The 57,345-nt window shown below is 68.8% G+C and carries 60 protein-coding genes; 35 read left to right on the forward strand and 25 right to left on the reverse strand.

The window, feature by feature from the left end:
• On the reverse strand, positions 1-333 hold a 333-nt coding region (locus tag VHC63_01855; protein HVV35317.1), incomplete at its 3' end, for an acyltransferase.
• A 58-nt stretch (positions 334-391) separates the two neighbouring features.
• A complete protein-coding gene (locus tag VHC63_01860) occupies positions 392-1,117 on the reverse strand; it encodes a hypothetical protein (protein HVV35318.1) in 726 nt (241 codons plus the stop codon).
• 31 nt (positions 1,118-1,148) lie between these two features.
• Here VHC63_01860 and VHC63_01865 point away from each other — a divergent pair, with 31 nt between their 5' ends.
• The 11 genes from VHC63_01865 (at position 1,149) to VHC63_01915 (ending at position 11,995) form a co-directional block, all read left to right on the forward strand.
• Positions 1,149-1,451 carry a putative quinol monooxygenase gene (locus tag VHC63_01865; protein ID HVV35319.1) on the forward strand — a complete coding sequence of 101 codons (303 nt, stop codon included), beginning with the start codon at positions 1,149-1,151 and terminating at the stop codon, positions 1,449-1,451.
• A gap of 99 nt (positions 1,452-1,550) precedes the next feature.
• A complete protein-coding gene (locus VHC63_01870; GenBank protein HVV35320.1) occupies positions 1,551-2,306 on the forward strand; it encodes a DUF4118 domain-containing protein in 756 nt (251 codons plus the stop codon).
• Positions 2,299-2,427 (forward strand): potassium transporter Trk, encoded by a 129-nt coding sequence (locus VHC63_01875; protein ID HVV35321.1) that lies wholly within the window; start codon positions 2,299-2,301, stop codon positions 2,425-2,427. Before VHC63_01870 ends, VHC63_01875 begins: the two co-directional genes overlap by 8 nt.
• Complete coding sequence (gene kdpF, locus VHC63_01880; protein HVV35322.1) at positions 2,424-2,531, forward strand: K(+)-transporting ATPase subunit F; 108 nt, start codon at positions 2,424-2,426, stop codon at positions 2,529-2,531. The genes VHC63_01875 and kdpF overlap by 4 nt, the downstream gene beginning before the upstream one ends.
• Position 2,532: 1 nt before the next feature.
• The gene (gene kdpA / locus VHC63_01885; GenBank protein ID HVV35323.1) at positions 2,533-4,251 is read left to right on the forward strand and encodes a potassium-transporting ATPase subunit KdpA; all 1,719 of its coding nucleotides are present in this window, start codon (positions 2,533-2,535) and stop codon (positions 4,249-4,251) included.
• Positions 4,252-4,260: 9 nt separating this feature from the next.
• Positions 4,261-6,336 carry a potassium-transporting ATPase subunit KdpB gene (kdpB, locus tag VHC63_01890; GenBank protein ID HVV35324.1) on the forward strand — a complete coding sequence of 692 codons (2,076 nt, stop codon included), beginning with the start codon at positions 4,261-4,263 and terminating at the stop codon, positions 6,334-6,336.
• Positions 6,337-7,098, forward strand: coding sequence for a potassium-transporting ATPase subunit C (locus tag VHC63_01895; GenBank protein ID HVV35325.1), 762 nt, complete (start codon positions 6,337-6,339; stop codon positions 7,096-7,098). It abuts the gene before it with no gap.
• Positions 7,099-7,107: 9 nt separating this feature from the next.
• Positions 7,108-9,621, forward strand: a complete 2,514-nt coding sequence (locus VHC63_01900; GenBank protein HVV35326.1) for an ATP-binding protein — start codon at positions 7,108-7,110, stop codon at positions 9,619-9,621.
• Positions 9,618-10,328, forward strand: coding sequence for a response regulator (locus tag VHC63_01905; GenBank protein HVV35327.1), 711 nt, complete (start codon positions 9,618-9,620; stop codon positions 10,326-10,328). The genes VHC63_01900 and VHC63_01905 overlap by 4 nt, the downstream gene beginning before the upstream one ends.
• The gene (locus tag VHC63_01910; GenBank protein HVV35328.1) at positions 10,321-10,785 is read left to right on the forward strand and encodes a hypothetical protein; all 465 of its coding nucleotides are present in this window, start codon (positions 10,321-10,323) and stop codon (positions 10,783-10,785) included. Before VHC63_01905 ends, VHC63_01910 begins: the two co-directional genes overlap by 8 nt.
• Before the next feature lie 16 nt (positions 10,786-10,801).
• A complete protein-coding gene (locus VHC63_01915) occupies positions 10,802-11,995 on the forward strand; it encodes a magnesium transporter (protein HVV35329.1) in 1,194 nt (397 codons plus the stop codon).
• Between the two features lie 5 nt (positions 11,996-12,000).
• Here VHC63_01915 and VHC63_01920 read toward each other — a convergent pair whose 3' ends face one another.
• From VHC63_01920 to VHC63_01930, 3 genes are read right to left on the reverse strand one after another with little or no spacing between them, the layout of a single operon-like run.
• Positions 12,001-13,848, reverse strand: a complete 1,848-nt coding sequence (locus VHC63_01920; protein HVV35330.1) for an APC family permease — start codon at positions 13,846-13,848, stop codon at positions 12,001-12,003.
• Positions 13,849-13,892: 44 nt separating this feature from the next.
• A complete protein-coding gene (locus VHC63_01925) occupies positions 13,893-14,267 on the reverse strand; it encodes a hypothetical protein (GenBank protein ID HVV35331.1) in 375 nt (124 codons plus the stop codon).
• On the reverse strand, positions 14,254-14,655 hold the full coding sequence (locus tag VHC63_01930; GenBank protein ID HVV35332.1) for a hypothetical protein: 402 nt from the start codon (positions 14,653-14,655) through the stop codon (positions 14,254-14,256). Before VHC63_01930 ends, VHC63_01925 begins: the two co-directional genes overlap by 14 nt.
• A 65-nt stretch (positions 14,656-14,720) precedes the next feature.
• Here VHC63_01930 and VHC63_01935 point away from each other — a divergent pair, with 65 nt between their 5' ends.
• Positions 14,721-15,146: a universal stress protein gene (locus VHC63_01935; GenBank protein HVV35333.1), complete on the forward strand. Its 426-nt coding sequence runs from the start codon at positions 14,721-14,723 to the stop codon at positions 15,144-15,146.
• A gap of 2 nt (positions 15,147-15,148) precedes the next feature.
• On the opposite strand, the gene VHC63_01940 is transcribed toward VHC63_01935, so the two are convergent.
• The 6 genes from VHC63_01940 to VHC63_01965 form a co-directional block, all read right to left on the reverse strand.
• Entirely contained in the window at positions 15,149-15,325 is a 177-nt protein-coding gene (locus tag VHC63_01940; GenBank protein ID HVV35334.1) for a hypothetical protein, read from the reverse strand.
• 328 nt (positions 15,326-15,653) lie between these two features.
• Positions 15,654-16,403: a potassium-transporting ATPase subunit C gene (locus VHC63_01945; GenBank protein ID HVV35335.1), complete on the reverse strand. Its 750-nt coding sequence runs from the start codon at positions 16,401-16,403 to the stop codon at positions 15,654-15,656.
• Entirely contained in the window at positions 16,403-18,505 is a 2,103-nt protein-coding gene (gene kdpB / locus VHC63_01950; protein HVV35336.1) for a potassium-transporting ATPase subunit KdpB, read from the reverse strand. Before kdpB (VHC63_01950) ends, VHC63_01945 begins: the two co-directional genes overlap by 1 nt.
• A gap of 10 nt (positions 18,506-18,515) precedes the next feature.
• On the reverse strand, positions 18,516-20,237 hold the full coding sequence (gene kdpA / locus VHC63_01955) for a potassium-transporting ATPase subunit KdpA (GenBank protein HVV35337.1): 1,722 nt from the start codon (positions 20,235-20,237) through the stop codon (positions 18,516-18,518).
• Position 20,238: 1 nt separating this feature from the next.
• The gene (locus tag VHC63_01960) at positions 20,239-20,361 is read right to left on the reverse strand and encodes a potassium-transporting ATPase subunit F (protein ID HVV35338.1); all 123 of its coding nucleotides are present in this window, start codon (positions 20,359-20,361) and stop codon (positions 20,239-20,241) included.
• Positions 20,358-20,516: a hypothetical protein gene (locus VHC63_01965; protein ID HVV35339.1), complete on the reverse strand. Its 159-nt coding sequence runs from the start codon at positions 20,514-20,516 to the stop codon at positions 20,358-20,360. The genes VHC63_01960 and VHC63_01965 overlap by 4 nt, the downstream gene beginning before the upstream one ends.
• A 125-nt stretch (positions 20,517-20,641) precedes the next feature.
• Between VHC63_01965 and VHC63_01970 the strand changes: the two genes are divergently transcribed.
• From VHC63_01970 to VHC63_02000, 7 genes are read left to right on the forward strand one after another with little or no spacing between them, the layout of a single operon-like run.
• Positions 20,642-23,155, forward strand: a complete 2,514-nt coding sequence (locus tag VHC63_01970) for a DUF4118 domain-containing protein (protein HVV35340.1) — start codon at positions 20,642-20,644, stop codon at positions 23,153-23,155.
• Entirely contained in the window at positions 23,152-23,832 is a 681-nt protein-coding gene (locus VHC63_01975) for a response regulator (GenBank protein HVV35341.1), read from the forward strand. The genes VHC63_01970 and VHC63_01975 overlap by 4 nt, the downstream gene beginning before the upstream one ends.
• 10 nt (positions 23,833-23,842) lie before the next feature.
• Positions 23,843-24,499 (forward strand): tryptophan 2,3-dioxygenase family protein, encoded by a 657-nt coding sequence (locus VHC63_01980; GenBank protein ID HVV35342.1) that lies wholly within the window; start codon positions 23,843-23,845, stop codon positions 24,497-24,499.
• Positions 24,496-25,617 carry a hypothetical protein gene (locus VHC63_01985; GenBank protein ID HVV35343.1) on the forward strand — a complete coding sequence of 374 codons (1,122 nt, stop codon included), beginning with the start codon at positions 24,496-24,498 and terminating at the stop codon, positions 25,615-25,617. The genes VHC63_01980 and VHC63_01985 overlap by 4 nt, the downstream gene beginning before the upstream one ends.
• A 59-nt stretch (positions 25,618-25,676) precedes the next feature.
• A complete protein-coding gene (locus VHC63_01990; protein ID HVV35344.1) occupies positions 25,677-26,513 on the forward strand; it encodes a hypothetical protein in 837 nt (278 codons plus the stop codon).
• A complete protein-coding gene (locus VHC63_01995) occupies positions 26,510-27,694 on the forward strand; it encodes a hypothetical protein (protein HVV35345.1) in 1,185 nt (394 codons plus the stop codon). Before VHC63_01990 ends, VHC63_01995 begins: the two co-directional genes overlap by 4 nt.
• A gap of 33 nt (positions 27,695-27,727) precedes the next feature.
• Entirely contained in the window at positions 27,728-28,324 is a 597-nt protein-coding gene (locus VHC63_02000) for a nitroreductase family protein (GenBank protein HVV35346.1), read from the forward strand.
• Here the strand turns inward: VHC63_02000 and VHC63_02005 are convergent.
• Positions 28,281-28,757: a MarR family transcriptional regulator gene (locus VHC63_02005; GenBank protein HVV35347.1), complete on the reverse strand. Its 477-nt coding sequence runs from the start codon at positions 28,755-28,757 to the stop codon at positions 28,281-28,283. The genes VHC63_02000 and VHC63_02005 overlap by 44 nt on opposite strands.
• Positions 28,758-28,848: 91 nt before the next feature.
• Here VHC63_02005 and VHC63_02010 point away from each other — a divergent pair, with 91 nt between their 5' ends.
• From VHC63_02010 to VHC63_02020, 3 genes are read left to right on the forward strand one after another with little or no spacing between them, the layout of a single operon-like run.
• Positions 28,849-29,430, forward strand: a complete 582-nt coding sequence (locus VHC63_02010) for a YceI family protein (GenBank protein HVV35348.1) — start codon at positions 28,849-28,851, stop codon at positions 29,428-29,430.
• A gap of 3 nt (positions 29,431-29,433) precedes the next feature.
• Entirely contained in the window at positions 29,434-30,387 is a 954-nt protein-coding gene (locus VHC63_02015; GenBank protein HVV35349.1) for a pirin family protein, read from the forward strand.
• A gap of 17 nt (positions 30,388-30,404) precedes the next feature.
• Complete coding sequence (locus VHC63_02020; GenBank protein ID HVV35350.1) at positions 30,405-31,028, forward strand: superoxide dismutase; 624 nt, start codon at positions 30,405-30,407, stop codon at positions 31,026-31,028.
• Here the strand turns inward: VHC63_02020 and VHC63_02025 are convergent.
• The 9 genes from VHC63_02025 to VHC63_02065 all read right to left on the reverse strand — a co-directional run bounded on the left by VHC63_02025 (position 31,025) and on the right by VHC63_02065 (position 40,317).
• A complete protein-coding gene (locus tag VHC63_02025; protein ID HVV35351.1) occupies positions 31,025-33,685 on the reverse strand; it encodes a tetratricopeptide repeat protein in 2,661 nt (886 codons plus the stop codon). The two genes, VHC63_02020 and VHC63_02025, sit on opposite strands and share 4 nt — an antisense overlap.
• Before the next feature lie 15 nt (positions 33,686-33,700).
• Positions 33,701-34,492 (reverse strand): choice-of-anchor P family protein, encoded by a 792-nt coding sequence (locus VHC63_02030; GenBank protein ID HVV35352.1) that lies wholly within the window; start codon positions 34,490-34,492, stop codon positions 33,701-33,703.
• A 91-nt stretch (positions 34,493-34,583) separates the two neighbouring features.
• The gene (locus VHC63_02035; protein HVV35353.1) at positions 34,584-36,395 is read right to left on the reverse strand and encodes an ABC transporter ATP-binding protein; all 1,812 of its coding nucleotides are present in this window, start codon (positions 36,393-36,395) and stop codon (positions 34,584-34,586) included.
• Positions 36,395-38,206 (reverse strand): ATP-binding cassette domain-containing protein, encoded by a 1,812-nt coding sequence (locus VHC63_02040; protein HVV35354.1) that lies wholly within the window; start codon positions 38,204-38,206, stop codon positions 36,395-36,397. Before VHC63_02040 ends, VHC63_02035 begins: the two co-directional genes overlap by 1 nt.
• 42 nt (positions 38,207-38,248) lie before the next feature.
• The gene (locus VHC63_02045) at positions 38,249-38,944 is read right to left on the reverse strand and encodes a hypothetical protein (GenBank protein ID HVV35355.1); all 696 of its coding nucleotides are present in this window, start codon (positions 38,942-38,944) and stop codon (positions 38,249-38,251) included.
• The gene (locus VHC63_02050; GenBank protein HVV35356.1) at positions 38,941-39,288 is read right to left on the reverse strand and encodes a hypothetical protein; all 348 of its coding nucleotides are present in this window, start codon (positions 39,286-39,288) and stop codon (positions 38,941-38,943) included. The genes VHC63_02045 and VHC63_02050 overlap by 4 nt, the downstream gene beginning before the upstream one ends.
• A complete protein-coding gene (locus VHC63_02055) occupies positions 39,285-39,527 on the reverse strand; it encodes a hypothetical protein (protein HVV35357.1) in 243 nt (80 codons plus the stop codon). The genes VHC63_02050 and VHC63_02055 overlap by 4 nt, the downstream gene beginning before the upstream one ends.
• Complete coding sequence (locus VHC63_02060; protein HVV35358.1) at positions 39,524-39,787, reverse strand: hypothetical protein; 264 nt, start codon at positions 39,785-39,787, stop codon at positions 39,524-39,526. The genes VHC63_02055 and VHC63_02060 overlap by 4 nt, the downstream gene beginning before the upstream one ends.
• A gap of 71 nt (positions 39,788-39,858) precedes the next feature.
• Entirely contained in the window at positions 39,859-40,317 is a 459-nt protein-coding gene (locus VHC63_02065) for a 2'-5' RNA ligase family protein (GenBank protein ID HVV35359.1), read from the reverse strand.
• Positions 40,318-40,339: 22 nt separating this feature from the next.
• On the opposite strand from VHC63_02065, the gene VHC63_02070 reads away from it, so the two are divergent.
• The 5 genes from VHC63_02070 (at position 40,340) to VHC63_02090 (ending at position 44,666) form a co-directional block, all read left to right on the forward strand.
• The gene (locus VHC63_02070; protein ID HVV35360.1) at positions 40,340-40,723 is read left to right on the forward strand and encodes a hypothetical protein; all 384 of its coding nucleotides are present in this window, start codon (positions 40,340-40,342) and stop codon (positions 40,721-40,723) included.
• 61 nt (positions 40,724-40,784) lie between these two features.
• Positions 40,785-42,617, forward strand: a complete 1,833-nt coding sequence (dnaK, locus tag VHC63_02075; GenBank protein HVV35361.1) for a molecular chaperone DnaK — start codon at positions 40,785-40,787, stop codon at positions 42,615-42,617.
• On the forward strand, positions 42,610-43,137 hold the full coding sequence (locus tag VHC63_02080) for a nucleotide exchange factor GrpE (protein ID HVV35362.1): 528 nt from the start codon (positions 42,610-42,612) through the stop codon (positions 43,135-43,137). The genes dnaK and VHC63_02080 overlap by 8 nt, the downstream gene beginning before the upstream one ends.
• A gap of 8 nt (positions 43,138-43,145) precedes the next feature.
• A complete protein-coding gene (gene dnaJ / locus VHC63_02085; GenBank protein ID HVV35363.1) occupies positions 43,146-44,291 on the forward strand; it encodes a molecular chaperone DnaJ in 1,146 nt (381 codons plus the stop codon).
• Positions 44,292-44,312: 21 nt separating this feature from the next.
• The gene (locus VHC63_02090) at positions 44,313-44,666 is read left to right on the forward strand and encodes a MerR family transcriptional regulator (GenBank protein HVV35364.1); all 354 of its coding nucleotides are present in this window, start codon (positions 44,313-44,315) and stop codon (positions 44,664-44,666) included.
• A 70-nt stretch (positions 44,667-44,736) separates the two neighbouring features.
• Here the strand turns inward: VHC63_02090 and VHC63_02095 are convergent, their stop codons facing one another.
• Positions 44,737-45,510, reverse strand: a complete 774-nt coding sequence (locus VHC63_02095; GenBank protein HVV35365.1) for a hypothetical protein — start codon at positions 45,508-45,510, stop codon at positions 44,737-44,739.
• A 310-nt stretch (positions 45,511-45,820) separates the two neighbouring features.
• Between VHC63_02095 and VHC63_02100 the strand changes: the two genes are divergently transcribed.
• Positions 45,821-46,960, forward strand: coding sequence for a serine/threonine-protein kinase (locus tag VHC63_02100; protein ID HVV35366.1), 1,140 nt, complete (start codon positions 45,821-45,823; stop codon positions 46,958-46,960).
• Here the strand turns inward: VHC63_02100 and VHC63_02105 are convergent.
• Both VHC63_02105 and VHC63_02110 read right to left on the reverse strand, forming a co-directional pair.
• Positions 46,957-47,808 (reverse strand): hypothetical protein, encoded by an 852-nt coding sequence (locus tag VHC63_02105; GenBank protein ID HVV35367.1) that lies wholly within the window; start codon positions 47,806-47,808, stop codon positions 46,957-46,959. The genes VHC63_02100 and VHC63_02105 overlap by 4 nt on opposite strands.
• 131 nt (positions 47,809-47,939) lie before the next feature.
• A complete protein-coding gene (locus VHC63_02110) occupies positions 47,940-48,242 on the reverse strand; it encodes a J domain-containing protein (protein HVV35368.1) in 303 nt (100 codons plus the stop codon).
• 127 nt (positions 48,243-48,369) lie between these two features.
• Between VHC63_02110 and VHC63_02115 the strand changes: the two genes are divergently transcribed.
• Genes VHC63_02115 through VHC63_02145 form a run of 7 tightly spaced genes read left to right on the forward strand, consistent with a single transcriptional unit; the run spans position 48,370 to position 56,586 of the window.
• The gene (locus VHC63_02115) at positions 48,370-49,032 is read left to right on the forward strand and encodes a response regulator transcription factor (GenBank protein ID HVV35369.1); all 663 of its coding nucleotides are present in this window, start codon (positions 48,370-48,372) and stop codon (positions 49,030-49,032) included.
• Positions 49,033-49,083: 51 nt separating this feature from the next.
• Positions 49,084-49,572 (forward strand): flagellar export chaperone FlgN, encoded by a 489-nt coding sequence (flgN, locus tag VHC63_02120; protein HVV35370.1) that lies wholly within the window; start codon positions 49,084-49,086, stop codon positions 49,570-49,572.
• A 3-nt stretch (positions 49,573-49,575) separates the two neighbouring features.
• Entirely contained in the window at positions 49,576-50,925 is a 1,350-nt protein-coding gene (flgK, locus tag VHC63_02125; GenBank protein ID HVV35371.1) for a flagellar hook-associated protein FlgK, read from the forward strand.
• 2 nt (positions 50,926-50,927) lie between these two features.
• Positions 50,928-51,821: a flagellar hook-associated protein FlgL gene (gene flgL, locus VHC63_02130; protein ID HVV35372.1), complete on the forward strand. Its 894-nt coding sequence runs from the start codon at positions 50,928-50,930 to the stop codon at positions 51,819-51,821.
• A 22-nt stretch (positions 51,822-51,843) separates the two neighbouring features.
• Positions 51,844-52,266 carry a flagellar assembly protein FliW gene (locus tag VHC63_02135; protein HVV35373.1) on the forward strand — a complete coding sequence of 141 codons (423 nt, stop codon included), beginning with the start codon at positions 51,844-51,846 and terminating at the stop codon, positions 52,264-52,266.
• A gap of 9 nt (positions 52,267-52,275) precedes the next feature.
• Positions 52,276-52,509, forward strand: coding sequence for a carbon storage regulator CsrA (csrA, locus tag VHC63_02140; GenBank protein ID HVV35374.1), 234 nt, complete (start codon positions 52,276-52,278; stop codon positions 52,507-52,509).
• Between the two features lie 39 nt (positions 52,510-52,548).
• On the forward strand, positions 52,549-56,586 hold the full coding sequence (locus VHC63_02145; protein HVV35375.1) for a glycosyltransferase: 4,038 nt from the start codon (positions 52,549-52,551) through the stop codon (positions 56,584-56,586).
• Here the strand turns inward: VHC63_02145 and VHC63_02150 are convergent.
• Positions 56,583-57,152 (reverse strand): hypothetical protein, encoded by a 570-nt coding sequence (locus VHC63_02150; protein HVV35376.1) that lies wholly within the window; start codon positions 57,150-57,152, stop codon positions 56,583-56,585. The genes VHC63_02145 and VHC63_02150 overlap by 4 nt on opposite strands.
• Between the last annotated feature and the right edge of the window lie 193 nt (positions 57,153-57,345).

A 57,345-nucleotide genomic window follows, 5' to 3' on the forward strand; every position in this document is an offset into this window, starting at 1 on the left:
CGGGTCGTCGAAGCGATGGTTGTGATCGGTGACGTAGACGTTCGGAGCCATCGTGATGTCGTCGCCGACGTCGATGCCGACGCGTGACACGAAGAACGACCCGCGCCCGATCGAGCAGCGATCGCCGAAGCGCAGCGCCCAGTCCTTGCCGTCCAGCTTCGGTCCGAGGTCCTCGCCGTAGAGGCCCGCCGACATGGTCACGTGCGGCCCGATGAGCGTGTCGGTGCCGATACGGATGAAGCGCTCGCCGAAGATGGCGCCGGGCGGGAACACGAGCGCGCTGCCGTCGCCGAAAGCGGCGAATTTCTTGGCGGTGCGGTCGTTCGGGCCCACCGTGCCGGCGCGTTCAGCCCAGCGCGCCAGGCGATACAGCGCGTCGGCGAGGCCGGGCTTACGCAGTGGCGTCGTTGGCGGCGTTGGCCAGCGCCACGAATTCGTCGAGCTCGTCGCTCGTCAGCACGCTCAGCGCCTTGGCGAACGCGGCGTTGGTCTCGTCTTCGGCCGCGTTCCAGTCGGCCGCGATCTCGGCCGAGCTTTCGGTCGGGTCGCCCCAGCCGAACATGGGGACCATGTGCGGCTGGCGGTGGCGCAGTGCGTCCTCGGGGGCGATGCCCTGTCCCAGGATCGCTTGGGCGTGGATGGCGAAGCGCAGCTCGCGCAGCGAGTTCATGTGGAACACGGCCGCCGCCTTGGCGGTGTCGGGCGGTGTCATACGGCGCCATCCCTCGAAGATCGGGGCGTTGAACCCATCGGCGTTGGCCGACACCTTGTGGGCCAGCTCGGCGAGGCGGGCGCAGTCGACGTCGTCGGGCAGGTGCTCTTCGCCCCAGCGCGCCGCGGTCTGCATGAACTCGAGGGCGGCCTGGGCGCGGGGCATCACGTCGGCGCCACCCTCCCAGTTCGTCTTGACGTTGTCGGGGTGGAAGAACACGAACGCTTCGGTGACGACTTCGGAGTCGACGTCACCCAGCACGCCGCCGCGCCCTGCCGCGTAGAACGACGCGCCAGGGAACCCGATCGAGGCGCCGTACATGTAGGTGGCGGCGTCGAGCATGAACCGGCTGGTGAGGTCGCGCACGGCGTCGGCGGAGGCGACGGCCGCTTCTTCGGGAGTCATAAAACCGACCATAGCGATTAGCTTGCGACGCATGATCGTTGTCTCCGGTGTCCTCAAGATGAATCCCGACAAGCACGACGAGTTCGCCGAGGCGGCGCTCAAGATGGCGGCGGCGTCCAACGCCGAGGAGGGCGTGGTGGCCTACGGGTTCTACGCCGATCCGGGCGAGCGCGGCACGTTCCGGGTCTTCGAGGAGTACGTCGACGCCGACGCCCTCACGAGCCACTTCACCTCGCCCCACATGGCCGAGTTCATGGGTGCGCTCGGTGGCTGCGGTATCACCGAGTCGTCGATTCACAAGTACGACGTGATCGAGAAGTCCAACCTGATGTAACGCCGCGCCCGTTAGGGCCGCGTTAGTTCGCGGCCCGCGGGCGTTTGGATCGCGTTAGGCCGCTGGTCCGGTCCCCCACGGTGGGCGTACATCGGAGATGTGCGTACTTCGGACTCGATCCTCGGCGTGGCCGCCGGCGCGCTGGCGACCTTCGTCCTGAGCGTCGCGCTCGTCGGCCTGCGGGGCGAGCTGGCGCCCGAGATCATCGTGTTGCTGCTGGCGCTCATGGTCGTCGTCGTCGGCCGCATGACCGACCGGGTCGCCTCCACGCTGTCGGCGTTCGTGGCCGCCACGTCGTTCGACTTCTTCTTCACCAAGCCGTACCTCACGCTGCGCATCGCCAACGCCAAAGACATCGAGGCGACGATCGTGCTGCTGGCCGTCGCCGCGGTCGCCGGCGGAACGACGGCGCGCACCCGGCGCGAGAAGCGCATCGCGCTGAGCCACGACATGGACGTCGACGCCATCCGGCGTGTGCTCGACGTCGCCGGTGAGCGTTCCGTCGAAGACGTCGAGCTGGCCGTGCGCGCCGAGTTGCTCAAGCTCCTCGACCTGTCGGACTGCTCGTTCACCACGGCGCCCGTCGCCGTTCCCGAACTCGGTGCCACCGGGGGGCTGCCGCACACCTCACGGCTGGTCCACCGCCGCGAGGGTTTCCAGCTGCCCCAATCCGGCGTCGCCATCCCCGTCACCGCCGCGGGCGAGCGCGTGGGCGCGCTCGTCTGCACCCCGATCCCGGACGTCGGCGTCGATCTCCCGCGCCGACGCACCGCCGTGGCGCTGGCTCACATCCTCGGCCTGGCCATCGTGGCCGGCGCCGGTTCCTCCCCATCAAGAAAGGCATCCAATGGCTGACGTCGTGTTCATCCTGGTCACGGCCGTCTTCTTCGGACTTTGCGTTGCGTATGTCCGAGGGCTCGACCGGCTCGTACGCACGAGCGAAGAGGGCGAAGCAGCGATGGAGGCGACCCAGTGATCGCCGTCCAGTCGCTCACCGTCGACAACATCATCGGCCTCGTCATCGCGCTGGTGCTGGTCGTGTACCTAATCGTCGCGCTGATCATCCCGGAGAAGTTCTGACATGTCCGGGGCAAGTTGGCTGCAATTCATCGTCTTCATCGCGGTGCTCGTCGCCACCGCGGTGCCGCTCGGCCTCTACATGGCCAAGGTCTACGGCGACGACGAGAAGGCGCCGCTCGACCGCGTCTTCCATCCGATCGAGAAGGTCATCTACCGCGTGTGCCGCGTCGACGAGACGCGTGAGCAGCGCTGGACCGTCTACACCTACTCCTTCCTGGCCTTCAGCGTGTTCTCGTGGGCGATCGTCTACGCCCTGGAGCGACTCCAGGGGCACCTGCCGCTGAACCCCGTCGGCATTCCGGGCGTGGTGCCGCACCTGGCGTTCAACACCGCCGTCAGCTTCATGACCAACACGAACTGGCAGAGCTACGCCGGTGAGGCGACGATGAGCCACCTCACCCAGATGGTCGGCCTGTCGGTGCAGAACTTCGTGTCGGCGGCCGCGGGCATGGCCACGCTCGCCGCGCTCATCCGCGGCCTGTCACGCCGGCGGGCGAGCACGATCGGCAACTTCTGGGTCGACCTCGTGCGCTCGACGGTGCGGATCCTCATTCCGCTGTCGTTCGTAGTGGCCGTCTTCTTCGTGAGCCAGGGCGTCATCCAGAACTTCCACGGCTTCACCACTGCCCACACCGTCCAGGGCGCGCACCAGCAGTTGATCCCCGGCGGCCCCGCCGCGAGCCAGGTGGCGATCAAGCAGCTCGGCACCAACGGCGGCGGCTTCTTCAACATGAACTCGGCGCACCCGTTCGAGAACTCGACGCCGCTCAACAACTTCGTCGAGATGTGGGCCATCCTCGTGATCCCCTTCGCCTACGCCTTCACCTTCGGCAAGATGGTGAAGGACAAGCGCCAGGGCATCGCGGTGTTCGCCATCATGTTCGTCGTCTGGTTCGTGATGGCTGTCGGTGCCCAGGTGTTCGAGGGCAACGGCAACCCGAACATCGACAAGGCGGGCGCGACACAAGCGGTCACCGCGCTGCAAGCCGGCGGCAACATGGAGGGCAAAGAAATCCGCTTCGGCCCGGCAGCCTCAGGGCTGTGGGCGGCGTCGACCACCGGGACGTCCAACGGGTCGGTCAACTCGATGCACGACTCGTTCACGCCCCTGGGCGGCGCCGTGCCGTTGAGCCACATGATGCTGGGCGAGATCAGCCCCGGCGGCGTCGGCGTCGGCCTGTCGGGCCTGCTGATCATGGCGATCCTGTCGGTGTTCATCGCCGGGCTCATGGTCGGGCGAACACCGGAATACCTCGGCAAGAAGATCCAGGCCGCGGAGATGAAGATCGTGGCGCTGTACATCCTCGCCATGCCCGCCGCCGTGCTTATCGGCGCCGGCGCGTCGATGTACATCAAGGACGTCCTGCACACCACGATCTGGAACTCGGGCGCCCACGGCCTGAGCGAGATTCTCTACGCCTTCACCTCGGCGGGCAACAACAACGGCTCGGCCTTCGCCGGCATCACCGCGGCGACACCGTGGATGGACACCGCCCTCGGCCTCGCCATGCTCGTCGGCCGCTTCCTCCTCGCCCTACCCGTGCTCGCGCTGGCAGGAGCGCTCGCCCGCAAGCGGGTGATGCCTGCGACCGAAGGCACCTTCCCGACGCACACCCCGTTGTTCGTCGGCCTTGTCATCGGTGTGGTCGTCATCGTCGGCGGCCTCACCTTCTTCCCGGCTCTGGCGCTCGGCCCCATCGTCGAGCACCTGCATCTTTAGGAGATCGCGTTGGCAACCCTTACCCCTGTTGCTCCCGAGCAACCCGAAGCGCGCAAGCGTGAGGCGCGACCGCTCTTCGAGCCGGCCATCGTGCGTCAGGCAACCGTCGACAGCTTCAAGAAGCTCGACCCGCGCGTGCAGGCCCGCAACCCCGTCATGTTCGTGGTGCTCGTCGGCAGCGTGCTCACGACGCTCGTCTTCTTCCGTGACTATCAGACCGCCGGTGGCAAGCAGAATCTCTTCACCGGGCTCGTCACCTTGTGGCTGTGGTTCACGGTCCTCTTCGCCAACTTCGCCGAAGCCATGGCCGAAGGCCGCGGCAAGGCGCAGGCGGCGACGCTGCGCAAGACGCGCTCCGAAACCATGGCGAATGTGCGCCGCGACGGCCAGATCGTCGAGGTGCCGTCGTCGCAGCTGACCGTCGACGACATCTGCGTCGTGAGCGCGGGCGAGATCATCCCGTCCGACGGCGAGATCATCGAAGGCATCGCGTCGGTCGACGAGTCGGCTATCACCGGCGAGTCGGCGCCCGTCATTCGCGAAGCCGGCGGCGACCGCTCTGCGGTCACCGGCGGTACCCGCGTGCTGTCGGACCAGATCGTCGTGCGCATCACCGCCCGCGCCGGTGAGACGTTCCTCGATCGCATGATCTCGCTGGTCGAAGGCGCCAACCGCCAGAAGACACCGAACGAGATCGCGCTCAACACCCTGCTGGCGGTGCTCACCGTCATCTTCTTGTTGGCCACCGTCACCCTGCAACCGTTCGCCCACTACTCGGGCGCGGATCAGAAGGTGGTGGTGCTGGTCGCGCTGTTGGTGTGCCTCATCCCCACCACCATCGGGGCGCTCCTCAGCGCGATCGGCATCGCCGGCATGGACCGGCTGGTGCAGCACAACGTGCTTGCTATGTCGGGCCGCGCCGTGGAAGCCGCCGGTGACTGCTCGACGCTCCTGCTCGACAAGACCGGCACCATCACGCTCGGCAACCGCCAGGCGTCGGACTTCCTGCCGCTTACCGGCGTGACCGAGGAACGGCTGGCCTCGGCGGCGCAACTGGCGAGCCTGGCCGACGAAACCCCCGAAGGGCGCTCGATCGTCGTCCTCGCCAAGGACAAGTTCAACCTGCGTGAGCGGGCCGTCCACGATGCCGAGCTGATCCCCTTCACTGCACAAACCCGCATGTCAGGCCTCGACCTGCCTGACGGCACCTCGGTGCGCAAGGGCGCGGCTGAGTCGGTCAAGCGCTACATCGTCGAGCAGAAGGGCAAGATCCCGGAGGGTCTCGACTCGATCGTCGAAGGCGTCGCCACCGCCGGCGGCACGCCGCTCGTCGTCACCGAGGGCAAGGAAATCCTCGGCGTCATCCACCTCAAGGACATCGTCAAAGAGGGCATCAGCCAGCGCTTTGACCAGCTGCGCTCCATGGGCATCCGCACGGTGATGATCACCGGCGACAACCCGCTCACGGCGCGGGCCATCGCGTCCGAAGCCGGCGTCGACGACTTCCTCGCCGAAGCCACCCCCGAAGACAAGATGGACCTGATCAAGCGCGAGCAGGCCGGCGGCCGCCTCGTCGCCATGACCGGTGACGGCACCAACGACGCGCCCGCGCTCGCGCAGGCCGACGTTGGCGTGGCGATGAACACCGGCACGCAGGCCGCCAAAGAGGCCGGCAACATGGTCGACCTCGACTCGAACCCGACGAAGCTGATCGAGGTCGTCGAGATCGGCAAGCAGCTGCTCATCACCCGCGGCGCGCTTACGACGTTCTCGATTGCGAACGACGTCGCCAAGTACTTCGCCATCATCCCGGCGATGTTCTCCGGCGTCATCCCCGTGCTCAACCGGTTGAACGTCATGCACCTGCAGACGCCGCGCTCGGCGATCCTGTCGGCGGTCATCTTCAACGCCATCATCATCATCTTGTTGATCCCGCTGTCGCTGCGGGGCGTGAAGTTCCGCGCCGAGAGCGCCGTGGCCATGCTGCGACGCAACCTCATGATCTACGGCCTCGGCGGGATCGTCGCCCCGTTCATCGGCATCAAGCTCGTCGACATGCTCATCACCGCCCTAGGAGTGAAGTAGATGCGTCGCCAACTCTTGCCCGCGCTGGGAATGCTGATCGTGTTCACGATCATCACCGGCGGGCTCTATCCCCTGCTCGTCACCGGCGTCGCCCAGGCGGCGTTCAAGGACAAGGCCAACGGCTCGCTCGTGAAGGTCAACGGCCACGTCGTCGGTTCGAAATGGATCGGCCAGCCCTTCAGCGCACCGAAGTACTTCCACCCGCGGCCGGCGGCCGACGGCTACGTGCCCGGCGCCCAAGGCGGCGGCACAGCTTCGTACGGTTCGAACTTCGGGCCACTCGAGCCGCGCCTGGTCGGGTTCGTGCCGGGCGTGAACACGGTGACGCTGACGGGCAAGCCTTCGAAGACGAATCCGTTCGCGACCGCCGACGATCCCTTCTGCGTTCCGACCGACACCGACGGCAACGCGATCTTCGCACCCTCCGGTGGCGAGAAGTACGCCAAGAACAAGGACGGGAGCTACGTCTGCAGCACGGACACGATTCCCGAACGGGTTACCGCGTACCGCGCCGAGAACAACCTCGATGCCAGCGTCGACGTGCCGGTCGACGCCGTCACTGCGAGCGGTTCGGGCCTCGACCCGGAGATCTCGGTGGCCAACGCACGCTTGCAGGCGCCGCGGGTTGCAACCGAGCGCGGTATGGCCGTCGCGGATGTGCTCAAGCTCGTCAAGAAGTACACCCAGGGCCGCGGCCTTGGTTTCCTCGGTGAGCGCGGCGTCAACGTCCTGCAGCTAAACATCGCCCTCGACAAGGCGTAGCCAACGGACATGCCCCGCGGCGAACTGCGCATCTACATCGGCGCCGCCCCGGGAGTCGGCAAGACCTTCGCCATGCTCCACGAAGGCCGACGCCGGCGAGATCGAGGCACCGACGTGGTCGTCGGCTTCGTGGAGACGCACGGGCGTCCCGCGACCGCGGCCGCCGTCGGTGACCTCGAAGTCGTCCCGCGGCGGGTCGTGCCCTACCGAGGCGTCGAGTTCGAGGAGATGGACACCGACGCCGTGCTCGCCCGGGCGCCGCAGGTCGCGCTCGTCGACGAGCTGGCGCACACCGACGTGCCCGGCAGTCGCCACGAGAAGCGGTGGCAGGACATCGAGGAACTACTGGCGGCTGGCATCACCGTCATCTCGACGGTCAACATCCAGCACCTCGAATCGCTCAACGACGTCATCGAGCGCATCACCGGCGTGGTCCAGCGCGAGCGGGTCCCGGATGCGGTGGTGCGGGCGGCCGATCAAATCGAACTCGTCGACATGACGCCCGAGGCGCTGCGGCGCCGCATGGCCCACGGCAACATCTACAAGGCCGAGAAGGTCGACGCTGCGCTGGGCCATTACTTCCGCGTCGGCAACCTGGCGGCGCTGCGCGAGCTGGCGCTGCTCTGGGTCGCCGACCGGGTCGAGGAAGGTATCGACGAATACCGCGAGCGGCACGGCATCAACGAAGTGTGGGAGACGCGGGAACGCGTCGTGGTCGCGCTCACCGGCGCGCCCGGCGGCGAGCAACTCCTCCGCCGCGGCGCCCGTATGGCGGGCCGTGCGCGCGGCGAGCTGATCGGCGTGCACGTGCGGACCGCCGACGGTCGCGAAGCACCGGACGAGGAGCTGCTCGACCGCCACCGCGCCCTGCTCGAGCAAATGGGTGGGCGCTACGCCGAGGTGACCGGCGACGATGCCGCGGACGCGCTGGTCCACTTCGCCAAGGGCGAGAACGCCACCCAGCTCGTGCTGGGCGCGTCGAACCGGTCACGCCTGCGCGAGTTCGCGCAGGGGTCGGTCATCAATCGCGTGATCCGCCAGTCCGCTCCCATCGACGTCCACGTGATCTCCTCGGGTCTGTCGCCCACCACGCCCGTGCGCCCGCGTCGACGCGGCCGGCGGGCGCCCGCCCCCCGGCCGCCGCGGGCCCGGGCGGCGGCGTGGCTCGCGGCCTTTGTCGGCATCCCCGCGATCGTGGTCGCCTTCGCGCCGTTCAAGAGTGCGATCGGCGTGCCGGGCCTCCTTCTCGGCCTCCTGCTCGCCCCGGTTTCCGTGGCGGTGCTCGGCGGTCTCGGACCGGCGCTCACCGCGTCGGCGGTCGCCTTCGTCTTCGCCGACTGGCTCTACATCGAGCCGACGCGCAGCCTTCGCTTCGCTCACGCCGGCGATGCCTTCGCCTTGGTGGTGTTCATGGTGGTGTCCGCGCTCGTCAGCGGGCTCGTCGACCGCTTGGCGCGCCACAGCGCGCAACTGGCGCGCAGCCAGGCCGAAACCGAGGCGCTGGCGCAGCTCGCCTCCGGGACGGCCCTGCTCGACAGCGCGGCGCTCACGCATCTCGTCGACGAGCTGCATCAGGCGCTCGGCTTCGACGGCGTCTCGGTTCTCGCGCCGACGCCCGACGGCTGGCGCGTCGACGCCTTCGCCGGCGAGCCGATCCCGACGACGCCTGACGGTGCGTCGTACTCGGCTGAGCTCGGCAACGGCGCGTTGCTCGTGGTGCGCGGCGCCTCGATGGCCGCGGCGGACCGCCGACTCCTCTCCGCGTTCGTCTCCCAGCTGCGCGTCGCCCAGGACTCCATGCGGTTGCAGGCCGCCGCGCTCGAGTCGAAGGGTTTGGCGGAGGGGAATCGGATCCGTGAGGCGATCCTCGCCGCGGTCTCCCACGACCTGCGCGGCCCGCTCGCCGGTATCAAGGCAGCGGCCACGAGCCTGTTGAGCCGCGACGTCGTGTGGCCGGCCGAGCAGGTGCGGGCGTTCTGCGAAACGATCGACCAGGAGTCGGAGCGACTGAACTCGGTCGTCACCAACCTGCTCGACATGGGTCGGCTCCAGGCGCAGATGGTCGGCCTGCGCATCGAGCCGACGTCGGTGGAAGAAGTCATCTGGGCCGCCCTGGCCACATTGTCGGCTGACGTGTCCCGCGTCGAAGTAGTGGTCCCCGAAGACCTTCCACCCGTCTACGCCGATGCCGCCCTGCTCGAGCGCGCCGTGGCGAACGTGGCGCTGAACGCCATCAACTGGGCGCCCCAGGGCACGCCCGTGCGCGTCGAGGCGGGTGTGGCCGGGGGGCGAGTGGTGATCCGGGTCGTCGACCGCGGTGCAGGGATTCCCCGCGATCAACGGGCGGCCGTGTTTCAGCCGTTCCAGCGGCTGGGCGACGGTGGCAACGCCTTCATCTCCGGGATCGGATTGGGACTCGCCGTCACGAAGGGGTTCGTGGAAGCGATGGACGGCGACATCGCGATCGACGACACGCCCGGAGGAGGAACGACGATGTCGATCTCGCTGGGGCTGGCGGCATGAGCCGGGTGCTGGTGGTCGAGGACGACCTGCGCATCCTCAAGACGCTCGAAGTCAACCTGCACGCCCGCGGCTACGACGTCGACGTGGCGGCGACCGGCGAGCGGGCGCTGCAACTGGCGGCGCGCAAGCATCCCGACGCCGTCATCCTCGATCTCGGACTGCCGGCGATGGACGGCCTCGACGTCGTACGAGGGCTGCGCGGCTGGACCGCCGTTCCTATCGTGGTGTTGTCGGCGCGGGGTTCGGAGAGCTCCAAGGTGGAGGCGCTCGATCTCGGCGCAGACGACTACGTGACGAAGCCCTTCGGCATGGACGAACTCCTCGCGCGGCTGCGGGCCGCGATGCGGCGAGCCACGCTCCCCGAAGACGAAGCCGTCGTGACCACGCCCGACTTTGCCATCGACTTCAGCGCGAAACAGGTGCGGCGCAACGAAGAACTCGTTCGGCTGACACCCACGCAGTGGCACATCGTGGAAGTACTCGTGCGCAACGCCGGCAAGCTCGTCACCCACGAGCAACTCCTGCGAGAGGTGTGGGGACCGAACTACCGCACCGAGACCAACTACCTGCGCGTGTTCATGACACAGATCCGCCACAAGCTCGAGCCCGAGCCGGCCAAACCCCGGTACTTCATCACCGAAGCCGGTATCGGCTATCGGTTCGTGCTCCCGTCGACGGGCGAGGGGGAGGCGAAGACCAGTGGCTGAGGTCGTGCTTGTTCGCTGGCCCGAAGAGGCCGCGGCCGGCGCGGCGCTGGCGCTCGAGGGCACGCCGGTGCTGTACCTGCTCGGGCCCCACGACGACCCGCCCGAACCGACGACCATCCTCGAGGACTGGGTCCGCATCCCCGGCGACGACCGCGACCTGCAGGCGCGCGTCGCCATGCTCGAGCGCCGCGTCGCCGCCCACGATGCGATACCTCGCCTCGACGACGCGCATCGTTTGCACTATCGGGGCCACGTCGTCCCGCTGGCGAGTGCCGACGCGCGTCTCATCGGCGTGCTCATCGAACGCTTCGGTGACCTCGTCGCCGACGCCGACCTGCAAACCGACAGCGGCGCGTCGATCCGGGGGCAGATGACACGTTTGCGATCCCAGATGCGCGATATCGGACTCGACGTCGACCGCGTGTTGCGCCGCGGCTACCGGCTCCAGCGGCGATGACCACGGGAAACGCCCGATGTTCGGTCGCCGACGTGACCTGTGGGCTGGCTTCGCCGCCCTAACGCTCAGCTGCCTCGGTGATCTGATAACCGGGCTCACGCTCGGCTCGATCACCGGAACCCTTCAGCGTCTTCCCGGCCTGCTCGTGCTGGTGCCAGCGGCGATCGGCATGCGAGGCAACGTCTTCGGCGCGCTGGGCAGCCGCATCAGCACGCTGGCGCACCAAGGTCGGTTCCACGCAGTTCGCAGCGTCGAGTCGCCTACCGGGCAGAACATCGCGGCGGCGGTGGTGCTGTCGGCGACGACCTCCACCGCGCTTGCAGTGTTGGCCAAGGTGCTGTCGGCCGCACTCGGTGTGCGGCATTCGATCGCCCTCGCCGACTTCATCGTGGTGTCGGTATTGGGGGCCGCGCTGTCGTCGGTCGTGCTGCTCGCCGTCACGTTGTTCATGGCGCGCCGGAGCGTCCGCCACAACGTGGACCTCGACAACATCTCGGCGCCAGTCGTCACGACGACCGGCGACGTCGTGACCCTTCCCAGCTTGTTCGCGGCCACGTTCCTCGTGCGGCGGCCGTGGGTGACACCGATCGTGAGTTGGTTGTGTGTCGCGGTGACAATCGTTGCGCTTCTGTGGTTGCTGCGCCGGCCCGCTCTTGGGATCGCGCGGCGCATCGTCGTCGAGTCGACTCCGGTGTTGATGCTGGCCGCGACGGTGGATGTGGTCAGCGGTGTGGCGATCGAGCGTCGGCTTTCGTCGTTCCTCGCGCTTCCAGCGCTGCTGGTGCTGATTCCGCCGTTCCTCGAGGAATCAGGTGCGCTCGGCGGCATCCTGTCGGCGCGGCTCGCGACAAAGCTCCACCTCGGAATCATCGACACGAGGCCGCGTTCATGGTCTGGTGCTCGCGATGACATCGCGGTGGTGTTGTTCTACGCCGCGCCCGTCTACATCTTCCTAGGCGTCGTCGCCTCGGTCGCCTCCGGCGTAACTGGCATCGTGAGCCCCGGGATTTTCGGCCTGATCGCCGTCAGCGTTCTCGGTGGTGCCATGGCGACGGCGGCGGCGATCGCCATCGCCTTCGCGACCGCGATCGCGACCTTTCGGCTCGGCCTCGACCCCGACAGCCACGGCATCCCACTCGTCACGTCGAGCCTTGATCTGATCGGCGTGGGGTGCCTTCTCGCCGCCGCGGGACTGTTGCGTTTCGGTTGACGGGGTCAGTCGACGTGGTACGGGATCGACGTCACGACGGTGCCTTCGCGAAACAGCAGCCGCGCCTTGAGGAACAGTGCCGTCTGGTTGTGCAACGCGTGTTCCCACCAGTGGCGGACGACCAACTCGGGCAGGATCACCGTGACGACGTCGTGCGGCCACCGCTGGTCGAGCTCGTCGACATAGGTCAGCAAGGGCCGAGTCAGCGCGCGGTAGGGGGACGCGACCATGTCGAGGGGAATGTCGAAGCCCTGCTGCACCCATCGTTGCGCGAGTTGGTCGGCCTTCTCGGGATCGAAGGCGATGTGCACGGCGTGGAGGTACTGGGGCCGCAGCGTTTTCGCGTAGGCCAGCGACGACAGCACACCTTGATGGATGCGGCTGCCCACCAACACGACGACGGTGTGCACGATCTCGGGCATGCGGGCGTCCGGGGCGATCGCCGCGGCGGCGTCGAAGCGGCTGTAGTGACGGCGGATGAGTGAGAACAGCGTCACGAGCAGCGGGATCACGAGGGTGGGGATCCACGCGCCTTCGGTGAACTTGGAGACGACGACGACGCCGGTGACGGCCGTGGTGGCCGCCGCGCCGAGTCCGTTGATCGCCAAGCCACCGACCCATCCGGGTTCGCGGAGTCGCCAATGGTGCACGACCATGCCGGTCTGCGACAGCGTGAAGGACATGAACAGCCCGACGGCGAACAGCGGGATCAGCGCGCTGACATCACCGTTGAAGATGACCAGGAGCGCGCCGGCGGCGGCGGCGAGCACCAACACGCCGTTGGACAGGACAAGGCGGTCGCCGCGATTCGCCAGCTGCCGGGGCAGGAATCCGTCGGTGGCGACGATGCCGGCGAGCCTTGGGAAGTCGGCGAACGCCGTGTTCGCCGACAGCGTCAGGATCGCCGCCGTCGAGGCCTGCAGTAATCCGTAGAGCGGGCCGCTGCCGAACACCGCGCGGCCCATCGTCGACAGAATCGTCTGGTCGGGGCTCAGCGTTGGTCGCAGGCGCACCGCCAGCACCGCGATGCCGAGGAAGAGCGCGCCGAGGATCGTCGCCACCGCCATCAAGGTGATTGCTGCGTTGCGTGACTCGGGCTTGCGGAACGCCTGTATCCCGTTCGAGATCGCTTCGACACCACTGAGAGCGACCGCGCCCGACGAGAAGGCGCGCAGCAGCAGGAACACCGACGCCCCGGTCAGTACCGCATGCGCCCCGGTGAAGTGCGCCAAGGCTCCCGGGTCGGGAGGCAAGCGGTGCAGGCTGCCGGTGCTCACCCTGAAGAGCCCCCACCCCACCAACAGGCTCATCATCGCCACGTAGGTGTAGGTCGGCGGCGCGAACAGCCGGCCCGACTCGCGCACGCCGCGCAGGTTGGCGAGCACGATGAGCGTGAGCAGCCCGAGCGCGAGTTCCACGTCGTGGCCGCGCAGTGACGCAACCGCCGAGGTGATCGCCGCAACACCGGCAGCGATCGACACCGAAACGGTGAGCGTGTAGTCGACCATGAGCGCCGCGGCGGCCGTGAGTGACGCGCCGGTGCCGAGGTTCTCGCGGCTCACGATGTAGGAGCCGCCGCCGGTCGGGTACGCGTACAGCGTCTGGCGATAGCTCGCCGCCACGATCGTCAGCAGGCCGATGACGACGAGCGAGATCGGCACGAGGTCGTGGAGCGCGGCCATGCCGGCAACCGGTACGAGCACGACGAGGATCTCCTGGGTCGCGAAGGCCGTCGACGCGACTGCGTCGGTGCCGAACACGGCCAGGGCGACCAGCTTCGAGAGCCGTTGCTCGCCGAGTTTGTCCGATGCGAGGGGCGAGCCGACGAGGAGTCGCTTCAGGACCGAATACACGCGCCGTGTTTTCTAGCCGCTGCGCGGCATTGCTCGGTTCCCGGTTACGAAGTCACGACGGCAGTGCGCGAGTGTTCGTGGACGAACCCGATGACGTCGCCGGCCGGCGATACCACGACCGCCAGCGGTGCGGCCGCACTCCACCAGTGGTGCAGCACGCGCATGACGTCTGTGTCGTAGACCATTCCGGCGAGCGCCAGGTGACCGGGCAGCAGGACCCCGCGGCTGTCGGCGGCGCGGTAGCCCACGAGCACGTCGCCGTCGAGTTCGAGGATGTTGGTCAACCGCACGCGGTGGCGAATTGCGACGCTGCTTCCCGCCGGCAGGGCGCCTCGTCGATCGCCGAGGTTGCGGACGGGTCGGCGCCGCCGCGCGAGCCATGCCAAAAGCACCAGCGCAGCCGCGCTAAGCACGAACATTGCGACCGCCGCTCGCCAAGGTGGCGATGTGCCCGCCGGGGCCATACAAGCTCACCGCACCCGAGGGCGTCTGGATGCGCAGGATGGGTGTGCCGGCACGCGTGTACTCCTCGAGTCGTTCCGAGTCTGCGACAACGACTTGCGTCACGGCGATGCACTGAACCCGCAATGGGCTCGCCGAGGGGACAATCACGAGTTCTCCCGAGCACCGCTGAACGTGGACCTCGTCGAGAGTGAGATCACCTCCCGGGGATCCACCCCAGGGGTCGGGCGTGGAAGCGGTAACGACCAGCCAGCGGAGGTAGCCCGGCCAGCGCAGGAGGAAGGGCGCGGCGACTGCCGCGGCCGCGCCGATGAGGAACACCACTGCAACGACAGCGATGAACATGGATGAAGCGAACCTCTTTCACGTGGTGAAGCCGGATTGGTGCCCGCGTGGGAGACTTCGGCCCCATGCGGACGATTGTGGTGGGCGTCGACGGGTCCGAGACGAGCCTGCGAGCATTGAAGTTCGCGGCCGACCTGGCGAACGATCTGCGTGACCCTCAACTGCTCGTGGTCTTCGCGCGGCACGTGTATCTGGCGATGCCCGAGCACGCGGCGGAGGACCTGTTCGCCGACGTGCTCGATCAGGTCGAGGCCACGATCAGACAGAACACGGCGACGGTCCTGGAGCATTCGGCGGCGCCGTGGCTGGTGATCACCCGTGAAGGTGAACCGGCCGACGTGCTGTGCGCTGTCGCCAAGGAGAACGGCGCCAGCTTCATCGTCGCCGGCCGCCGCGGCTGGACAACCGCCGCCGAGCTATTGCTGGGCTCGGTGTCGAACCGCCTCGTGCACCGCGCGGAATGCGCGGTGTTGCTCGTGCCCGACGCCTGAGCTCATGGGCTGACCGAGCGGGCGCGCTTGATCCATCGGCGCTGGGCCTCGATCTGACGGTTGAGCGCGTAGACGCGCCGGTCCTTGCGCTGGGTTGCCGCGGTGTTGCGTTCTGCGATCAACTCGGCGAGCTTCGCCTCGTAGACGTCGAGACGCTCTGGGTTGGGTGTTCTTGACATGGGTTGGGTGCTCCTGAATCGAAAGAGGTCCGACGCGACCGGACACCGCGCGTATCCGGTCGCGTCGAGGAACTAGGCCTTGGCCCGATGGGCCATCTTCGCCTGCTTGGGAGCCTTGGCCGGCTTGGCCTTCGGCGCCGCGGACGCGGCGGGTTTCTTCGCTTGCTTGCCTTTCACTGATCCTCCTCTCGAGGAGTCGACGACCAGTCAGAGGGCGCGCGTGGGTCAGCGGCGCTGGATGTGCGTTCTGGTGCTCACGGGAGCCTTCCTTGGGTCAGACGGTTGATGTACTTCGCCGACCAGGCTTCCCGGCACTCCAAACGCCAGATTACACCTTGTCGAGTGCGAGGTTCAGCTTCAATACGTTCACCGCGGGCTCGCCGAGGATGGCCAGGGCGCGGCCGATGGTGTTCTGGCGCACGAGGCGCATCACTTCGCGAAGGGGAAGGTGGCGGGCGCGGGCGACGCGGGGCGCTTGCAGCTTGGCGTTGGCGACGGTGATCGCCGGGTCGAGGCCGCTGCCCGACGCGGTGACGGCGTCGACCGGCACAGGAACGTCGAGTCCGAGGTGGTTCTCGGCGCGATAGGCCAGCACGCGCTCGGGCACGGTGTTGGCGTCGCACACGTACGAGCCGTCCTTGTTCTTGTCGTAGACGGGGTTGCCCTTGGCATCGGTGATCGGGTTGTCGTCATTGTCGGTCGACGGCACCGGCACGCAGTAGGGATCGGCCTTGGTGGCGTAGGGGTTCGGACCGTCGAGGTTCACGCCCGGCTGGTTGCCGATGAGCGCCGGGTTGGTCGGGCCGTAGTTCGAACCGTACGAGTACGTGCCGCCGCCCACCGCTCCCGGCACGTAGCCGTCGGCCGCCGGACGCGGGTGGAAGTACTTGGCCTTGGTGAAGTCCTGCCCGATGAGCGACGAGCCGACGACGCGGCCCGACGCGTCCTTGACCAGTGAGCCCTCGGCCTTGTGCTTGAACAGCACGCTGCTCGCCGCCGCCGTGCCAACGGCGTAGGCGAGGGTCAGCACGGTGAACAGCACGATGGCGACGAGCGCGGGGACGAGTTGACGGCGCATTACTTCACTCCTAGGGCCGTGACGACCATGTCGATGAGCTTGATCCCGATGAACGGCGCGATGAGCCCGCCGACCCCGTAGATGAACAGGTTGCGGCGCAGCACCTCGGTCGCGGTGAGGGCGACGAACTTCACGCCCCGCAACGCCAGCGGCACGAGCGCCACGATGATGACGGCGTTGAAGATGACCGCCGACAGGATCGCCGAGTGCGGCGACGCCAGGCGCATGACGTTGAGCTTGTCGAGCGCCGGCAGGAGGCCGGAGAACATCGCCGGGATGATGGCGAAGTACTTGGCCACGTCGTTGGCGATCGAGAAGGTCGTGAGCGAACCGCGGGTGATGAGGAGCTGCTTGCCGATCTCGACGATTTCGATGAGCTTGGTCGGGTCGGAGTCGAGGTCGACCATGTTCCCCGCCTCGCGCGCCGCCTGCGTGCCGGTGTTCATGGCCACGCCGACGTCGGCCTGAGCGAGCGCCGGCGCGTCGTTGGTGCCGTCGCCGGTCATGGCGACGAGGTTGCCGCCGCGCTGCTCCTTCTTGATCAGCGCCAGCTTTTGCTCAGGCGTCGCTTCGGCGAGGAAGCCGTCGAGGCCTGCTTCCTCGGCGATCGCCGCGGCCGTCAGCGGGTTGTCGCCCGTGATCATCACCGTGCGGATGCCGAGCCGGCGCAGCTCGTCGAAGCGTTCGCGCAGGCCGGCCTTCACGATGTCCTTCAAGCGGATCACGCCGAGGATGCGATTGCCCTCGCACACGACGAGCGGCGTACCGCCCTCGCGCGAGATCGACTCGACGAACTCGGTCAGCTCGGGCGGCACGTGGCCGCCCTTTTCGGCGACGTAGTGGCGCATCGAGTCGGCCGCGCCCTTGCGGATCTCGCGCCCCGAGGTGGTGAGATCGACGCCCGACATGCGCGTCTGCGCGGTAAAGGGGACGAGCACCGCGTCGCCGGGACGCTTGGGCAGTGCGCCGTAGGCGTTGATGCACAACTCGACGACCGAGCGTCCCTCGGGGGTCTCGTCGGCGAGGCTCGCCAAATACGCCGCCTCCGCCAGTTCGTCGATGCGCACGTCGTGCACCGGGATCAACTCGGTGGCGTGACGGTTACCGACGGTGATCGTGCCGGTCTTGTCGAGCAGAAGCGTCGACACGTCGCCCGCCGCCTCCACGGCGCGACCCGACATGGCGAGCACGTTGCGTTGCACGAGGCGGTCCATGCCGGCGATACCGATGGCCGAGAGCAGGCCGCCGATCGTCGTCGGGATCAGGCAAACCAGCAGCGCCACGAGCACAACGACCTGCTGGCCGGCGCCGGCGTAGATGGCAAACGGCTGGAGGCTGGCGACGGCGAAAAAGAAGATGATCGTGAGGCCAGCGAGCAGGATCGACAGCGCGATCTCGTTCGGCGTCTTCTGACGATTGGCGCCCTCGACGAGGGCGATCATCCGGTCGAGGAACGTCTCGCCCGACCGCGCCGTGATCCGCACGACGATTTGGTCCGACAGCACACGCGTGCCGCCGGTTACGGCACAGCGGTCGCCACCGGACTCGCGGATGACGGGCGCCGATTCGCCCGTGATCGCCGACTCGTCGACCGACGCGATGCCTTCGATCACGTCGCCGTCCGACGGGATCGTTTCGCCCGCGGCCACGACGCACTCGTCGCCGACTTCGAGCTTGCTCGAGGCAACCTGCTCGACGGTGCCGTCGGCGCGGCGACGGTTGGCCATCGTCTCGCTGCGCGTCCTGCGCAGCGCCGCCGCCTGCGCCTTGCCGCGGCCTTCGGCCATGGCTTCGGCGAAGTTGGCGAACAAGACGGTCGCCCACAGGAACAGCACGACGAGCCCGGCGAAGACGTTCTGCGCGCCGGTCGACCTACCAAAGTCGCGCACGAGCAGAATCGACGTGTACACGCTGCCGATCTCCACCACGAACATGACGGGGTGGTTGACCATCGTGCGCGGGTTCAGCTTCCTGAAGCTGTCGAGAATCGCCGGGCCCACGATGGCGCGGTCGAACACGCCGCGCTTGCGGGACTCTGGCGGCTGCGAGTGCACGGGTGCAGGCCCGGCCGCGGCCGGCGGTGGGGTGAGAGTGGTTGTCACGTTCGCTGCCTTAGAGGTGAAGGTGTTCGAGGATGGGGCCAAGCGCCAGGGCCGGGAAGTACGTGAGGCCGGCGACGATGAAGATGACGGCGGTCACGAGCCCGCCGAAGACCGCGGTGTGCGTGGCGAGGGTCCCCGACGTGGTCGGAACCGTCGGCTTGCGCACGAGTGATCCGGCGATGGCGAGGACCGGGATCATGAGGAAGAACCGGCCGACGAGCATCGTGAGGCCCATCGTCGTGTCCATCCACGGCGTCGCGGCGGTGATGCCCGCGAATGCGGAACCGTTGTTCTGCGCCGCCGAGGTGAAGGCGTAGAAGATCTCGCTGAACCCGTGGGTGCCGGCGTTCCAGATCGTCGTGTGCAGCACCGACTGGACGAACAACGAGGCGGCGGTGAAGCCCAGCAGCACCGCCGGTACCGCCAGGAGATACAGCACGAGCAGCTTGGTCTCCTGCGACTGCAGCTTCTTGCCGAGGTACTCCGGTGTTCGCCCGATCATGAGTCCGGCGATGAACACCGCGAACAGCACGTTGACCAGCAGGCCCATGAGCCCGACGCCGACGCCGCCGGGCGTGACCTCGCCCGTCAGCATGCCCATGAACGGCATCATCGAGCCCATCGGCGTCCAGCTGTCGTGCATCGAGTTCACCGAGCCGTTCGAGGTGAAGGTGACCGACGCGCCCCACACTGCGGAGGACGACACGCCGAAGCGCACGTCTTTGCCTTCCATGTTGCCGCCGCCCTGGCCCGCGGTGATCGACTGGTCGGCACCGGCCCGGGCGAGGGCGGGATTGCCGTTCGTCTCGGCGAAGCTGGCGAAGAGGCACGCGCCAAGCCAGATGGCGAACATGATGCCGAAGACCATGCGGCCCTGGCGCTTGTCCTTCACCAGGTGGCCGTAGGCGAACGCCAGCCCGAACGCGAGTGCGACCGTGAGGTACAGCTCGACGAAGTTGGAGAACTGCGTCGGGTTCTCGAACGGATGGGCCGAGTTCATGTTGAAGAAGCCGCCGCCGTTGGAGCCGATCTGCTTGATGGCGAGAAAGCCGGCGACGGGACCGCCCGGGATCATCTGCTTGACGCCTTCGAGCGTGGTGACGGAACGGAAGCCGTGGAAGTTGGCGATCACGCCTTGGCTGGCGAGGATGAAGGCGAAGACCACCGCCATCGGCACGAGAATGCGGATGGTGCCGCGTACGAGGTCGACCCAGAAGTTGCCGAGTCCGGTGGTGCGGCTGCGGGCGATGCCGCGAATGAGCGCCACGACGACGCACATCCCGACGGCCGCCGAGGCAAAGTGCTGCACCAGGAGGCCACCGATCTGGGTGAGGTGGCTCATGGTCGCCTCACCGCCATAGGCCTGCCAGTTGGTGTTGGTGACAAAGCTGTTGGCGGTGTTGAACGCCAAGTGGGCGCCGACGGCGGGAACCTTCGTCGGGTTGAACGGCAGCTTGTCCTGTACGCGCATGATCACGTACAGCACGACGGTCGACACGAGGCTGAACGCGATGAGGCTCAGCGTGTACATCTTCCAGGTCTGTTCCGATTCCGGATCGACCCGCATGAGCTTGTAGGCGACGTTCTCGATGGGCCGAAACACCCGGTCGCCCGGAGCGCGCCCGTCATCCTCAGAGCCGAAGACCTTGGCGATGTAGCGGCCGAGAGGGATCGTCGTGGCGATGACGACGACGATCAGCGCCAGGAATTGGAGAAACGCAGGAGTCGACACGTCAGAACTTCTCCGGGAACACGAGGACGGCCACGAGGTAGGCGACGACAATGACGGTCAACGCCAGCGCGATGAGGTTGTCGACGAGGGAGGCCGCGCCGACAGCGGCGACGAGCGCGCTCACGCGGCCGGCTCGAGCGCGTCGGCGCCAGCAGTGTCGCCGTCGTCTTCGATCTGGTGGGGAATGTCCGGTCCGATGATGCGGCCGCACACGTTCACGTATCCGACGCACAGGGCGAAGAACGCGACGATCGTCGCGAGGAAGGCAATATCAGTCACGCGGCCCAGGGAACAGGGCGATTGTTTCGGCGATGTTTCCCTTAACGCGACGCGAACGGCCGGGCCGCGAATCTTGTCGCCGTCGTAACTCCGCTCGTCCCTGCGCCTTGTAGGACAATGACGCGGTGAGCTCGCTGCCCCCCAAGCGTGGTCTGCTACGGATCTATCTCGGTGCCGCGCCCGGCGTCGGCAAGACCTACGCCATGCTCAACGAGGGGCGCCGCGGGTTGTCACGCGGCAAGGACGTCGTGGTCGGGGTCGTCGAGACGCACGGGCGCGCGAATACGCAGGCGCAGATCGGCGATCTCGAGGTCATCCCGCGCCGGACCGTCGAGTACCGCGGGACGACGCTGACCGAGATGGACACCGACGCCATCATCAAGCGGCATCCCCAGCAGGTTCTCGTCGACGAGCTGGCGCACACCAACGCGCCGGGGAGCGACTGCGAAAAGCGCTGGCAGGACATCGATCGCATCCTCGACGCCGGCATCGACGTCATCTCCACGGTCAACGTGCAGCACCTCGAGAGCCTCAACGACGTGGTCGAGCAGATCACCGGTATCACCCAGCGCGAGACGGTGCCTGATGCGTGGGTGCGCAACGCCGACCAGATCGAACTGGTCGACATGTCGTCCGAGGCGCTGCGCCGGCGCATGGCGCACGGCAACATCTACCCGGCCGAGCGGATCGACGCCGCCCTCGGCAACTACTTCCGCCTCGGCAACCTGACCGCCCTGCGCGAGCTCGCCCTGTTGTGGGTGGCCGACCGCGTCGACGAGTCCCTCGCGGGCTACCGGGAGCGCCACGGCATCGCCGACCCGTGGGAAACCCGGGAGCGGGTCGTGGTGGCGCTCACGGGCGCGCCCGGCGGTGACGACCTCATCCGGCGCGCGGCGCGCATCGCGTCGCGTGTCAAAGGCGACCTCATCGGCATCCACGTCGACACCGGTGCGGCCGCGGGCCGCGCGTCCGGCCTTGGCGAGCACCGGGAGTTGTTGCGGCAGGTCGGTGGACGCTACGTCGAGGTCGCGGGCGACGACGTGTCGCGCGCGCTCGTCGACGCGGCGCGCGCCGAGCAGGCCACGCAGCTCATCGTCGGCGCAACCCGCCGGTCACGCTTCAGCGAGTTGTTCTCGGGCTCGGTCATCAACAAGGTCATGCGTCTCGCCGGCGATATCGATGTGCTCGTGATCGGTTCGGCCGAGCCAAGCAGCGAGCGCGCGCCTGTGCGGGCGCCGCATCTGAAACGCAACCTGCCGTGGCGCCGGCGTGTCGCGGGGTGGGCGCTGGCGGTCGTCGGCCCGCTGCTGCTTGGTCTGTTCCTCAGCGCGGGCAACGACGTCCTGCAGCTGTCCACGGTGTTCCTCCTCTTCGCCTTGCTGGTGGTGGCCACGTCCGCCGTCGGGGGCGTCGGTCCCGCGGTGCTCGTAGCCGCCATCTCGGCGCTGGTCGTCAATTGGTATTTCGTGCCACCGGTGCACACCTTCACCATCCAGGACGGCGAGAACGTGGTGTCCCTCGTGGTGTTCGTCGCCGTGGGCTTGATCGTCTCCTGGTTCGTCTCCACCGCGGCGCGCCGCGCCACGGAGGCGGCGCGGGCACGTTCGGAAGCCGAGACGCTCGTACGGATGGCGGCGGCATCGATGACGGCGGACCCGATGGCCGCGCTGGTCGAGCACGTGCGCGCCAGCTTCAATCTGCGCGGGGTCTCGGTTCTCGAGCGGAGCAACGGCGGGTGGAGCGTTGACGCGTCGGCCGGTGAGGACCCGCCGCTGACGCCCGAAGCCGCCGACGAAGTGCTCGCCATTGACGAGCAGGTGTCGCTGGCGCTCGCCGGCGATCACATCCACGCCGAAGACCGGATCGTGCTCTCGGCGTTCTGTGCCCAACTCGCGGTTGCCTTCAAGAGCCGCCGTCTCGCTAGCGACGCCGCGGCGGCGACGGAGTTGGCGGCCGCCGACGAACTGCGGTCGGGCTTGCTGGCCGCCGTGTCGCACGACCTACGCACGCCGCTGGCGTCGATCAAGGCGGGCGTGAGTTCGTTACTCGCCGACGACGTGGCGTGGTCGCGCGAGGCGGTACTCGACTTCCTGCACGCCATCGACGACGAGACCGACCGCCTCTACGCGCTGGTGGCGAACCTGCTCGACATGAGCCGCATCAACGCCCGTGCGCTGCATGTCGGCCGGGTCGCGGTCGGCGTCGAAGAAATCGTGCCGGCGGCGCTGGCCAGTCTCGGCGATCGCGGCCGCGGCGGTCACGTCCGCGTCGATGTACCCGAGACGCTGCCGCGCGTGTCCACCGACCCGGCGCTGCTCGAACGCGCCTTGGCCAACATCATCGACAACGCCCTCGCCTGGTCACCGGAGGACGAGCCGGTGCGCGTCGAAGCCGGCGTCGTGGGCGATGCTGTGCACGTGCGCGTCGTCGACCGCGGTCCCGGAATCGCGCCCGCCGACCGCGAGCGCGTGTTCCTGCCCTTCCAACGCGTCGGGGACCGTTCGAACGGCGCCGGCGTCGGCCTCGGTCTGGCGGTGGCGAAGGGCTTCGTCGACGCCGTCGGCGCTGACCTCACGCTCGACGACACCCCCGGCGGCGGGACGACGATGGTCGTCGCCGTGCCGCTGGCCCACGCATGACCGCGATGCGGGTGTTGATCGTCGAAGACGACCTGCCGCTGCGGCGGGCCCTTATGGCCAACCTGAGCGCGCGTGGTTTCGACGTCGACGTGGCCGGGTCGGGCGAAGAGGCGCTTACCAACGCGGCGCGGGTGCACCCCGACGTCGTGTTGCTCGATTTGGGACTGCCCGGCATCGACGGCATCGAGGTCGTGCGCGGTCTGCGCCAGTGGTCCCGCGTGCCCATCGTCGTGCTGTCGGCCCGCGACGCCGAGGCGTCGAAGGTGGCGGCGCTCGACGCCGGGGCTGACGACTACGTCACCAAGCCTTTCGGCATGGACGAGTTGCTGGCGCGCCTGCGGTCGGCGCTGCGCCGCGCCGCGCCCACTCCCGAAGAGGCGGTCGTCGCGACCGACACCTTCTCCGTCGATCTCGGCGAACGGGTGGTGACCCGAGACGGCGCCGCCGTCCACCTCACGCCCACCGAATGGCACGTGCTGGAAGTGCTCGTGCGCAACGCCGGCAAGCTGGTCACGCAGTCGCAGCTGCTCCACGAGGTATGGGGGCCGCAGTACGAGAAGGAAACGAACTACCTGCGGCTGTATCTCGCCCAGCTGCGGCGAAAGCTCGAGCCCGATCCCAGCCAACCGCGCCATCTCATCACCGAGCCCGGCGTCGGCTACCGCTTCGTTACGTAGGATCCGGGCGGTGGACGACGCCGCCGACGACAAGGCACTGACGTACACGTCGTATCTCGCCCTCGACGAGATCCTCGGCGCGCAGCGGCCGCAGTCCGACGAGCACGACGAGATGCTGTTCATCGTCGTGCACCAGGTCTACGAGCTGTGGTTCAAGCAACTGCTGCACGAGCTGCGCCACGTGGGCGCCGAGCTGCGCGCCGGCGACGCGGCCCACGCCCTGCACACGCTCAAGCGCGTCCTCACCATCCTGAAGGTCGTCGTGGCCCAGATCGACGTGCTCGAGACGATGACGCCGCGCCAGTTCCTCAGCTTCCGGACGCGGCTGGCGTCGGCGAGTGGCTTCCAGTCGCAGCAGTTCCGCGCCATCGAGGCGCTGCTGCCCACGTTGTTCGATGCCCTCGTGGCGTTCCTCGGCGTCGCCGGCGACCTGGAGGACGCGCTCGTCGCCGTCTACGCGGCCGACGGCGTGGGCGCGCAGCTGTGCGAGCGTTTCGTCGACCTCGACGAGGGACTCCAGGAGTGGCGGTACCGCCACGTGAAGATGGTCGAGCGCACGATCGGGACCTCCCACGGCACCGGCGGATCCATGGGGGCCGCGTACCTCCGCACGACGCTGTTCCAACCGGTGTTCCCCGCGCTGTGGGCCGTGCGGGATCGCTTATGACCGCCGAGGAACTCGCGCAGCACTACACGCGCTTTCGCGTCGGCGAGCGCGTGCTGCTCACCGGGCACTCGCATCAGGCGTGGCCCGACGTCGCCTTCGAGGGCCAGCAGGAGGCATTCACCGACGCCGCCGAGTTCGTCGACGACAAATGGGCGCGCGCCGCGGCCAAGGCCGAGCGCGTGCGCGACGGGTACCGCGGCTTCCTCGGTGAGCCGCGGGCCGAGATCGCACTCGGCGCGAACACGCACGAGCTCGTCGTGCGCTTCCTCTCGGCCCTCGACCTGCGCGCCCGGCCGCGGCTCGTCACGACCGACGGCGAGTTCCACAGCCTGCGCCGCCAGCTCGGTCGCCTCGGCGAAGCCGGCATCGAAATTGTGCGAGTCGGCGTCGACCCGCTCGACACGGTGGCCGAGCGCCTCGGCCACGCCGTCGACGAGTTCAGCGCCGCGGTGCTGGTGTCGTCCGTGCTGTTCTCCTCGGCGCGCATCGTGCCGGGTCTGCCCTGGTTGGCGCGGGCGTGCGAGCACCACGGCACCGAACTGCTCGTCGACGCCTACCACCACCTCGGCGCCGTGCCCTTCGACATCGGGGGGCTCGAGAACGCCTGGGTCGTCGGTGGCGGTTACAAGTACCTGCAGCTCGGTGAGGGGAATGGCTTCATGCGCCTGCCGCCGCAGGCGCAACAACTGCGGCCCGTCGTCACCGGTTGGTACGCCGAGTTCGACTCGCTGGCCGCCGCGGCGGCGAGCGACACGCAGTACGCCGGTGGCGGCGACCGCTTCGCCGGCGCCACCTACGACCCGACGAGCCACTACCGCGCCGCGCGCGTCTTCGACTTCTTCGACGCCCACGGCCTCACCGCGGCGGTGCGGCGCGGGATCTCGCTGCACCAGACGACCCTGATCGCGCAGCGCCTCGGCCTGGACGAACCACGCGAGCACTTCGGTGGCTTTGTCGCGCTGGTGACCCCGCGCGCCGTCGAGCTGCGCGACGCGTTGCGCGCCGAACGCATTCACACCGACGTGCGCGGCGACGTGCTGCGCCTCGGCCCCGCTCCCTACGTCACCGACGACCAGCTGCACCACGCCCTCGACGTGTTGATCGCCCACCTCGGCTGAAATCGCCGCAACCGCTCAATCACCGGCGGAACGCGCCGATGGGAAAGCGAGGACTTTTGGTGGCAACGGAAACAGAGCGGCGCGTCTACACACCCGAACTCAAGGCGGAAGCCTTGGAACTGTGTCGCGCCGGTGAACCACACGACGCCGTCGCCGCCCTGCTCGACGTGCCCGAACCCATCGTGCGCATGTGGGTGCTGCGCGAGCAGTTCAGCTACGCCGGCGAGGCCAACGCCAAGCCCACGACCACGCCGGCGCCCGCGGCGAAGCCCGCGGTCACGCCACGCCCCACCCCGGACGTGAGCGCCGACAAGCGCTGCATGGTGTGTGGCCGCGGCCCGGCGCTTGACGCCACTCTGCGTTCGGTTACCGGCATCGTCATCGCGTTCCGCATGCGGCGCATCAGGGGCACGTTCTGTCATGACTGCGGCGTCGCCATGGCGCGACGCTGGCTCAACCGCACCCTGCTCACCGGCTGGTGGGGCCTCTTCTCCGGATTCGCCAACTTCTATGCCATCGGCGTGGACGCCAACGACCTGTCGCGCTTCCGCCGCTTGGCCGCGCCTACCGGCGAGCCGGTCAAGGCGCCGCTGGCCGTGGGCAAGCCGATGTTCCAGCGCGTCGGCGTGTACGCCGCGGGACTTCTGCTGCTGGTGTCGTCCGCCATCGGTGTCCTCGGCGTGCTCGGCTCACAGCAGTTGCCGTCGGCCTACGCCGGCAAGTGCGTGGCGTTCGCGCCGAAGCGCCTCGTACGCCAGCCCGACTGCTCGGGCGCCCACGACGGGCGCGTCGTCGCCGTCGTGAGCGGCGCCACGCTGTGCCCGCCCGTCACCGACGCCACGCTGCGGCTCAAAGTCGACAAGCGCAAGCAACTCTGCATCGACCTCGACCAATGACCGCTCTGAACCAACGCTTCATCCGGATTCTCGGCGTCAGCGTCGCCGCCATCTTGCTGCTCGACGTGGTCTCGCTCGCCGGGTGGAGCGAGGCGCACGCGCACCGGCCCTCGTGGGCGTCGCAGCACGCCCGCCTGGCGGGTCCGGCGGGCTTGCCGGTGCTCGAGCGTTTCGTCGAGCACGCCCGCGGCCTGCGGTTCAAGCAACCCGTCAACGCGGAACTCGTCGACCGCCAGCAGCTGAACGACGCCCGCCACACCGAAGAGGATCTCGCCAGCTCGACGAGCGACAACGCGCTTCACGCGACGTCGCGACCCGACGTCGGTTCGGTGCTCGGCGTCATGGGCCTCGTGCCCAAAGGCGCCAACGTGTCGGGCGCGGTCGACAACGCCGAGGACAACGGCGTCGTCGGCGTGTACTTCCCGCGCCAGAAGCGCCTGCTGGTGATCGGCCAGGAGCAGACGCCGTTCGTGCGCGAGGTCCTGGTGCACGAGCTCACCCACGCGCTCGACGACCAGTACTTCGACATCGGCCGCCGCGACATCGGCCTGCACGACGACGAGGCGCTCGACTCGTGGCGTGCCCTGAACGAAGGCGACGCCACCTCCGTCGAGAAGAAGTACGTCGACGCGATGTCACCGGCGGATCGGCAATCGGCGCTCGCCGCCCAAGGGGCCTTCGGCGGCGGCGGCCCGGCAACCGTCGTGGACGACCTGCTCTCCTATCCCTACGTCGCCGGGCTCGCATTCGTGCAGAAGCTGCGCGACTCCGGGGGCAACAAGGCCGTCAACGCCGCGTTCCGACACCCGCCGACGACGTCGGAGCAGATTCTGCGCCCCGACCACTTCCTCACCCTCGACACGCCGGCGATCGTGACCAAACCGACGCCGCGGGGCACACCCGTGGGTCGCGGCGTGTTCGGCGTGCTGCAACTCGGTGAGCTGCTGAGCACGGTGGCCGACGGACCGGCGATCCGCGACGCCCTCGACGGCTGGAACGGCGACCGTTTCGTGGCCTGGACCGAGCCGACGGGTGCGACGTGCCTCGACATCAACGTCGCCAACGACTCGCCGACGGCGGCGGGCAAGCTGGCTGCCGCGTTCCAGACGTGGCTCGCCCACAACCCGACGGGTTCGGTGAACGTCAGCGGCGACGTCGTCAAGCTCGAACGCTGCGCCTGAGCACGCGCCGGCGGGCGCGGCGATGATGTCGCCATGGACATCTGGGAAGCCATGTACACGACGCGGGCGATGCGCCGACTCGACAGCCGGCCCGTCCCGGAAGCGGATCTGTGGAAGATCTGCGAGGCGGCGACGAAGGGCCCGTCGGGATCGAACGCGCAGCCGGTGCGCTGGATCGTCGTGACCGACGCCGACAAGCGGGCCCAGCTCGGTGCCATCTACAAGAAGTGCTGGGAGCCCGTCTCCAAGATGTACGGCGGCAACATCGACGCCCGCGACACGCAGCAGGCGCGGGTGTTCGATTCGGCCAACTACCTCGGCGACCACATGGGCGACGCCCCGGCGATCATCATCCCGGCGTCGAAGAACGGTGACCCCGGCTCGGTGTACGGCGCGCTCCAGAACCTGTTCCTCGCCGCTCGCGCCCTTGGTCTCGGCACGACGCTCACCACCGTGCACCAGTTCGCCGAAGACGAAGTGCGCGCCGTGCTCGGTATCCCGTCGGACGTGAAGACGTGGGCGATGGTCCCGGTCGGCTACCCGTTGGGCAAGTGGGGCGAGGCCAAGCGCCGCCCCGTCGAAGACGTCACGTACTGGAACGGTTGGAAGGCGACCCGGTCCCGGCAGTAGCGCAGGGGTTGAGGCGGTCGCGCAGGGTGCGGCACACCGACTCGAGCTGGTGGCGTTCCTCGGCGCTGAGCACCTCGACGTAGTTCGACTGGAGCGCGTCGAGGTGCCGCTTGACCGCGGCCACCGTCACTTTGTTGCCCTTGGGCGTCAGCTGCGCGAAGGCACCGCGTGCGTCTTCGGGGCACGTCGTGCGCTCGACCAAGCCTTCGGCGCTCAGGCGGTCAATCGCGCGTGACAAGCCGCTCGGGCTGAGACCCGTCTGCGCCGCGAGGTCCGACATGCGCAGGCGCTGGCCGTCGGAGCGTCCCAAGCGGAGAAGGATCCCGAAGTTGGCCGGCACGCTGGCGTCGTCGAGGGCGCGCATGAGCGCGTCGTAGGCCTCGATGAAGAGACCGACGGCGGTGATGCGCTCGTCGTGCAGGACCGGATCCACGTCCGAAACTGTACCGGAGAAGTATTTGCATACGCAACGATCTCAGGTATAGTTGTTTGCACACGCAAGTACATGAAAGGAACCCAGTCCGATGACCACCACTGCCCCGCAGAACAACCTCCGCAGCTTTCACGGCCTCGACATCCCCGAGCCGGGCACCTTCGCCATCGACACGTCGCACTCGTCGGTCGCCTTCACCGTGCGCCACCTGATGGTGGCCAAGACCAAGGGCCGCTTCGCCGACTTTGCCGGCCAGATCATCCTCGACGAGGATCCGCTGCAGAGCTCGGTCGACGTCACCATCCAGGCGGCCTCGATCGCGACGGCCGACGATCAGCGCGACGGTCACCTGCGCAGCGCCGACTTCCTCGACGTCGAGACCTATCCGACGCTGCATTTCGTCAGCACCGCCGTCCGCCACAAGGGCGGCTCCAGCTTCGAAGTCGCCGGTGACCTCACCGTGCGCGGTGTGACGAAGCCCGTCACCCTCGCTCTCGACTACGAAGGCACCGTCACCGACCCGTGGGGCGGCCAGCGCGCCGTGTTCAGCGCGTCCACCAAGATCAACCGCGAAGAGTTCGGCCTCACGTGGAACCAGGCTCTGGAGACGGGTGGCGTCCTCGTGGGTAAGGATGTTTCCATCGACCTTGAAGTAGAAGCCGTCCGCCAGTAGCCCATGCCTGCCGTATCCGTTGACGAGATCCTGACGCTCGATCCGATCGACGCTCCGCCACCCGACGTACCGGCTCGTCCGGTGCGCCGGGTGAGCACGGCGCCGAGCGGTTATGAGGGCGAAGGGTTTCCGGTGCGGCGCGCCTTCGCCGGCGCGCCTCAGGAGTTACTCGACCCGTTCATCCACATGGACCAAATGGGCGAGGTGGAGTACGCGCCCGGTGAGGCGCGCGGCACGCCGTGGCATCCCCATCGCGGGTTCGAAACCGTCACCTACATGCTCGACGGCGTCTTCGAGCACCGGGACTCGATCGGCAACGGTGGCGTCATCACCGACGGCGCGACCCAGTGGATGACCGCCGGCGGCGGCATCCTCCACATCGAGCGACCGCCGGACTACCTCGTGCGCTCGGGCGGGTTGTTCCACGGCGTGCAGCTGTGGGTGAACCTTCCGGCGGCGGACAAGATGATCCCCGCGGCCTACCAGGGCATCGAAGCGGCCGACGTGCGCCTGGCGCGCAGCGCGGACGGCGGGGTACTCCTGCGCGTCGTGGCCGGTGACGTCGCCGGCGTGCATGGTCCGGGCGCCACGCATACGCCGATCAACTACGTCCACGCCACGGTCGCCCCCGGCGCCGAACTGGTGCTGCCGTGGCGGGCCGACTTCAACGCCCTCGTGTACGTACTGTCAGGCGAGGGCTACGTCGGGCCGGAGAAGCAGCCGATCCGCACCGGCCAGCTCGCGGTGCTCGAGCCGAACCACCCCGGCCCGATCGTGGTCACCGCCGCCCACCACCAGGAGAGTCGCCACGAGGCCCTCGACGTGCTCGTGCTGGGCGGTCGGCCGATCGGCGAGCCGATCGCGTGGCAGGGGCCGTTCGTGATGAACACCAAGGCCGAGTTGCAGCAGGCGATGGAGGACTACCACCGCGGAAAGATGGGTGTCATTCCCGACTAGTTGGGTACGCGCGTTGTATGACGACCTACTCCCTGCCGGACCTGCCCTACGACTACAGCGCGCTGGAGCCCCACATCAGCGGGCGCATCATGGAACTGCACCACGACAAGCATCACGCCGCCTACGTGAAGGGGGCCAACATCGCGCTGGAGAAGCTGGCCGACAGCCGGGACAAGGACGACTTCGCGTCGGTCGCCCAGCTCGAACGCAATCTGGCGTTCAACGTGTCGGGCCACGTCCTGCACTCGGTGTTCTGGACGAATCTGTCGCCCGACGGCGGCGGTGATCCCTCGGGCACCCTCGCCGACGCGCTGGGCCAGACCTTCGGCGGCGTCGGTCGCTTCCGCAAGCACATGAAGGAAGCGGCGGCGACGATTCAGGGTTCGGGCTGGGCGCTGGCGTCGTGGGAGCCGATGGCGCAGCGCATCGTCGTGCAGCAGGTGCACGACCACCAGGGCCAGCACGGCCAGGGCAGCATCCCGCTACTGGCCATCGACGCGTGGGAACACGCCTATTACCTCCAGTACGAGAACAACAAGGCCGACTTCTTCGAGGCGATCTGGAACGTCGTCAACTGGAGCGACGTGGCGGCGCGTTTCGAAGCGGCGCGCGCCGCCGACCTGCTGTCTACGACTCGCTAGTCGCCGAGCGCGTCGAGCGCCAGGGCGACCGCCACGTCGGCGTCCACTGCTTCGGCGAGCTCAAGTTGCGCCTGCAACGCCTCGAATGCCGGTTGGTCAGCGGGCTCGCGCACTAAGCCGATCGTTTCGCGCAACGAGATGGACGACGCGAGGATGACGGCGGCGGTCGCCGGGGCGTGGTCGGCGAGCACCCGCGCGGCTAGTTCGAGACTCTCGGCGAGATCGCCCTGAGCGCCGGTCGTGTGGGCGCGCGTTATTGCGGACCGCAGGAACGGAAGAGCCGCCGTCGGCTGTCCGTCGTCGACCTCGACGGCCGCCAGGCACAACAGCAAGTAGCTCGTGGACTCCTCGTTGCCGGCTTTCGTCGCCATATCGAGCGCGTCGTGCAGGATTCGCCTCGCCTGGGTGTAATCGCCGCGCCGGCGAGCGATCAGGCCCAGCAAGTTCGTCAGGCCGAACTCGACGTCGGGTGATGGGTAGGCGCGTGCCGTCTCGACGCCTTCGAGCGCGAGGTTCCACGCACGCGCCAGGTCGCCCCGCTGTTGGGCGACATAGGCGAGGTGCGCGAGGATCAGGGCGATCGTGTCTTCACGTTGGGTCCGCCGGGCGACGTCGAGTGCACGCGTCAGGAGCGCCTCGGCGGTGTCGAAGTCGCCGTCCCACATCGCGAACTGGGCGAGGTCACCGATGGCGATCTGCGCGCCGTCGGGCGTCCCAATGCGCTCAGCAAGGTCGGCGGCCTGCTCGTAATACGCGCGCGCCGCGTCGCGTTGGCCCTGCTGCAGAGCCAGCCGTCCGGTTTCTGCCAGCGCGCGCCGGCGATGGGGGGTTTCGACGTCGACGGTGGCGGAGAGGACCTCGTCGCACGTGGCGCGCCCTTCGCTGAAGCGCCCCTTGCGGGCCCAGAACGGCTGGAGCAGCACCAGGGCGCGCAGTTGGAGTTCCCGGTCGTGCTCACCGCCCCAGCGGAGCGCGGCGGCGAGGTCGTCGCTGATGATGTCGACCCACTCGGGGCGCTCCATCTGCTCTTCCTCGATCTCGTCGACGAAGTACCGCGCGTGGCGTTCCTCGATCGCGGCGCGCTCGCCGCAGGCGTCGAGTTCGTCGAAGGCGAAGGCGCGGATCGACTCGAGGTAGCGCAACCGCGTGGTGGCCGACTCCGACACGAGCGACTTGTGGATCAGCGCGGCGAGCGTGTCGTCTGGTTCCGGCAGGTCACTGCCGCACACGGCGCGGGCGAGCCCGAAGTCGAACTCGGACGGGAACACGGCGAGGCGGCGGAAGAGGAGTTGCTCGTCGTCGCCCAGCAACCCGTAACTCCACTCGATCGCACCGCGAAGGGTCTTCTGGCGATCGGCAGCGGTGCGTTTCCCGCGGGTGAGCAAGTCGAAGCGATCGTCGAGTTGCCGCGCGATCTCGTCGAGGGCCAACGACGCCGCGCTCGCCGCCGCCAATTCGAGGGCAAGCGGCAAGCCGTCGAGGCGGCGGGCGATCGTGAGCGTGTCGGGCAAGGTGGTGTCGTCGAGGACGAAGTCGGGCTGCACCAGCGCGATGCGGTCGGCCAGGAGGGCCACGGCTTCACCGCCGTCGTCGTCGACACTCAGCGGCGCCAGCGGCAGCAGCCGCTCGCCTTCGAGCTCGAGGGCCTCGCGACTCGTCGTCAGCACGCGCACACCGAGACCGCTCGCGAGCAGGCGCTCGACGACAAACGCGGCGTCGTCGATCACGTGCTCGCAGTTGTCGACGACGAGCAACACGTTCTTGTCGCGGACGTCTTCGGCGATGGCGTCGAGCAGCCCGCGGTGCGCTTCCTCGCGCACACCCAACGCCGCGGCGAACGCCGCCACCACGCCGGCGCCGTCGACGGCGCCCGCCAACTCGACGAACCACACGCCGTCGCCGTGGCGCGCCAGCCGCTCGGTGGCGACGCGCAGCGACACGCGGGTCTTGCCCGTTCCGCCAGGGCCGACGATGGTCACCAAGCGGTCGTCGTCGAGCAGGTGATGCAGGCGCGCCAGCACCTCGGTGCGCCCGACGAAGCTCGACGGCGGCACGGGGACGTTGTTGCGCACGACGTCGAGCCCGCGCACGGGCGGGAACTCGCGCTCGAGGCCGTCGGCCGCCAACTGGTACAGCCGCATCTCGGACGGCAGGTCCTTGAGGCGGTGGAACCCCAGATCGATCGTGTCGACGCCGTCGGGCCAGGCGGGCGTCGCGGCGTCGAGGGTCGCTTGGGTGATGAGCACCTGTGCGCCGGTGGCCGCTGACTCGACGCGCGACGCGGCGTGCACCGTGAGCCCGGCGTAGTCGTTGTCGTGGGCGCGGTACCGCGCCGGACCGGTGTGGAGGCCCATCCGGACCTTGACCGGCGGTCCCGGCGACCAGTCGTGCGCCGCGATGGCGCGCTGCATGGCGATGGTCGCGGCCACCGCCTGGGCCGCGTCCTCGAACACGACGAAGAACGAGTCGCCCGCCGTCGACACCTCACGGCCGCCGTGGGCGGCGAACACCGGCCGCAGGACGGCATGGTGCATTTCGAGAACGGTGAACCAGTCCTCGCCGAGCTCGTGGGCCTTGCGCGTCGAGCCTTCGATGTCGGTGAACAGGAACGTGAGCGCGCCCGACGACGGCAGGGCTACCTCAGCTTCGTCGGGCACGACCCCGATCTTGATCTAGTCCGAGGACGCCTGCAGCAGCTTGAGACCGCCGAGCGACGGAAGCACGAGCGGGTCGCAGCTGGTGAAGCCGAGGTAGATGTCCGACGTGGTGCCGCCCTCGAGGACGTCGAGCGGCGCCTCGAGATGGATGTGCGCGCCGATCACGAAGATCGTGTCCTTGTGCACGAACCAGCCCTCGCCGTCGGGGATGTAGTTCCCGCTCGAGTCCCTCAGGTAGATGGTGTCGGTGTACTGCTCGTTGAACGTGATGGTGCCGACGCCCGGGAGCACGTGCTGCTCGTTGGGTGCGGGCTCGGTCCGGTTGCCGTTCACGTCGACCAGGACGGTGTTCGCCTGGGCCCCTTCGGTGTTCCACAAGCACGAGCTGGTGATCGTGCCCAAGGCCACGCCGGCGAGGGCGCCGCTGACGCCGCGCACGTCGGTCAGCGTCGAGCTGGCCTGGGCGTACGGCGTGCCCCGGCGGTTGCCCTTGATCGTCTCGACGATCGCCTTCACGCTCACGCCGACGGCCTTGGTGTTGACGATCTGGGCCGTCGAACCGCCGCCGTTCTTGCCCATCGTCACCACTGGGCGGGCCACGGTGAGTTCGACGCCGTCGGTGCCGTTGTTGGACAGATTCAGCGGCTGCAGCGCCTGCCCGTACAAGCTGACGTCGGCGATGATGCCGGCCGCGCCGCCGCCGACGTCGGCCTGCGGCGTGTCGTCGGCGCGGGCCGAGCTCACGAATGCGCTGCCGGCGATCAACGTCAGTGCAGCGCTCGCGGCCACAAAGAAACGACTCTTCACGAATTCCCCCTAGGTAGCCCCATGCTCCTCAGTAGCAACGGAGATGGTGCCCTGTACTTGCGCGGTTCGCGTGTGACATGCGGCACACGCCTTAGCGGTAGCCGGCCGCCTGGATGCCGAACAACTCCGCGTACAGGCCGCGTTTGGCCATCAGGGTCTCGTGGTCGCCGAACTCGGCGACGCGGGCGCCGTCGAGCACGACGATGAGGTCGGCCATCCGCACCGTCGAGAAACGGTGCGATACGAGCACGGTGATGCGGCCATCGGCGGCCGCTGCCCGGGACGCCGCCGCGAACCGCTCGAACAGCGTGTGCTCGGTTTCGGCGTCGAGGGCGGCGGTCGGTTCGTCGAGGATGCACAGCAGCGGCCGGTCGCGCATGAAACCCCGCGACACCGCCAGCTTCTGCCACTGCCCGTGGCTCAGGTCGCGGCCGTCGCGCCAGGACGGCCCGAGCTGGGTGTCGAGCCCCTCGGGCAGCTTCTCGACCACGTCGGTGGCGCCGCCGCGCTCGACGGCCGTCTCCACCGCCGGGCGTTCGTCGTGGCGCGGCAGGTCGCCGAGGCCGACGGTGCTCGAGGCCAGGAACTCGAACTTGAAGAAGTCCTGGAAGGCCCCCGCGAGCCGCTCGCGCCACGAGGCCGGGTCGATCCGTGCGAGGTCGGTGTCGTCGACGAGGATGCGGCCCTCCGTCGGGTCGTACAGGCGACTGAGCAGTTTCGTGAGCGTCGACTTCCCGGCACCGTTCTCGCCGACGATGGCGACGACGGCGCCCGCGGGCAGCGTCAGGTCGATGTCGTCGAGCACCAAGGTGTCGGTGCCGGGATAGGCGAAGGACACGTGGTCGAAGCGAATCGACTTGTCGATGCGTTCGGGGGCGGGGCCGGTGTCGACGCCGCGGCGCGACGCCACGAATCGCTCGAGCCACAGCAGCCGTTGCGCCGCCTCGATGTTCCAGCGCAGGAACTCCGTCTGGCCGACGGTCTGGCCCAAGAAGCGGGACAGGGCGGCGCCCGCCGCGAGGGTGAGCACGACGTTGCCGGCGGACGCGTGGGGGAGGTGGGCGACGTACGAGACCGACGCGATGTAGGCGAGGCTGAACAGCAGCCACGCGGCGGCCGACTGCGTCGCGGTGATCCAGCGTTGGCGCGCGACCTCGGCGTAGCCCTGGCCGAAGGCGGCGCGCCGGCGGCCGACGGTGACGTCTTCGGCGCGCGACACGCGCAGTTCCTTGGCGGTGGCGGGCGTCGTGCCGAGTTCGAAGAAGTGGCGGGCGAGGCGGACTTGCGGTGCGGCGCGTTCTTCAGCGGCGCGCTCGATGCCGGCGCGGCGCGCCGACACGGTGACGGTCGGGACCGCCAGGAACACCAGGAGCCCGAGCACCGGTTTGATCGACATCAACAAGCCGACGGTGATCAGCAGCCGAATCGTCGAGCCGACGTATTGCATCAACGATGGGTAGATGTGGTCGAGCAAGAAGGCGTGGTCGCGCAGGATCTGGAGCCGGTTGAGGTATTCAGGCCGTTCGTGGTGCTCGACGGTGGAGACGTGGGCCTGGAGCTTGGCCACGTGGGTGTTGACCGCCAGGGCGATGCGATCGCTGAAGATCGAGGTGAAGCGCGACCCGATGGTACGCATCAGCCAGCCCGCCCCGCCGGTGAGGGCGAGGCCCATGGCGGCGACGAGGATCCCGTGGCTGTCGTGGCTCGTGACCCCGTTGAGCAGCACCTTGAGCCACAACGCCGAGAGCGCTTCCGGTAGCAAGCCGCCGACGGTGAAGACGAACGAGACGACGAGCAGCATCGGCTGCGCGTCGAACGCGAACTTCAACGAGTGCATGAGCGACGGGAACATCGGCGGGATGTCGACGTCGTTGCGGTCGGGACGGGCGATGCCGCTCAGCATCAGGCGCTCACCTCCGCGTCGGCGTCTTCGCCTTCGGGGTCGCCGGTGAAGCCTTCTTCTTCGAAGCGGGCCGCCTGCAGGTCGAACATCGTGCGGTAACGGCCGCCCCGCGCCATGAGCTCGGCGTGCGTGCCGAGCTCGATCACCTTGCCGTGTTCGAGCACGCAGATGAGATCGGCGTGACGCACGGTGGCGAAGCGGTGCGAGACGAGGATCGTCGTCTTGCCCTTGGTCGCCTGGAGGATGCGGTCGAAGATCTCGGCCTCGCCCCGCACATCGAGCTGCGCCGTCGGCTCGTCGAGCAGCACCACCTCGGCGCCGGTGCGCACCGCGTAGAGGGCGCGAGCCAAGGCGACGCGCTGCCACTGCCCGCCCGACAGGTCGGTCCCGTCGGCGTAGCCGCGGTTGAGGATGGTGTCGAGGTCGGCGAGCTGGTCGGCGCCGGCGTCGTGCAATGCCGCGGCGATGGTGTCGCGGTCGCCCCCGGTGGGCGCCACGTTGTCGGCCAATGGCAGCTCGTACTTGACGTAGTCCTGGAACACCGCCGCCAGTTGCCGGCGCCAGCTGTCGAGGTCGAGGGCGCGCAGGTCGGTGCCGTCGACCCGGATGGCGCCGTCGACGGGGTCGTACAGACGGCACAGCAGTTTCGCCAGCGTCGTCTTGCCGGCCCCGTTCTGCCCGACCACGGCGATCGACTTGCCCGCCGGAATACGCAGCGACAACCCGTCGAAGATCTTCGGGCCGTCGCGGTAGGCGAAGGTCACGTTGTCGAACACGATGGCGTCGCGCGGCGCCGTCGCGGCGATGGTGCCGTTGCGGGGGACCGTGGCCGTGGCCTTGAGGTCGGCGACGAGGTCGAGTACGACCGGGACGGGTTGGCTGCCCTGGCGGAACCACCAGTCGACTTCGCCGAAGGCGAGCGCGCTCGTGCCCAGGGCCGCCTGGGCGAACACCGTGACGGCGCGGATGCCGATGCGGCCGTGCGCCGCGTCGTGCGCTAACGCCCAGAACAGCACGACGTTGCCGCCGGCGATGGCCGTGATGGCCACCACGATCGGCGTCTTGTGCAGCGACCGCGCCTTGATGATCAGCTCGACCATCTTCTTGCGGCGTGAGAAGTAGCGGTCGACGGTCCAGTCGGCGAGGCCGAACATCCGGATCTCTTTGGCGGCCGGGGCGCGCACCGCGAGGTCGTAGGCGTAGTTGACGTGGCGCAACTCTTCGGCGACGGTCGGGTCTTCCCACGCCTTCCACACCGACGACTTGCGCAGCAGCCGGTGGGTCCACACCCAACCGAAACTGGCGAGGAACGGCGCCCACCAGCGGTAGCCGAACAGCACGAGCGCCAGGGAGATGCCGCCGCCGATCTCCACGAAGCCGTCGGCGATCCGGGGGAGGCAGGCGCTCATCGGCGGGCCGGCGACACCGAGGTCGAAGTCGCGCGCTTGGATCAGGCGGTCGTTGATCTCCGGGCGCTCGAGGTGGGCGATGCCGGCCGGCGCCAGCGACGCTTCGAGCAGCGCGTCGTGCAGGAAGGTGGTGGCCTTTTGCGCCAGGTTGGTCGACAGCGTGGCGTTGATCGGCGGCAGCACTTCCATCAGGCCGAAGAGCACGCCGACGGTGACGAGCGGCCCGCCGAGGGCGTGGTGGCCTTGCACGACGCCGATGAGCTGGCCCATTGCGAGGGCGAAGAGGGCCGGCAGCGCGGCGCGCACGACGATGAAGAGCCACCACCCGCCGCCGAGGACCGGGTCGACCCGCGTCAGCAGGGTGAGGAACCGGTACTCCGCGCTCTGCCTGATCCTCCCCACCATGGGGGAGAAGTTACGCCAGGGGTGTAACAGGCGGTCTCGTCAACCGAAGATCAGGCCGAGTTCCTCGATGAGTTCGGCGGTGCCGACCCGTTCGAGCAGGACGCGCACGTTGCGCAGCGACGGATGGCGGAAGGCGCCCCGCGGCAGCGGGTCGACGTGCTGGGTGCCCGGCACCAGCCAGCGTCCCGTGGACGCGTCGCCGGCGAAGGCCAACTCGCAGCCGGTGAAGCGGCGGCCATCGGTGCCGAGTCCGGCGACCTCGGTGATGCCGGCGCGGGCGGCGGCGACGAAGGCGTCGGCCGACGCCGGGCGCGCCCCGTCGGCGACGAGTGTGGCGCGGGCGCGCCGGACATCGCCGGTGCGCAGCAACTCGTGCATCCGGCGGTAGCCGGCGACGGCGACGTCGACGTATTCGGCGCCCGGTTCGTCGGCGTCGTCGAGCAGCCCGCAGCGGTCGAGCAGCAGGCTCGGCGCGTCCTCGACGGGCGCGGCCCGCAGGTGGTGGGTGTCGCCTTCGATCACGTGCTCGGCTAGCCACCCGCCGCGGGTGGCGATGACGTGCTGGGCACGCCAGCGGGTGACGACGGCGATCGCTTCGGGACTGGCGAGGACGCTCAGCGCGGTGAGGTGGTCGTCGCTGAGCGCGTCCACGTTCGGTTCGCCGACGGGATAGGGCGCCCGCAATCCGAGCGTGTGGCACAGCTCGTCGATGGTCGATGTCTGCAGCAAGGTCATGCCTTGTCCTCCCCGGGGTTGTGCAGTCGCTGAAGTAGTGCGTGGTCGTTGCCGTGGAGATCGCCGAGGGCATCGGCGGCCGCACCGCGTTGGCCGAAGGTGGCGACGGCGAGCGCGTCGGCGTCGAGTTCGTTGGCGACGTGGTGGAGCTGATGGACCGTGGTGTGCAGCGCGGCTTCGACGCGCGCCGCGTCGGCACCGGCGCCGCCGGCGTGCAGCAATGTCGTGAGGTGCCGCACGCGGGCGGCAACCTCGGTGGCAATGCCCGCCGCGTCATAGGACGCGTTGCGGCACAGCGCGCTAAGCGCCGCCAGTTCCGCCGGGTCGATGCTGATGCGGCTCATCGCGGTGTTCCCGCGGTGGCGCGCATGAGGGCGGCGGCGTCGCGCAGCGCGGCGGCGCTGGCGCGCAGTTCGTTGCGGCGCTCGACGATGAGGGCGCGGAAACGGTCGGCCGCCGGGCCGGCCCACGTGGCGGTGACGGCGCGGGTGGCCAGCAAATCGCCTGACGCTTCGAGGCGCGCCGCCCGGTCGTCGCACAGGGCGGCGACGGCGTGCAGTTCTTGCACGAGCGACGGGTTCATGCGCCGGCGGCCTCGATGGCGGCGCGGCGGCGGCCGACTTCGACCGCCGCGTCGTGGAGCGCGGCTTCGAGGCGGCGCAGCGACGGCTCGTGATCTTCGCGCCAGGCGGCGCGGAAGCGCTCTGCCGCGTTGCCCTGCCAGTCGGTCGCTTCGATCTCGGCGGCGAGGGCGGCGCGGATCTGTTCGAGCGCCGCGCCGTGGCGGGCGACGGCGGCTTCGAGGCGGGTCAAGGACGCGAGTTCGGCTCCGACGATTCCCACGGGGCGCACGCTAAGGAATCGCCCGGCGGCGGTCCATGGCGCGATCGCGCCGCCTGGGTTTGCACCGGTAACTACCCCAGCGGCGCAGTGGCAATTGTTTCGTAGCGGGCGGGGGCGGAGCCGCCGAGGTGGCTGCGGATCAACGCCACCTCTGTGACGTCCCACGACGCGCGGAACGCCCCGCCCGCCAGCGCGCGCGGCGCCCGGCGCGCCAGCGTGAGGTGGCCGCGGAACGACTCGGTGCCGAACGCCGCGCCGAGGTCGTCGAGTCCCGCCGCCGGGACCACCAGCACGTCGCGCCCGAGCATCCTTGTCGCCGGCCCGAGCACGACGCGCCGCGCCGCCGCGCCCGCCGCCACCGAAGCGAGTTGTGCCGCCCACGGCGCCGCGTCCTCGACCTCGCCGAGGAACCGCAGCGTCACGTGCCACTGCTCGGGCGGCGTCCAGCGTGCCGCTCCCTCGGGACGCGCCAGCAGCGCCAACGCGGCGCGCACCTCGTCCGACGGCCACACCCCGACAAAGAGTCGCATCGCCGCGCGAACCTACGCAGCGATGGCGGACCGCATCATCGTCGTGTTGCCCGACGACGCGTCCGACGACGACCGCCGCGCCGCCCGCGCCCTCGGCGCCACCGAGATCGTGTCGCTCACCGAATTCCGTGCTCTCCAGCCCGCCGCCCCGGAAGCACCTATTCCGACCTTTACGCCCGCAGAAACCGGGGTACTCACCGAGCTTGCGTATCGCCCGGACACCCGCAGCCGGCTGGCGGCGCGCCTCGGCGTCACCACGTCGACGCTCGACAATCACCTCGCCGCGATCAAGCGCAAGGTGCTCGACCACCTCGCTACCAGCGGAAACGTCCCGTTAGACGGCTACCTGTCGATGGAAGCACTCGTCGGCTGGACGATGCGTCATTTCCCGCATCAAGAAACTTGACAACAAAGGTGTCAAGTTTGCTATAGTCAACCTCCAAAGGAATTCGTAGGAGGATCCACATATGCCCAAGGCCGTCGGAATCGACCTCGGTACCACCAATAGCGTCGTCAGCGTCCTTGAGGCTGGCGAGCCCACTGTCATCCCCAACGCCGAGGGCGCCCGCACGACCCCGAGCGTTGTCGGCTTTTCCAAGTCCGGCGAGGTGCTCGTCGGCGAGGTGGCCAAGCGTCAGGCCATCACCAACCCGGATCGCACGATCCGTTCGGTCAAGCGCCACATGGGCACGAGCTGGACGATCGACATCGACGGCAAGAAGTACACGCCGCAGGAGATCTCGGCCCGCATCCTCCAGAAGCTCAAGCGCGACGCCGAGGCCTACCTGGGCGACACCGTCACCCAGGCCGTCATCACCGTCCCGGCGTACTTCGACGACGCCCAGCGCACCGCCACCAAGGAAGCCGGCCAGATCGCCGGCCTCGAGGTGCTGCGCATCATCAACGAACCCACCGCCGCCGCCCTCGCCTACGGGCTCGACAAGGAAGGCGGCGAGGACCACACCGTCCTCGTGTTCGACCTCGGCGGCGGCACCTTCGACGTGTCGGTGCTCGAGATCGGCGAAGGCGTCTTCGAAGTGAAGTCGACCCACGGCGACACCAACCTCGGCGGCGACGACTGGGACCAGCGCGTCATGGACTGGCTCGTCACCGAGTTCAAGAACACCGAAGGCGTCGACCTGTCCGTCGACAAGATGGCGGTCCAGCGCCTCAAGGAAGCCGCCGAGAAGGCCAAGATCGAGCTCAGCTCGGTGCAGGAAACCACCATCAACCTGCCCTTCATCACGGCGACCAGCGAAGGCCCCAAGCACCTCGACCTCAAGCTCACCCGCTCCAAGTTCCAGGAGCTGACGGCCGACCTCGTCGAGCGCTGCCGCGGCCCGTTCGAGCAGGCGATCAAAGACGCCGGCCTCACCCTCGGCGAGATCGACCACGTCGTGCTCGTCGGCGGTTCGACGCGCATGCCCGCGGTGCAGGAACTCGTCCAGAAGCTGACGGGCAGCGAGCCGCACAAGGGCGTCAACCCCGACGAAGTCGTCGCTGTCGGCGCCGCCATCCAGGCCGGCGTGCTGAAGGGCGACGTCAAGGACGTGCTGCTGCTCGACGTCACGCCGCTGTCGCTCGGCATCGAGACCAAGGGCGGCATCATGACCAAGCTGATCGAGCGCAACACCACGATCCCGACGCGGCGCACCGAGACGTTCACCACCGCTGAAGACATGCAGCCGTCGGTGGAGATCCACGTACTGCAGGGCGAGCGCGAGATGGCGAGCTACAACAAGACGCTCGGCAAGTTCCAACTCGTCGACCTGCCGCCCGCGCCCCGCGGCGTCCCGCAGATCGAGGTCACCTTCGACATCGACGCCAACGGCATCGTGCACGTGTCCGCCAAGGACCGCGCCACGGGCAAGGAGCAGTCGATGACCATCACCGGTCAGTCGTCGCTCAACAAGGACGACATCCAGCAGATGGTCAAGGACGCCGAAGCCCACGCCGAGGAAGACCGCCGGCGCAAGGAAGAGGCCGAGGTGCGCAACAACGCCGACACCCTCGTGTACCAGACCGACAAGATGCTCGCCGAGAACGGCGACAAGGTCGAAGGCGCCGAGAAGGACGCCATCCAGGCCAACCTGGCGTCGCTGAAGGAAGCCCTCGGCGGCACCGACATCGAGGCCATCAAGTCGGCCACGGAGAAGCTCGTCACCTCGAGCCAGACGTTTGCGCAGAAGCTGTACGACCAGGCCTCCGCGCAGCAGGGTGGCGCAGAACCCTTCGACGTCGGCCAGCAGGATGCGGCGAACGACGACGAGGTCATCGACGCCGAAATCGTCGATGAGTGACGCCGAGGATTGGGTTCCCGAAGCGGAGCCCGAAGCCGCCCCTGAAGAAGTAGTCGAGGAGGCGGCGCCGTCGGGTGACGACGTCGCCGCCGACCTCGAGGCTTTCGTCGACCTGGCGAAGGAACGCGACGATCTGCGCGACCAACTGCTGCGGACCCGCGCCGACTTCGAGAACTACCGCAAGCGCGTCACGCGCGAGATGGCCGAGGCGCGCGACGCCGGTGCGGCGTCGCTCGCCGCCAAGTTGGTCGACGTGCTCGATACGGTCGACCTGGCGCTGGCGCACGATCCGTCCGACTCGGTGGCGCAGATCGCGGGGGCGCTCTTCGACGCCCTGGCCAAGGAAGGGCTCACGCGCATCGACGCGCTGGGCACACCGTTCGATCCCGAGGTGCACGACGCCGTCCTCCACGAGGAGGGCGACGGCCCCGCCGAGGTGATCGAGGTGCTGCGCAGCGGATGGAAGTGGACCAACGGGCGCGTGCTGCGCGCCGCGATGGTCAAAGTGAAAGGTTCGTAGACCCCTAGTTGGCGCCGCGTAACGACTGGTTAGAGAAGGACTTCTACAAAGTCCTCGGTGTTTCCGACACCGCCACCGAGAAGGAGATCACGCGCGCCTATCGCAAGCTCGCCAAGCAGTACCACCCGGATGCGAATCCGGGTGACACCGCCGCCGAGACGCGCTTCAAGGAGATCTCCGAGGCCTACGACGTCATCGGCGACGCCGAGCACCGCAAGGAGTACGACGAGTTCCGTCGTCTCGGCCCCGTCGGGGGCATGTTCGGCGGCGGCGGGGCCGGCGCGCCGGGCGGCTTCAACACCAACTTCCGCGTCGACGACATCAGCGACCTGCTCGGCGGCCTGTTCGGCCGCGGGCGCCAACGGGGCGGTGGCCCGGCGGGGGCAACCACGACCGGCCCCCAGCGCGGCAGCGACCTGGCCGCGGAACTGCACCTGTCGTTCGTCGACGCGGTGCAGGGCATCACCACGCAGGTGCACGTCAACAGCGACGCCCCGTGCCACGTGTGTAGCGGCTCGGGCGCGGCACCGGGTACGTCGCCTGTCATCTGTCCCTCCTGCGGTGGGCGTGGGGTGATCAGCGACGACCAGGGCCTGTTCAGCTTCAGTTCGACGTGTCGCACCTGTGGCGGCACGGGCATGAAGATCGAGACGCCGTGCGGCAACTGCCGCGGCAGCGGCATCGAGCAGCGCGCCCGCCAGGTCAAGGTGCGCATTCCTGCCGGCGTCACCAACGGCCAGCGCATCCGGCTGAAGGGGCGCGGCGGCGCCGGTCGCAACGGCGGGCCCGCCGGCGACCTGTACGTCACGGTGCGCGTCGGCTCCCACCCGTTGTTCGGGCGGACCGATCGCAACCTCACGGTGACGGTGCCCGTCACGTTTGCCGAGGCGGCACTGGGTACGACGGTGAAGGTGCCGACCCTGACCGACCCGGTCACCGTGCGCATCCCGTCGAGTACGCAGTCCGGCGCGGTGCTGCGCGTGCGCGGACGCGGCGTGCCGGGCGAGCACAATCGGGCCGCCGGTGATCTGCTCGTCACCGTGCAGGTGGCGGTGCCGAAGGACCTGAGCGAGGAGAAGCAGGCGGCCCTCGAAGCGTTGGCGGCTGCCGACCCCGACGAAGGCGCACGCCTTCGGTCGCACCTAGGCGTATAGAAGGAGCTGACTCCCGTGGCCATGTTCAACAACAACGACGAGCACAAGCGACGGGCGGTCTACGTCATCTCGGTCGCCGCCGAACTGGCTGGCGTGCATCCCCAAACCCTGCGGATCTACGAGCGCCGCGGCCTCGTCGGCCCGGCCCGCACCGGCGGCGGCTCCCGGCGCTACTCCGACGAGGACATCGCCCTGTTGCGCCGCATCCAGCAACTGACGGCTGAGGGCCACAACCTCGAAGGCGTCCGCCGCATCCTCGAACTCGAGGAGGAGAACGAACGCCTGCGCAACGAACTCGCCCGTCTCCAGCAGCAATACCGCCGCGACCTCGTCCCCTTCAAAGACTCCCCCACCCAGTTCCGCCCCCCGCAGTAACCGCGTTTCTGTGCCGTCTTTTGGCGGCCATTTCGCGTCGACGTCGCGAGATGGCGGCCATAAATCGGCATCAGCTTCGGGGGAGGGGTCGTCGCCGCGCCTGAGCAAGGAACTCGGTCATGCGGCGGGCCGCCCAGTCGGGGTTGCGGTAGCTCTCGCGCCAGGTCATCCGATTCGGCAACCAACCCGTTGCCGCTACGACGGCTGACTCGCGGGTGGCGTCGTACACCGGTTGGTTGCGGTGACCGAGTCCGTCGAGTTCGAGGAAGCCACCAGGCTCGGGCCAGGCGACGTCAACTCGCGCCACGAACTCGTCGTAGCGGTTGCGCACGACGAACTGACGAGTCGGCTCGGGCACGCCCTCGGCGCGTCGCGCGATCTGGATCGCAATCGTTTCGAGCCGGCTTTCTGTGGGCGGTGCGTTCGGTGGGCGCAGGTCGAGCACGCGCCGCATCCGGCCGACGCCAGGCGTGTGCCGAGCACTGAGGTCGCCGAGGAGCGCCAACTCGTCGTCGATCGTGAAGAGCTTCTTGTGCAGCGCCGATTCGTTGGCTTGCTCCCATCGGTCGTCACCGAGAAGCGTCGCCAGGTCGATCATCGTCTGCAGGGGACTCGTGCACAGGGCGCCGCGAGCGACGCGGGGTTCACCGCCCAGGTCCGGCATCCGGCGGCGAGACACCGGTGGCGGGTCAAGGTCGTGGACGGCGTCGAGGTCGTAGAGGCGGGCGGCGACGAGCCCCCAAGCCGGAATGTCTTGCCGAACCATGCGCGCCAGTGCCTCGTCGAAAGGCGTCGGCGGCGCGGAGCCCTCGGCGTAGACGCCATGCACCACCTGCGTGAACAATTCGCGGGCGCCTCCACACCGCAGCGAGGACCGCGTGTGGCCCATCGCAAGCAGTTCGTCGTACCGAAAGAAGCGCCTCACCGGCGGTGGATCCCAGTTCACCTTCGTCCCTCGTGACTCTCATGCCAGCAAATGGCCGCCATTTCCTGACGTCGTCACGAAATGGCCGCCAAGAAATGGCGCAGAAGTTGGAGGGGAAGCGGGGCTGAGACGTCGGAGGGTACGTGCGGGGTGTTACATCGTTCGGCGCCGGGTATTTCCTCGCGTGTCAGTCGCCTCGGATGTCTGGGTTCTCGCCGATAGGTACGAAGTGGGCCGCGTCATCGGACGCGGCGGAATGGGCGAGGTGCGCCACGCCCGCGACCGGCGGCTCGGGCGCGACGTCGCCATCAAGTTCTTGCGCCGCGACCTGGCGGCGCAGGAGGCGGCGCGGCAGCGCTTCGAAGACGAAGCACGCAACGCGGCCCGCCTGACGCATCCGAACGTCGTGCTCGTGCTCGACACTGGCGAGCACGACGGCGTCCCCTATCTCGTGATGGAGTGCCTGCCGGGGCGCACGCTGCGTGACGAACTGAAGGAGGGCCCGGTTCCCGTCGCCCGGCTGACGTGGATCGCGCGTGACGTACTCGCCGGTCTCGCGGCGGCCCACGAAATGGGCATCGTGCACCGCGACGTCACGCCCGCCAACATCCTCTTGACCGAAACCGGTCGGGCGAAGCTCGCGGACTTCGGCATCGCCAAGACGCTGGACGCGCCCTCGGTCACCGTCGTCGGCCAGGTGCTCGGCACGCCCGCCTACGTGGCGCCCGAGCGGCTGCTGGGCGAGCCGGCGACTCCCGCCGCCGACGTCTACGGCGTGGGCGCCACGCTCTACCACGCCCTCGCCGGCAGCCCGCCGTTCACGGGCGACTCGCCGATCGCGATCGCGCACCAAGCGGTCTCGTCGCGGCCCGAGCGACTCGAACACCTGCGGCCCGACGCACCCCTCGACCTCGTCGCCGCCGTCGACCAGGCGATGGACCCGGACCCGACTCGGCGCCCGACGGCCGAGGCGCTCGCCGCCAGCCTCGCCGGCGAGGAGACGCTCGGCGCGGAGACTTCCGCCCTGCCGGTCGTGGACGACGACGCCCTCGGACCCGAAACGGTCGCCCAACCCGTCGTGGAACCCGAGCCGGTGCGGCGCGGCTGGCGAGAGCGGCGCGTGATGCTGGCGACGGTCGCGGCCGCCGCGCTCATCGGTCTGCTCTTACTGGCGCTCACCGATCACACCGGCGGCCCCGAAACCCCGGCCCGGGCCGACACGACGGCCTCCAGCGTCACCACCGCGGTCACGGCGCCGCCGACGACCACGCCACCGGTCACGGCCCGCGTCGTCGTCCGCTCACCAATCCAGCGCGCCCCCAAGCCCGGCCCCGCCCACCACGGCCCCGGCAAGAAGCCCAAGCACTAGGCGGCTCCTCGGCCGCGCCGCCGTGCCGACGCCATGAACGCCCGGAGCCGGCGCCCCGTCGGAATGGGGTTGTGGCGCACCTCGCGCCAGGTGAATCGCCCACACAGCCATCCCGTCGCGATCACCACGTTCGTCTGACGGACGGCGTCATACACGGGTTGATCCTTGTGGCCCTGCCCGTCGAGTTCGTTGAACGCCCCGATGGCGCACCAGGCAAGGTCGACCCGGGCGACGAAGCGACCGTCTTCGTTGTTGACGACCACGTGTCGGTCGGGCTCAGGGACGTCCTCGACTTGTCGGGCGAGTTGCACCATCAATGTTTCGAGCAGGCTCTCGGTTGGCGGCGCGCCCTTGGGTCGCAGCGCCAGCACGCGCTTGATGCGGGCGGTGCCGGGCGCCCGGACCGCGGCGAGAAGCGGGAGCGCGTCGGTGAGCTGCTCTATATCGAGCAGTTTCTTGTGGAGCGCGCACTCCAGCGCCTGTTCGAACACGAGGTCGTCGACGAGCGGGGCGATGTCGACCAGCGTCTGAAGTGCGTCCGTGCACCAAACGCCGTCGACTCGGATCGGCTCCGGACACACAGGCGTGCACCGCAGTCGGGGCGTGTCGTTGTCGCGCAGTTCGATGCCGTCAAGCCCGAGCATCCTGCCGGCGACGAGGCTCGTGGCCATGCCGTCCGCCGCGAGCATTCGGCCAAGCTGTCGCTCGAACGCTGTCGGCTCCGCGCCGCCTTCGAGGTACCAGCCATGGGCGACCCGGTGGATCCGTCCGACCTTGAGCGCCCACTCAAGCTCCTTCTTGGTGTGTCCTTCGGCGATGAATTCCCGGCGGCTGAAGATCCTCCGCACGACCCCTCCAGATTCGGGTGGCGCCACATGCCCCTGGAAACGCCGTTCTCACCGGCCGGAGGGGGCATATGGGCGCCCGCAAACTTGGCGGGGGGAGTGGTGGCTCCGACGGTACGCCGAGGGTGTTACGCCTAGGCGGCGCGCATGGCCCGGGCCAGTTCCTCCTCGAAGGTGACGGCGCGGGGCGGGCGGCGGCGGGAGTCGTAGGCGTCGAAGCGGACGACGACGTCGTCGAATCGGAGGAACGGGTTCGGCCGGCGGACGGGCAGCGCTCGCAGGACGGAGTACGCCTCGTAGATCTGTTCGAACTCGCGACGGTCGCCACCGTGGTCGGGGTGGCAGCGCTGTGCGGCGGCGCGAAACGCGGACGTGACGTCGTCACGGGATGCATTGACATCGAGGCCCAAGAGGGCATAGGCGTTTGCGCCGTCCATGGCGGTATTTCCTTCCGTGCGAATCCGTTCGCAGGAGGCCCATCGGCGTAAGTCGCGCGGAAATTGAGCAGCGGATACGCGACTTCTTGGCGTATCGGTCGATTAAGAGGCCGTGACATTCCGGCTCGTGTCAGAAGAAGACCGGTCGGCGTCGATTCGGGTTGTCATCGCCGAAGACCACGGCCTCGTGCTCGAAGCGATCAAGGGACGACTCGCGCTCGACCCGGCTATCGAAGTCATCGCCACCGTCGGCACCGGTGAGGACCTTGTGAGCGCCTACGACGAGTTGGGCCCTGACGTCGTGCTCACCGACATCGGTATGCCGGGTATGTCGGGTATCGAGGCGACCGCGAAGATTCGCGAGCTGAACCCGACCGCCCGCGTGCTGTGCCTGTCGGGCTACGACGACCGCGAGACGATCGCCCAGGCCGTGGCCGCGGGAGCGTCCGGCTTCGTGGTGAAGACGATTCACCCGCAGGAACTGTGCGACGTGGTGCGAAAGGTGCATCGCGGCGAACTGGTCTTCGACCAGGCGGCGACCGAGGCCCTGATGGCCGAGGTGCGCTCGCCCTCGGTGGCCAAGCAGGACACGACGAGCCCGCTCTCCGCGCGCGAGCTCGAGATCCTCAACCTCGTGGCCCAGGACCTCACCAACGCCGAGATCGCCGAGGCGCTGTTCATCTCGCCGCTCACGGTGAAGACCCACGTCGAGCGCATCCTCGCCAAACTCGGCGTGCGCGGGCGCGTCGGCGCCGTGCGCCAGGGGATCGCCATGGGAGTTCTTTCCTAACTTTCCTCATTTCGACCTCCTGCGGTCCGACTAGTTACGCAGGAGGTTGCAATGGACGAACTCGCGACCGTTCTGCGACGCGAACGCTGGCTCTTGTCAGTACTGCTATTCCGTCTGACAGAAATGCGTCATCTGCTGGCCGCGAACGACTCACGGTTCTTGGGTTGGGCATCGGCCGAGGTCGAAGACGCCGTGGCCCGCGTCCGCGAGGCCGAGCTGATTCGCAACGCCCTCGTCAGCCGCCTCGCTCGTGAGATGGAAATGCCCGAGGACGACCTCACGCTGTCGTCACTGGCGCGCGTCGCCCCGGAGCCCTACCGCCAGATCTTCTCCGAGCACCGCACCGCGTTCCTCGAACTCGTCAACGAAGTGCAGTCCGTCAGCCAGACGAACCGCCGGCTCGCCACCAAGGGCATCCAGGGCCTCAACGAAGTCCTGTCGATGCTGAACGAAGAGCCTGACGTGCACATGTACGGCCCGAACGAAAACGCCAGCTGGACGCGCACCGCCGCGCCGAGCTCGCTGGACCAGAGCCTGTAACCGATGTCGCTCGAGACGTCACTGTGGACTTCCGTCAGCGGGCTGTTCGCCGCGCAACGGCAGCTGGAAGTGGCGTCGCACAACATCGCCAACGTCAACACGCCGGGCTACTCCCGCCAGCGCGTCGAGCTCGAGCCGTCGCGCCCGCAGCCGGGCGTGACGGGGAGCGGCGGCGGCGTCGTCGGCACCGGGGTCACGATCAAGGACATCATCCGGCTGCGCAACGGGCTCACCGACTCGGCGTACTGGACCGAGTCCGGTAACTCGGGCGCCACCCAGGTCCGCTCCGACGTGTTGCAGCGGGCCGAAGGCATCCTGGGACCCGTCGGCAGCGGCGTGCCCGAAGGACTCTCGAAGTTCTGGACCGCGTGGGACAACCTGTCGCTCAACGGCAACGACACCGCGGCGCGCCAAGGCGTCCTCGACGCCGGAAACGAACTCGCCAGCCAGATCCGTGGCGCGTCGGCCCAGCTCCAGCGCCTGACGTCGGACACGACACACAACGTGAGCGAGACGGTCGACAACGTCAACCGGCTGGCGGCGCAGGCGGCCAACCTGAACCAGGCCATCAAGGAATCGATGGTCTCGGGCCACACGCCCAATGACTTGATGGACCAGCGCGACCAAGTCATCGACCAGCTCACCAACCTCACCGGCGGCATCGTGCAAGCGGGCGACTTCGGTACCCAGAACGTGTACGTCAGCAACCGCCCGCTCGTTTTCGGCAGCGACACCGAAACGATGCAGGCCTCGACGAGCGGCGCCGTCACCTGGACGATCGACGGCAAGTCGGTCACCGGCGGCGGCCGTCTGGGCGGACTCCAGGAACTGGTCAACACGACGCTGCCGAGCATCGGCAGCGACCTCGACAATTTCGCCGACGGCCTGCGCGACGTGATCAACACCGCGCACCTCGCCGGCGTCGATCAGGACGGCAACCCCGGCCAGGCGTTCTTCACCGGTACCGGCGCCCACGATCTGGCCGTCAACGCTTCGTTGACCACGCGCAACGTCGCGGCGGCGACGACCAACAACGCCAGCGACGCGTCGAACGCGCTGAACATCGCCGGGCTGCGCACCGCGGCGGCCGTCGGTTCGGGCACGCTGGGCCAGTCGATCCAGGCGCTCGCCGGTCGCCTCGGCGGCATGTCGGCCAGCGCCCAAGCCAGCGCCAGCGCCAGCCAGGACATGCTCGACAGCATTTCCACGCAACGGGCTCAAGACAGCTCCGTGTCTACCGACGAGGAACTAGCCAACATCGTGCAGTTCCAACATGCGTACGAAGCGTCGGCGAAGGTCCTCCAAGTGGTCGACTCGTGTCTCGACACGCTCGTCAATCTGGTTCGGAGTTAGGTATGGAACGCGTCACCCAAGCGACGATGCACCAGACGGTGCTCAATGGACTCCAGACGAGCCTGGGCCGCGTCTCCAGCGCCCAGGCGCAGCTGGCGTCGGGCAAGAAGATCAACAACTACAGCGACGCACCGGCCGATGCGTCCGCCGCCATGCGCATGAAGGCCGAAGAGGCGGACTGGACGTCCTACGGCAAGGCGGCCGACGACGGCCAGGCGTGGCTCAACACGCAGGACTCCGCGCTCCAGGACGCCACGACGGTGATGCAGCGCGTGCGCGAACTTGTCGTCGCCGGTGGCGTGTCGCTCAACGACCCGACGTCGCGCGAAGCGATGGCATCGGAGATCGACCAGCTCTCCCAGCAGCTGGCGTCGATCGCCAATACGACCTACCAGGGCCAGTCGGTATTCGGCGGCTTCGCCTCACAGGCCGTCGCCCAGGTCGGCGGCAACTGGACGTGGGCCGGCGACAACGGCGCCGTCAACCGGCGCGTGTCGCCGGACATGGTCGTGCAGGTCAACGGCAACGGCCAGCAGATCTTCGGCCTCGGCGCCGGCCAGACGAACGTGTTCACCGCCCTCCAGACGATTTCGGCCGACTTGCGCGCCGGCAACACGTCCGCCTTGTCGAACACCGACCTGGCGATGGTCGACACGACCGCGGGCTACATCAAGTCGGGTCTCACCGCCGTGGGCGCCCGCAGCAACGTCATCGACGTCGCCAAGACGAGCGGCCAGTCGCAGATTGCCGTGCTCAAGGACCAGCGCTCGAGCCTCGAGGACGCCGACGTGGCCGAGACGGCGCTCAACATGCAGCTCGCCCAAACCGGCTACCAGGCCGCGCTGGCGGCGGCGTCTCGCTTGTCACTGCCCACGCTGGTCGACTTCCTTCACTAGGCCGTTGACTACTGTGACCGCAGTGCGTGTCACGACCGAACGCTTCGGCGACCTCGATGTCGCGGCCGACCGTGTGCTGTCCTTCCCGGACGGCTTGCCCGGCTTTGCCGATGCTCACGGTTTCGTCCTCGTCGACGTCCAGGACAACGAAGCATTCTTTTGGCTTCAGTCGACCGAAGACCCGGGCCTCGCGTTCTTGTGCGCGATCCCGTGGTTGTTCTTCCCTGAATACGCACCCGAAGTGCCTGACGACGATCAGACGGCGCTCGAGTTGGAAACCGCCGAAGACGCGATGGTGTTGACGATCCTCACCGTCCATCGCGAAGAGAGCTACGTAACGGCGAACCTGCTCGGCCCCGTGGTCGTCAACCAACGGACGCGTGTGGGGCGACAGGTCGTGCTGTTCGGCGACGATTACCCCGTGCAGGCGCCCCTCGTGGCATAGGGGCTGCCGATGCTCGTCCTCACGCGACGCACCAACGAGTCGCTGATCATCGGCCACGACATCGTCGTCACCGTTCTCGAGATCCGGGGCGACACCGTGCGCCTCGGCGTGCGGGCCCCTCGCGAGGTGTCGGTCCACCGCGAAGAGATCTACGCGAAGCTGCGCAACGAGAACCAGGCGGCGTCGAACGTCAACGCCACCGACACGTCGTTCCTGCCGAAGCCGCCCAAGCCCAAACCGTAAGTACTCAAATCGGGATTCCGGTCAACCGATCGGAACCTGATGAACGACAGGCTCGTCCTGGCCTTGCCGGAGGACGCGCGCCCCGGTGTCGTGTGGTGCGCGCCGTTGTTGAACTTCAGTGGCTACGCCGACGAGGCGCGCGCCTTCGTCCTCGGTCTGCGCGAGCGCGGCGTCGAGCTGCGGGCCGAAGCGATCGGTGATCCGTCCTCGGCGTTCGTGAAGGGCCTGTCGCCGGCGATGAAGGACGCGCTCGACGCGGCGACGCGGGCCTCCAAGCCGCGCCACTCGGTCAACGTGCTGCACGTGCCGGGCGAGGCGGCCAAGCGCTTCCCGGGTGCGAGCTACCACGTGGCCCGCACGATGTTCGAGACCGACGGCCTGCCCCGCGACTGGGTGCCGCGCCTCAACGAGATGGACGAGCTGTGGGTGCCGTCGGTGTTCAACGTCGAGACGTTCCGCGCCGCGGGCGTCACCGTGCCGATGTTCGTGGTGCCCGGTGGCGTCCATCCGGCTGCGCTGGCCCCCGCCGAGCCCCTTCCCATCGAGGGCCTCAACTCGACCGTCTTCCTGTCGGTGTTCGAGTGGAGCTTCCGCAAAGGCTGGGACGTGCTGCTGCGGGCGTGGGCCAAGGCGTTCTCACCCCACGACGACGTCACGCTGCTGCTGCGCACCTACCCCATGAAGCGCGCTGGCGGCCGAGTGACCACCGACGACGACATCGAGCGTCAGATCAACACCTTCCTCGGCCAGATCGGCACGTCGCGCAAGAAGGTGGCGCCCATCGTGGTGCTGCACGACCACGTGGCCGACGCCGACATGCCGCGGCTGTACGCCGCCGCCACCGCCTACGTCAGCCCGACGCGAGGCGAAGGGTGGGGACGCCCGATGCTCGAGGCGATGGCGGCGGGCCTGCCGACGATCGCCACGCGCTGGAGCGGCAACCTCGCCTTCATGAACGACGACAACAGCCTGCTGGTCGACGTGGAGCGCCTCGAAAAGGTCGACTACCGGGAGGAGCTGGCGTTCTACCGCGGCCAGCGCTGGGCCAAGCCCTCGGCGTCGCACCTCGCGGTATTGCTGGAAACGGTTGCCGCCGCGCCCGAAGCCGCGGCGGCGCGCGGCCGGCGGGCGCAGGAGGACGTGGCGGCGCACTGGACGTGGTCGGCCGCCGTCGACGTCGCCGCCGAGCGGCTCGAGGAGATCAATGCCGGCATGCGCCGCGCGACCCCCCGTCCCGGCGGAGTGCCGGTGCGCTGGGTGGGCGAGCAGTACTCGTGGCACAGCCTGGCGCAGGTCAACCGCGAGCTGTGCGCCCGCCTCGCCGCCACCCCGGCCGTCGACCTCGAAGTCGCGACGCGCGAGCACGCGCTGCACCGCCCCGTGCGCGGCGACGCCGTGGCCGCCGTCGAAGCCCGCACCGGCGACGTGTTGGATCGCCCCGCCCGCGTCGAGGTGCGCCACCAGTGGCCGCCGAACTGGACCGCGCCGCGCCAGGGTGCCTGGGTCGCCATCCAGCCCTGGGAGTTCGGCGGCTTGCCCGACGAGTGGCTGCCGGCGCTTACGCATCAGGTCGACGAGGTGTGGTGCTACACGGACTTCGTGCGCGACTGCTACGTCGCGTCCGGCGTGCCCGCCGAACGCATCCGCGTGATTCCCCTCGGCGTCGACGCGGCGCGCTTCACGCCCGACGGCCCGCGCTTCGCGCTCCAGACCCACAAGACCACGCGCCTGCTCTTCGTCGGCGGCACCATCGAGCGCAAGGGCATCGACGTGCTGCTCGACGCCTACACCGCGTCTTTCACCCGCGACGACGACGTCTGCCTCGTGATCAAGAGCACCGGCTCGGACACCGTCTACAAGCACAATTCCGCCGACGCCCGCGTGCGCGCTCTCGCCGCCGATCCGTCCCAGCCCGCGATCGAGTTGGTCACCGACGACCTGAGCGCCGACGACATTGCCGCGCTGTACCGGTCTTGCGATGCCCTCGTGCACCCCTACCGCGGTGAAGGTTTCGGCCTGCCGATCGCCGAAGCGATGGCGTGCGGGTTGCCGGTGATCGTCACCGACTACGGCGCGGCGCGCGACTTCTGCGACGCGCAGACCGCGTACCTGATCCCGGCGAGCGTCGTGCCCGTCCCCGAAGGCGGCCTCGTCCCCAACACCACCGGTTACTGGTGGGCCGAGCCCGACCGCGACGCGCTCGGTGAGCTCATGCGCCACGTGGTGGCGTCGCCCGACGAGGCGCGGGCCCGCGGCGAACTCGGCCGCCAGCGCATCGTGCGCGACTTCACGTGGGAACGCGCCGCTTCGCTGGTCGAGGAACGCCTCACCGCGCTGGCCGCGGTGGTGCCCGTCCGCTTCAGCGAGCACGTGCCCGCGGAACCGGCGCCGGCCAAGACCAACCAGCTGAGGTTCGAACGGATCGAGGGCGGCCTGGTGTCGGCCTGCATGATCGTGCGCGACGAAGCCGAGAACCTGCCCGGCTGCCTCGCGGCGCTCGAGGGGATGGTCGACGAGATCGTGGTGTGCGACACCGGCTCGACCGACGACACGCGCGAGATCGCCCGCGCCGCGGGCGCCGTCGTGATCGAGACGGAATGGACCGACGACTTCGCCGCGGCGCGCAACACCGCGCTCGCCGCCTGCACGGGCACGTGGATCCTCTGGATCGACGCCGACGATCGTCTGCGCGGTGACCCCGCCGCGTTCCGCAAGGTGCTGGCCGGCAACCCACCGGTCGACACCATCGCCCTCACCATCGACCAACTCGACGCCACCGGCACCGCCGTCGGCTTCTCGGATCAGAACGTGCGCCTGTTCCGCCGCACCAAGGGTCAGTGGGCCGGCCGGCTCCACGAGACCGTCGTCGCCCGCCCGGGCAAGACAGCGCTGCGCCCCGGCTTCACCACCGACGTGTGGTTCCTGCACTCCGGCTATGCGACCGAAGCCGTCGCCGGCAAAGCCAAGGCCGAACGGAACATCCGCATCGGCGAACTCGAACTCGCCGAAGGGCCCGCACCGTCGCGGCGCGCCTTCGTGCTGGTCAACCTCGGCCGCTCGCTGGCGGGCGCCGGCCGCCTCGACGAGGCCGTCGCCCGGTTCGAAGAAGCCCTCGCCCTCACCAAGCTCGCCGCCGAGCGGCGCCGGGCGCTGCGCCACGGCGCCGAAGCGCTGCTCGACGCCGGCCGGCCCGCCGACGCCCTCGACTGGATCGAGCGGTTGCGCGCCGTGAGCACCAACACCGACATGGCCGACTGGCTCGAAGCCATCGCGCGCACCGACCTCGGGGACCTCGACGCCGCGCTGGCCAAGCTGACCGACTTGCACCGCGTGCGCGACGACGACGGCCTCGTGCTGCCCGACCACGTGGTGCGCATGCGCCGCGCCCGCACGTTGCGCGACGCCGGCCGGCACGCCGAGGCCGCCGACGACCTGCTGGCGATCATCGACGACAACGTGGCGCCGCCGTGGGCGATGCTCGCCGAGGCCAACGCGGCGGCCGGCCGCGACGCCACGCTGGTTGCCGCCGCCATCCCCCAGGGTCAGCTCACCTTCGCCCTCGGCCAGCTGCTCGGCGTGGCGCCCGAGGTGGCCGACGGCATCGCCGAGGCGATGTTCGCCCGCTTCCCGGGCGACGCGGCTGCGCTGGCGTTCGCCTCCGAGATCGCGCCCCGGCTGCCGATCGAGCGGGCGCTTGAGTGGTCGGCGCGCCTGCGCCACAACGGGCTGCCTCAGGGCTGTCCGCTTGTCGCCATCGCCTCGGACGCCAGCCGTTCGACGGCGGATCGAGTGCAGGCGGCCTGCCTGATCAATGGCGCCTTCGGCGACCACGACGCGGCGCGCGCTGCCGCCCGCGCCGTCGCGCCCGCCATTGCCGACACCGACATGGTGACGGCGCTCGTGCTGATGGGCGAGATGGCTCCCGAGCTACTGCCCGATTTCGTCGTCGCCGCGGCCGCCGACCGCCGGCGGGCCTACGTGGTCGCCGTCGCGCTCAACGAGCTCGGGGCGCCAGACGAGGCCGCGGCGTTGCTGGCGATGGTCGGCGAGGAAGCCGCGGTGGCTTCGAAGATCTAGATCGCGCGGGCGCCGAGGTAGCGCTCGTTGCCGTCGAAGATCTCCCCCACACGCAGCCGCGCCACGCCGAGCCAATCGCACACGTTGTTCATCACGACCTGCGGCCGCTGAACGAGTGACTCGTAGCTCACGGCTCGCCAGCTGCGTCCGTGCACCAACGAGGCGATGAGGCAAGACGCTTCTTGCAGATTGGCCATAGCGGTGTCCTCGTCGGGAACGTGGCCCGCTCGCACTTGGGACGGGGCGGCCGCCCACCAGTCGCGCATCATGACGACGATGGCGTCCGGGTCATAGTCGGACACGGGCGCGACCGGCCAGTGACGAAGCTCTGAGCCTTCATAGGGGAACGAGCGGTGGAGGACCTCGCATCCGGCTTGTGCCAGCAGCTTCGACATGAGGCGTGTGCCGCACGACTCACCGCCGACCACCGCGAGGCGGCGGACAGCGAATCCGCCGTCGGCGGGCTCGAGCACACCACCAAGGGCGACGGCGTGCGGGGCGACTGCGGGATCGGCGATCGCGGCGCCCGCAGGCGGGGACGAAGGCAGAATCTCGTGACCGGCCACCCGATCCGATCGGTGGGCGGCGCAGCCGAGTTGAGCGAAAGAATTTCTCATCGATTCCTCAAATCGCCGGATAGGCGATCCGACGGGATGAGTGCCTGACAGGGAAGTCGGGTCCACTCAAATCAAGGAGGAGACAGTGAGTCTTCGCATCAACTCGAACGCTGCGGCGTTCAATGCGTATCGCAACCTCAGC

This window comes from Acidimicrobiales bacterium (genome assembly GCA_035546775.1).
Classification (GTDB): Bacteria; Actinomycetota; Acidimicrobiia; order Acidimicrobiales; family JACCXE01; genus JACCXE01.

Coding starts and splice junctions, on each gene's coding strand:
- VHC63_01860 (HVV35318.1), bottom strand. CDS start 1,117: ATGACTCCCGAAGAAGCGGCCGTCGCCTCCGCCGACGCCGTGCGCGAC.
- VHC63_01865 (HVV35319.1), top strand. CDS start 1,149: ATGATCGTTGTCTCCGGTGTCCTCAAGATGAATCCCGACAAGCACGAC.
- VHC63_01875 (HVV35321.1), top strand. CDS start 2,299: ATGGCTGACGTCGTGTTCATCCTGGTCACGGCCGTCTTCTTCGGACTT.
- kdpA (HVV35323.1), top strand. CDS start 2,533: ATGTCCGGGGCAAGTTGGCTGCAATTCATCGTCTTCATCGCGGTGCTC.
- VHC63_01895 (HVV35325.1), top strand. CDS start 6,337: ATGCGTCGCCAACTCTTGCCCGCGCTGGGAATGCTGATCGTGTTCACG.
- VHC63_01900 (HVV35326.1), top strand. CDS start 7,108: ATGCCCCGCGGCGAACTGCGCATCTACATCGGCGCCGCCCCGGGAGTC.
- VHC63_01905 (HVV35327.1), top strand. CDS start 9,618: ATGAGCCGGGTGCTGGTGGTCGAGGACGACCTGCGCATCCTCAAGACG.
- VHC63_01915 (HVV35329.1), top strand. CDS start 10,802: ATGTTCGGTCGCCGACGTGACCTGTGGGCTGGCTTCGCCGCCCTAACG.
- VHC63_01925 (HVV35331.1), bottom strand. CDS start 14,267: ATGTTCGTGCTTAGCGCGGCTGCGCTGGTGCTTTTGGCATGGCTCGCG.
- VHC63_01930 (HVV35332.1), bottom strand. CDS start 14,655: ATGTTCATCGCTGTCGTTGCAGTGGTGTTCCTCATCGGCGCGGCCGCG.
- VHC63_01935 (HVV35333.1), top strand. CDS start 14,721: ATGCGGACGATTGTGGTGGGCGTCGACGGGTCCGAGACGAGCCTGCGA.
- VHC63_01940 (HVV35334.1), bottom strand. CDS start 15,325: ATGTCAAGAACACCCAACCCAGAGCGTCTCGACGTCTACGAGGCGAAG.
- VHC63_01945 (HVV35335.1), bottom strand. CDS start 16,403: ATGCGCCGTCAACTCGTCCCCGCGCTCGTCGCCATCGTGCTGTTCACC.
- VHC63_01975 (HVV35341.1), top strand. CDS start 23,152: ATGACCGCGATGCGGGTGTTGATCGTCGAAGACGACCTGCCGCTGCGG.
- VHC63_01985 (HVV35343.1), top strand. CDS start 24,496: ATGACCGCCGAGGAACTCGCGCAGCACTACACGCGCTTTCGCGTCGGC.
- VHC63_01995 (HVV35345.1), top strand. CDS start 26,510: ATGACCGCTCTGAACCAACGCTTCATCCGGATTCTCGGCGTCAGCGTC.
- VHC63_02000 (HVV35346.1), top strand. CDS start 27,728: ATGGACATCTGGGAAGCCATGTACACGACGCGGGCGATGCGCCGACTC.
- VHC63_02010 (HVV35348.1), top strand. CDS start 28,849: ATGACCACCACTGCCCCGCAGAACAACCTCCGCAGCTTTCACGGCCTC.
- VHC63_02015 (HVV35349.1), top strand. CDS start 29,434: ATGCCTGCCGTATCCGTTGACGAGATCCTGACGCTCGATCCGATCGAC.
- VHC63_02020 (HVV35350.1), top strand. CDS start 30,405: ATGACGACCTACTCCCTGCCGGACCTGCCCTACGACTACAGCGCGCTG.
- VHC63_02035 (HVV35353.1), bottom strand. CDS start 36,395: ATGCTGAGCGGCATCGCCCGTCCCGACCGCAACGACGTCGACATCCCG.
- VHC63_02045 (HVV35355.1), bottom strand. CDS start 38,944: ATGACCTTGCTGCAGACATCGACCATCGACGAGCTGTGCCACACGCTC.
- VHC63_02050 (HVV35356.1), bottom strand. CDS start 39,288: ATGAGCCGCATCAGCATCGACCCGGCGGAACTGGCGGCGCTTAGCGCG.
- VHC63_02055 (HVV35357.1), bottom strand. CDS start 39,527: ATGAACCCGTCGCTCGTGCAAGAACTGCACGCCGTCGCCGCCCTGTGC.
- VHC63_02065 (HVV35359.1), bottom strand. CDS start 40,317: ATGCGACTCTTTGTCGGGGTGTGGCCGTCGGACGAGGTGCGCGCCGCG.
- VHC63_02070 (HVV35360.1), top strand. CDS start 40,340: ATGGCGGACCGCATCATCGTCGTGTTGCCCGACGACGCGTCCGACGAC.
- dnaK (HVV35361.1), top strand. CDS start 40,785: ATGCCCAAGGCCGTCGGAATCGACCTCGGTACCACCAATAGCGTCGTC.
- VHC63_02080 (HVV35362.1), top strand. CDS start 42,610: ATGAGTGACGCCGAGGATTGGGTTCCCGAAGCGGAGCCCGAAGCCGCC.
- VHC63_02090 (HVV35364.1), top strand. CDS start 44,313: ATGTTCAACAACAACGACGAGCACAAGCGACGGGCGGTCTACGTCATC.
- VHC63_02110 (HVV35368.1), bottom strand. CDS start 48,242: ATGGACGGCGCAAACGCCTATGCCCTCTTGGGCCTCGATGTCAATGCA.
- flgN (HVV35370.1), top strand. CDS start 49,084: ATGGACGAACTCGCGACCGTTCTGCGACGCGAACGCTGGCTCTTGTCA.
- flgK (HVV35371.1), top strand. CDS start 49,576: ATGTCGCTCGAGACGTCACTGTGGACTTCCGTCAGCGGGCTGTTCGCC.
- flgL (HVV35372.1), top strand. CDS start 50,928: ATGGAACGCGTCACCCAAGCGACGATGCACCAGACGGTGCTCAATGGA.
- csrA (HVV35374.1), top strand. CDS start 52,276: ATGCTCGTCCTCACGCGACGCACCAACGAGTCGCTGATCATCGGCCAC.
- VHC63_02145 (HVV35375.1), top strand. CDS start 52,549: ATGAACGACAGGCTCGTCCTGGCCTTGCCGGAGGACGCGCGCCCCGGT.